This is a genomic window from Pseudomonas sp. GW456-L12 (assembly GCF_059424045.1).
Genome location: NZ_JBWKZA010000041.1, coordinates 1 through 45,340, shown reverse-complemented (window position 1 = coordinate 45,340; position 45,340 = coordinate 1). Strand labels below are relative to the sequence as shown.

The window sequence follows — 45,340 nt, the reverse complement described above, 5'->3', positions numbered from 1 at the left end:
AACCGGTGGAAGACGAAGACGCGCTCAAGCCGCCGCCCAAGCCGGTGGAGAAACCCAAGCCCATCGAAAAGCCCAAGCCGGTCAAAAAACCCAAGCCGGTGAAAAAGCCCGAGCCGCCGAAAACGCCGGCTCCACCCGCCCCTGCGCCACCGGCCGCGCCCGCCGCGCCCAGCCAGCCGGCCGCCACTCCGGCGCCTGCCGCGGCCCCCGGGCCGGTCAAGGAATCGGCGGCGGTTTCCGGCCTGGCCAGCCTCGGCAACCCGCCGCCGGAATACCCGTCCCTGGCCCTGCGCCGCAACTGGGAAGGCACGGTGGTGCTGCGCATCAAGGTGCTGCCCAACGGCCGCGCCGGCAGCGTGGAAGTCACCCGTTCCAGCGGCAAGCCGCAACTGGACGAGGCCGCCGTGGCCGCGGTGAAGAACTGGAAATTCATCCCGGCCAAGCGCGGCGACACGCCGATCGAAGGCTTCGCCACCCAGACCATCGATTTCAAATTGCCGCAATGACCGCGGCCTGACCTGAACTCACAACCTGTTTACGCATGCGAGGTGTAGCCATGAACGATTCCCTGACATCCCTGATTGTCCCCGGCGTGCTCTGGGCCCTGGTGCTGTTTTCCGTGGTCAGCTGGGCACTGCTGCTGGTCAAGTCGGCGCAGTACCTGCGGCAGAAGACCCAGAACCGGCAGTTCAGCAAGGCCTTCTGGAGCGCCCCGGACCTGCTCACCGCCGCCGAGCACGCCAGCCAGTACCCCGGCTCCCTGGCGCGCATCGCCAGCAGCGGCTTCGAGGCCCTGCTGGTGGAAGAATCGCCGCGCACCACCCAGCAACTGGCCCACACCATCAACCGCGCCGACCGCCTGGAGCGCAACCTGCGCCAGCAGATCCAGAAGGAACGCCGGGCCCTGGAAAGCGGCCAGGCGGTGCTCGCCAGTATCGGCAGCACCGCGCCCTTCATCGGCCTGTTCGGTACCGTCTGGGGGATCATGGAGGCCCTGCAGAGCATCGGCGCCAGCGGTTCGGCCAGCCTGGAAACCGTGGCCGGGCCGATCGGCCATGCGTTGATCGCCACCGGCGTGGGCATCGCCGTCGCCGTGCCGGCGGTGCTGATCTACAACTTCTTCCTGCGCCGCCTGAAGCTGGCCTCGGCCAGCATGGACGACTTCGCCCATGACTTCGACGCCCTGGCCCAGCGCAGCGCCTTCGCCATCAGCCGCCAGGCCATCGCCAGCAAGACCGCCCACGCCGTACGGGAGGCCAGCTGATGTCCTTCTCTACTCAAGACAGCGACGAAGTGCTCAGTGAAATGAACGTCACGCCACTGGTGGACGTGATGCTGGTGCTGCTGGTGGTGTTCATCGTCACCGCCCCGCTGATGACCAACGCAATCAAGGTCAACCTGCCGAAAACCGACGCCGTGGCCCCTGCCGAGAAAAAAGACCCGGTGGTGGTCAGCGTCGACCAGGACGGCAAGTTCTACCTGGCCAAGTCCGAAGTGGCCCCCGAGCTGCTGGAAAGCAGCCTCAAGGAGGTCAAGGCCAAGGACAGCGAGGTGCGCGTGCAATTGCAGGCCGACACCGCCGTCAACTACGGCCAGGTGGCCAAGGCCATGGCCTCCATCGAACGTTCGGGAATCACCAGGATATCCGTGATGACCACCCGATGAAGGCAGTGCCTGGCGCCCCGTGAGGGACGCGCCAGGCACTGCCTCGAAAAATCCCGTCGCAATCGGCCGACCGCAAGACGCCACGCGCCTGCGGAGGGGATCGGCTTGCTTGAAGAAAGTGGTTTTCCGGGGCCGGTACAACCCAGCCGGAGCAATGAGGGCCCACAAGGCCATTTCGATAAACGTCTGAAAGAGTCGGAAGTAATCATGCTGATGAACATTCCACGTTTCACGCTCAAGCCACTGGTGACCACGCTGCAACGGCACCGTTTTGTCCCGCTGTACCTAGTGGCCATGGGCCTGGGCGCCGGCACCACGCAAGCCGCCGAAGAGGAGGCCGACAGCAGCGCCGCCGTCCCGGCCGCCAGTGCCGCGGCCGTGGCGCCCACCACCCAACTGCAACGGGTTGAAGTGACAGGTTCGGCGATCCGCCGGGTCGATGCCGAAACCGCGGTACCGATCACCATCCTGCGCGCCGAAGAGTTGCGCAAACAGGGGGTGAGCACCACCGCCGAACTGGTGCAGCGCATCACCGGCAGCCAGTCGATCAATAACAGCGCCGGCTCGGTGGGAGCCGCCACCGGCGGCGCCTCTTTCGCCGACATGCGCGGCATCGGCGCCAACAAGACCCTGGTGCTGCTCAACGGCCGGCGCCTGGCCAACAACGCGTTGTCGGGCACCAACTCGGCCGGCGGCGCGGTGGACCTGAACATGATCCCCTTCGCCGCCATCGACCGGGTCGAAGTGCTGCGCGACGGCGCCTCGGCCCTCTACGGCACCGACGCCATCGGCGGCGTGATCAACTTCATCACCAAAAAATCCATGACCGACGGCCAACTGACCCTGGGCGGCGAAACCCCGACCCACAGCGGCGGCGGTGCGAGCAAGGACATGAGTGCCAGCTGGGGCTTCGGCGACCTGGAAGAAGACCGCTTCAACGTGCTCGGGGTGTTCAACTACAACAAGCAGCAGAACCTGGACGCCAACGACCGCTCCTTCGCCACCGACTACCGTCCCGGCCGCGGCCTCGACCAGACCTCGGGCACGGCCTTTCCGGGCAACTACTCCCAGGGCGACAACGCCACCAACCCGCTGGCCGGCAGCAACTGCAACGGGCCGAACCTGATTGCCCGCCAGGGCCTGTGCCGCTTCAGTACCCGCGAGTACATCGATCTGGTGCCGGAGACCGAAAAGACCTCGTTCTTCGGCAAAAGCACCGCCAAGCTGGCCGACGACCACAACGTCAACCTGGAGTACTTCTGGTCGCGCAACAACAACGCCACGGCGGTCGGCCCGGCGCCCCTCACCGGCCTGAGCCTGGACTCTTCCTCGCCCTACTACCCGGGCAACGGCATCACTCCGGCGCCGACCGACTTCAGCCTCGACCCGAGCCAGCCGATCGGCGTGAACTGGCGTGAAACCGCCGCCGGTGCGCGGGAATCCAAGGACCAGAACACCAGCCAGCGCTTCGTCCTGAGTTTCGACGGCCTGGTGGCCGGCTGGGACTACAACCTCGGTGCCTCCTACAACCAGAACAAGGTGGTCTCCAGCGTCACCAACGGCTACGTCAGCGACCGCGCGATGATCGCCGGCCTGGCCAGCGGCCTGCTCAACCCGTTCGGCCCGCAGACCCAGGCCGGCCAGGACTACATCGAGCAGGCGGCCTACCACGGCGCCTACTCCACGGCTGTCGGCCGGGTCGTCGGTTTCGATGGGCGCGTCAGCCGCGAGATCGGCGACTGGTTCGGTGCCGGTCCCTCCGGCCTGGCCCTGGGCGGCGAGTACCGCAAGGAGAAATTCCACCAGGACTACGAAGAGTTCGCCGGTGACATCCAGAGCCTGGGCATCGATCCGTCCGGCAGCGTCGAGGGCAATCGCAGTGTCAGGGCGGCCTACGCCGAACTGAACGTACCGGTGCTCGACAGCCTGGAACTGTCCGTGGCCATCCGCCACGACAAATACAGCGACTTCGGCAGCACCACCAACCCGAAATACTCGTTCCGCTACCAGCCGCTCAAGGAGCTGGTGGTGCGCGGCGCCTACAGTGAAGGTTTCCGCGCGCCGTCGCTGTACGAGCTGTATGCGCCGCGCAGCATCACCTACACCCAGGGCTACTACAACGACCCGGTGCTCTGTACCGGCGGCGTGGTGCAACCCGGCGGCAACGGCGGGCGTGACTGCGGCCAGCAGTTCCTCAACCAGATCGGCGGCAACACCGACCTGGCCCCGGAAAAGGCCCGCAACGTGACCCTGGGCTTCGTCTATCAGCCAATCCGCGACCTGTCGGTGGGCCTGGACTTCTGGTGGATTCACATCTCCAACCAGATCCAGCCGTTCCCCGAATCCACGGTATTCGACCAGTCCGGCGCCTATGCCGACCGCTTCGTGCGCAACGCCGACGGTTCGTTGAACTACATCGTCACCGGCAACGCCAACCTGGGCATAGTCGAAACCAACGGTGTCGACGTGTCCCTGGACTACCGCTTTCCCAATACCCCCTACGGCCAGTTCGGCCTCGGGCTGCAAGGCACCTACGTCAAGAGCTACGACTTCCAGAGCACCATCAAGGGGCCGTTCACCGACAAGGTCGGCGACTTCGAGGGCGATGGCGTGATCGCCCGCTGGAAACACAACCTCACCGGCACCTGGACCCTGGGCGCCGCGCGGGCCTCGCTGAGCAACCGCTTCACCACCGGCTACAACGACTACGACCGCAGCACCAACGCCCGCGTGGCCTCGTACTCGGTGTGGGACCTGGCGGCCGGCTACACCTTCGACAAGGTGCTGGACGTCGACGCCGGGGTGAAGAACGTCTTCGACCGCGACCCACCGTTCTCCAACCAGGCCTACAACTTCCAGAGCGGCTACGACCCCCGTTACACCGACCCGCTGGGCCGCACCCTGTTCGCGCGCATGACGTACCACTTCTGAGTCACCGCCGGGGCCGCGCAAGACTCCGGCCGGCCCCGGCCGCATTGCGAATTCGCGCCCCATGGCGGCCCGCCGCCGTGGGTCTTTTCGCCCTGCCGACCCAGGCTTTCCGGCATCACGAGGAACCTTTCGATCATGTCTGCACTGACTCGCACCCTGGCTGGGCTGGCGCTGGCTGCCGCGCTGCTTGGCGCCGCCGGCGGGGCCCTGGCCGCCGCCCATGGCAGCTATGCCATGACGGTCTATGGCGAACCGCCGAAGTACCCGCCGGGCTTCCAGCACTTCGACTACGTCAACCCCGATGCGCCCAAGGGCGGCTCCCTGAGCCGCGCCTCGATGGAGATCGGCCAGTTCAACTACATCACCCCCTATGCCGACCAGGGTATCGCGGTGGCCCAGGTCAACGACTGGGTGTATTCGCCCCTGGCCTTTCGCTCCCTGGACGAGCCCTACACCGTCTACGGGCTGGTGGCCGAACGCATGGAGCGCGACCCCGACGGCCTGTGGGTGCGCTTCTACCTCGACCCCAGGGCACGCTTCGCCGATGGCACGCCGATCACCGCGCAAGACGTGCGCTACACCTTCGACCTGCTGCTGAGCAAGGGCAGCCTGAGCTATCGCCAGCTGTACGGCGACGTGCGGGACGTGGTGATCGAAGGCCCCGGGCAGGTGCGCTTCGACTTCAAGAACAACCTCAACCGCACCCTGGCCCTGGACCTGGCGACCCTGCGCGTGCTGCCCGAACACTGGTGGAGGACCCGCAACTTCGCCAACGGCGGCGGTTTCGAGCCGCCCCTGGGCAGCGGGCCATACAAGGTCGGCAAGGTCGACGCCGGGCGCAGCATCAGCTTCGAGCGCGACCCGAACTGGTGGGCCAGAGACCTGCCGGTCAGCCGCGGCCTGTACAACTTCGACCGCCTGACGGTGAATTTCTACGGCGACACCGACGTCGCCCGCCAGTTGCTGCAGGCCGGTGCCTTCGACTACAACCGCGAGTTTTCCTCGTCCGGTTACGTGGTCGGCTACGACAGCCCGGCCCTGCGCGACGGCCGCCTGCAACAGGCGATCCTCGCACCCGACAAGCCCACCGCCGCCCAGGGCTTTGTGTTCAACCTGCAGCAGCCGGTCTTCCACGACCGCCGGGTGCGCCAGGCGCTGACCCTGCTGTGGGATTTCGAGTGGACCAACAAGCAGATGATGCGCGGCTTCTACGTGCGCCAGCAGAGCTACTGGCCGAAAAGCGAAATGGCCGCCACCGCCCTGCCGGACGCCCGCGAACGGGAGATCCTCGACCCCCTGCGCGGACAGATCCCCGACGAAGTCTTCACCCAAGTCTACCGGGCCCCGCAGACCGACGGCAGCGGCCGCATCCGCGACAAGCAACTGCTGGCCCTGCGCCTGCTGGCCGAGGCCGGCTGGACACCCCGGAACAACCGACTGGTGAACGCCGCCGGCGAACCGCTGGAGTTCACCTTCCTTGATGGCCAGGGCGGCTTCGACCGCATGCTGCTGCCGTACAAACGCACCCTGGCGCAGATCGGCATCACCCTCAACCTGCGGCGCATCGATTCGGCGCAGTACATCAACCTGCTCAACGCCCGGGACTACGACATGATCGTCACCAGCTTCCCCCGCAGCGGCGACCCCATCGTCTCCCCGGGTCGCGAGCTGTACAGCCTGTACGGCTCGCAAAGCGCGACCCAGGTCGGTAGCTCCAACTCCATGGTGCTGGCCAACCCGGCCGTGGACCGCCTGATCGATGGCCTGGTCCAGGCCAATAGCCGCGACGAGATGGTGCATTACGCCCGGGCCCTGGACCGGGTGCTGCAATGGGGCCAATACATGATTCCCAATTACTACTCCAAGGGCACGCCCACGGTGTTCCAGAACCGCTTCGGTCGGCCGGCCATCGCGCCGATCTACGACGAGGGCCTGAACACCTGGTGGGAGGTCAGCCCCAAGGCCCTGACCACCCGCCAGATGAGCACCCTGCGCGGCACCGTGGAGGCGCACTGACATGGGCCGTTACCTGAGTCGTCGCCTGCTGCTGATCATCCCCACCCTGCTGTGCATCCTGGTGGTCAACTTCCTGATCGTCCAGGCCGCGCCCGGCGGCCCGGTGGAACAGGCCATCGCCCGCCTGCAAGGCTTCGGCGGGCATGCCATGGGCGGTGGCGCCGAGGTCGCCGCCGTGGGTGGCGGCGGACGCAACAGCCGTGGCCTGGACCCGGCGCTGATCGAGGAGATCAAGCACCACTACGGCTTCGACAAGCCAATGCACCAGCGCCTGTGGCTGATGCTGAAGAACTACGCGCAACTGGACTTCGGCAACAGCTTCTTCCGCGGGGCCAAGGTCACCGACCTGATCCTGCAGAAACTGCCGACCTCGCTGTCCCTCGGCCTGTGGGCGACCCTGATCACCTACCTGGTGTCGATTCCCCTGGGAGTGCGCAAGGCGATCCGCAATGGCAGCGCCTTCGATGCCTGGACCAGCAGCGCCATCGTCCTCGGCTACGCCATGCCGGCGTTCCTGTTCGCCATCCTGCTGATCGTGGTGTTCGCCGGCGGCAGCTACCTGGACTGGTTCCCGGTGCAGGGCCTGGTCTCGGACAACTTCGCCAGCCTCGGACCCCTGGCCAAGGTCGGCGACTACCTGTGGCACCTGGTGCTGCCGGTGTCGGCGCTGGTGATCGGCGGCTTCGCCACCCTGACCCTGCTGACCAAGAACAGCTTCCTCAACGAGATCAGCCGCCAGTACGTGGTCACCGCCCGGGCCAAGGGCCTGAGCGAGCGTCGGGTGCTCTACGGCCATGTGTTTCGCAACGCCATGCTGCTGGTGATCGCCGGCATTCCCACGGCGCTGATCGAGGTGTTCTTCGCCGGCTCGCTGCTGATCGAGACCCTCTTCAACCTCGACGGCCTCGGGCGCATGAGCTACGAGGCGGCGGTGTCGCGGGACTACCCGGTGGTGTTCGGCGCGCTGTTCCTGTTCACCCTGTTCGGCCTGCTGATCAAGCTGATCGGCGACCTGTGCTACAGCCTGGTCGATCCGCGCATCGACTTCTCGGCGAGGACTGCCTGATGTTCACACTCTCTCCCCTGGGCCGTCGCCGTATCGAACACTTCAAGGCCAACCGCCGGGGTCGCTGGTCGCTGTGGCTGTTTATCGGCCTGTGCCTGGTCTGCCTGGGCGGCGAGCTGATCGCCAACGACAAGCCCCTGGTCATCCGCTATCACGGCGCCTGGTATTTCCCGATCCTCAGCGACTACGACGAAACCGAGTTCGGCGGCGAACTGCCGTTCCAGCCCGACTATTCCAGCAGCTACGTGCACGAACTGATCGAGGGCCAGGGCGGCTGGATGCTGTTCCCGCCGATCCCCTTCAGCTACGACACGGTCAACTATGACCTCAGCCTGCCGGCCCCCAGCCCGCCCTCGGCGCAGAACTGGCTGGGCACCGACGACCAGGCCCGGGATGTGCTGGCGCGGGTGATCTTCGGCACGCGGGTGTCGATCCTGTTCGCCCTGGCGCTGACCGTCATCAGTGCGCTGATCGGCATCACCGCCGGCGCCCTGCAGGGTTATTACGGCGGCTGGGTCGACCTGTTCGGGCAGCGCCTGCTGGAAATCTGGTCGGGGCTGCCGGTGCTGTACCTGCTGATCATTCTCTCGGGGTTCGTCTCGCCGAGCTTCTGGTGGCTGCTGGGGATCATGGCGCTGTTCTCCTGGCTGGCCCTGGTGGACGTGGTGCGCGCCGAGTTCCTGCGCGGGCGCAACCTGGAGTACGTCAAGGCCGCCCGGGCCCTGGGCCTGAGCGACGGCGAGCTGATGCGTCGGCACATCCTGCCCAATGCCATGACCTCCACCCTGACCTACCTGCCGTTCATTCTCACCGGCGCCATCGCCACCCTCACCGCCCTGGATTTTCTCGGCTTCGGCATGCCCGCCGGCACCGCCTCGCTGGGCGAACTGATCGGCCAGGCCAAGCGCAATCTGCAAGCACCCTGGCTGGGCCTGACGGCGTTTTTCGCCCTGGCGCTGATTCTCTCGTTGCTGGTGTTTATCGGCGAAGCCTGCCGCGACGCCTTCGATCCCCGGAGCTGACATGCACGACAACCTGATTGAAATCCGCAACCTCAAGGTGGCCTTCGCCGGCACCGAAGTGGTCCATGGCCTGGACCTGGATATCCGCCGTGGCGAATGCCTGGCCCTGGTGGGCGAGTCCGGCTCGGGCAAGTCGGTGACCGCCCACTCGATCCTGCGCCTGCTGCCGGCGCAGAAGGTGCAGACCCAGGGCAGCATCCGCTACGCCGGCCTGGACCTGGTGCAGGCCAGCGACGCCCAGTTGCGCACCCTGCGCGGCAACCGCATCGCGATGATCTTCCAGGAACCCATGACCTCGCTGAACCCGCTGCACACGGTGGAGAAACAGATCGGCGAAGTGCTGGACGTGCACAAGGGCCTGCGCGGTCGCGCGGCCCGGGCGCGGACCCTGGAACTGCTGGAGCTGGTGGGTATCGGCGAGCCGCACAAACGCCTCAAGGCCTACCCGCACCAGTTGTCCGGCGGCCAGCGCCAGCGGGTAATGATCGCCATGGCCCTGGCCAACGAGCCGGAGCTGTTGATCGCCGACGAGCCAACCACGGCGCTGGATGTGACGGTGCAGCGCAAGATCCTCGAACTGCTGATCGCGTTGCAGCAACGCCTGGGCATGTCGCTGCTGCTGATCAGCCACGACCTCAACCTGGTGCGGCGCATCGCCCAGCGGGTGTGCGTGATGCGCCAGGGCGAGATCGTCGAGCAGGCCGAGTGCGAGGCGCTGTTTAGCGCCCCACGGCATCCCTACAGTCGCTTGCTGATCGAAGCCGAGCCCAGCGGCGCCCCGGTGCCCAGCGCCTATTCGCACAATCTGCTGGAAGTGAGTGAACTCAAGGTCTGGTTTCCCCTGCCCAAGGGCCTGTTCAGTCGCCAGCGCGACTACATCAAGGCGGTGGACGGCGTCAGCCTGAGCCTGCACCGGGGCAAGACCCTGGGCATCGTCGGCGAGTCCGGCTCGGGCAAGTCCACACTCGGCCAGGCGATCCTGCGGCTGGTGGAGTCCGAGGGTGGCATCCGCTTCGGCAACAAGGAGCTGAGCATCCTCAACCAGCGCCTGATGCGCCCCTTGCGCCGGCAGCTACAGGTGGTGTTCCAGGACCCCTTCGGTAGTCTCAGCCCGCGCATGTCGGTGCAGCAGATCATCGCCGAAGGCCTGCTGACCCACGGTATCGGCACCGCCGAGGAACGCGAGGCGGCGGTGATCCGCGTGCTCGAGGAAGTCGGCCTCGACCCGCAGAGCCGCCACCGCTACCCCCACGAGTTTTCCGGCGGCCAGCGCCAGCGCATCGCCATCGCCCGCGCCCTGGTGCTGGAGCCGGCGCTGATCCTGCTGGACGAACCCACTTCGGCCCTCGACCGCACCGTACAGAAGCAGGTGGTCCAGCTGCTGCGGGAGTTGCAGGTACGCCACGGCCTGACCTACCTGTTTATCAGCCACGACCTGGCGGTGGTCCACGCCCTGGCCCACGACCTGATCGTGATCAAGGACGGCAAGGTGGTGGAACAAGGGCCGTCGCAGGCGATCTTCAGCGCGCCGCAACACCCCTATACCCGGGAACTGTTGCAGGCTTCGGGGCTGCAATGGAGCCCGCCGCAGGCCTGCGAAGAACCGGCCTGAGGCTCTGTTCCGGGGGTTGGCGCAGCTATCATTGGCGTCGATGGTCACCATCGACCCAATGAAATTCTCAAAAAAAATCCGCCACGTAACATCTGCTCCATACCAACCAAACAACACCCCGGAGCACACCACCATGAAACGCCAAATTCTTCTCAGCATCGCTTTCTCGGTTCTTGCAGCAAACGCTTTTGCCGCGTCCTCGGCCTACCCGGTGGTCGCCGAAGGCGGCTCGGATCGCCTGATTGAAAAACGTGTCGCCGAAGGTGGCGCCGATCGCTTGATCGAACGCCGCGTTGCCGAAGGTGGTTCCGATCGCTTGATCGAACGTCGCGTTGCCGAAGGTGGTTCCGATCGCTTGATCGAACGTCGCGTTGCCGAAGGTGGCTCCGACCGTCTGATCGAGCGCCGTGTTGCCGAAGGTGGTTCCGACCGTCTGATCGAACGTCGCGTTGCCGAAGGTGGCTCCGACCGTCTGATCGAGCGTCGCGTCGCTGAAGGTGGTGCAGATCGTCTGATCGAACGTCGTGTAGCTGAAGGTGGTTCCGACCGTCTGATCGAGCGTCGCGCCGTATGATTGCGCGGTCCGCAGTACTCGAAAAAAAGCCCGGCCTTATCAGCCGGGCTTTTTTCATTTCAGGGCGTCGGGATTCCCCGATCGATCGCTTTCACCCTGCTCACTTCGCCATGCAGCGCTGATACCGCTCGTCCACCCGTTTGGCGAACCAGGCGGTGGTCAGTTTGCGGGTGATCTTCGGGCTCTTCAGCTGGATACCCGGCAGGATCTGCCGCGGCAAAGCCTTGCCCTGGGCCTGATCGGCCAAGGCGAATACCCGCTTGTACAGCTTGGTGTCTTCGAACTCGAGGCTGTTGCCCTTCTCCAGCTGGTTGCGAATGGTCGGGTTGCGCATGTCCAGGGATTTGCCCAGGGCGCGCGCCGCCAGCTCGGTGCTGCCGGGCATGATCGAGTCGTAGCGGATCAGGTCGCCGTCCAGCGCCAGGGAAATCCCCGAGGCCACGCTCAGGGCGTTCTGGAACGCGGCATTGCGGCTGGCGTACCAGCCGGCGTTGAAATCGGCGAAGCGGTACAGCGGCTGCGGGTAATTCACCGGGTAACCGAGCAAGTGGGCGATGCCGAAATACATGCCGCCACGCCGGCTGAACACCTCGCGGCGGATCGAGCCGTCCACGCTGTAGGGGTAATTGCGCGCCTGCTGCTCGGCGAAGTCGATGCTGACCTGCATCGGCCCGCCGGTGTGCACCGGGTTGAAACCGCCGAACAAGGTCTTGCCCATGGGCACGCTGCCGATGAAGTCGTCGAAGATCGTGCTCAGTTCCTTCTCCGTGCGCGCCCCGGCCAGGCGCTCGCTGTAGGACTTGCCGTTCGGCGAACGCACCTGCAGCGCCGCGCTGACCAGCATCGACGGCACATGCACCTTGGCCGCGCGGCGGTCGATTTCGCCGCGGGCGATCTTGCCCAGCCCCGGCACCGGCGGGTCGACCTGATAGGTGGACTCCTGCTCGGCCACCGCCAGCACCGCGCAGAGGTTGCTCTTGCTCGGCTCGATGCCCTGGGCGGTAAAGGCCACCTGGATATCCCGGGCCCAGCCCTGGCGATCGGCGACCTTGGCCGGCAGCAGGCGCGCCACCTGGGCCTGGACCTGGGCCGGGCTGGGCGCCGGCGCCTTTGAACCGAACTGGCCGGCACAGCCGGCCAGGGCCAGCGAGGCCGCGACAGCGGCCCAGCGAAGTGAATGCAGAGGTTTTATAGACATGGCTTCCCAGTAATTCCGAAGGTGGCCCGCGCTTGAGGTGCATGCGTCGCCGCGGATATCGACCCTCAAGGCGCCGCGCTGTTCCGTGCCAGAGGCAGGCCATTTGAGCATTCCCCGTGACCGACGGCGAATTTCACCTAATCTGAAAGCTCATCGCCCACAGAAAAACAACACAGGGGGCCCATCGTGAGCGTGCAACTCAACCACACCATCGTCTGGTGCCGCGACAAGCAACGGTCGACGGATTTTCTCGTGCAGGTGCTCGGCCTGCCGCCACCTGTGCCCTTCGGCCCGATGCTGGTGGTGCAGCTGGATAACGGCGTGTCCCTGGATTACTACGACAACGACCCGCCCATCGCTTCCCAGCACTACGCCTTTCTGGTCGCCGCCGACGACTTCGAACCGATACTGCAACGCATTCGCCAGCGCGGCCTGGCGTTCTGGGCCGACCCGGGCAAGCAGCGCCCCAATGAAATCAACCGCCACGAAGGCGGACGCCGGGTGTATTTTGATGACCCCGACGGCCACCTGCTGGAAGTGTTCAGCCAGACCTGAGCGTCCTTTACCTGCCCTGGAGTCCCCTGCGCCATGCTCTCACTGGATTTTCTCATTACCTCGCTGATCGTCGTGCTGATCCCCGGCAGCGGCGTGATCCTGACCATTTCCACGGCGCTGGTGGCCGGCAAGCGCGCCAGCCTGTTCACCGCCATCGGCTGCACCGCCGGGATAGTCCCGCACCTGCTGGCCTCGGTGCTGGGCCTGTCGGCCATCCTGCACACCAGCGCGCTGGCCTTCCAGGGCTTGAAGTTCGCCGGGGTCGCCTACCTGCTGTACCTGGCCTACGCTACCTGGCGCGACCGCTCGGCCTTCGCCGTGGACACCAGCGCTCCTGCCACCAGCGCTGGCGGCCTGGTGCTCAAGGCCTGCCTGCTGAACATCCTCAACCCCAAGCTGACGATTTTCTTCCTGGCCTTCCTGCCGCAGTTCATCAGCCACGACGGCCCATCGCCGGCCATGCAGATGCTCGGCCTGAGCGGTGTGTTCATGGCGATGACCTTCGCTGTATTCGTGGTCTACGGCCTGCTGGCCAACCTGTTCCGCAAGGCGGTGATCGAGTCGCCCCAGGTGCAGAACTGGCTGCGCCGCAGCTTTGCCGCGAGCTTCGCCGCCCTGGGCCTGAACCTGGCGTTCGCCCAGCGCTGAAACCTGCTACACGAAACCGGCATGACATTGATCTCTCGACGAGGGCAAGGACATGAACCGCAGCGACGTACTGATCATTGGCGCCGGCCCCACCGGCCTGGTTCTGGCGCTGTGGCTGAGCCGGCAAGGGGTCAAGGTGCGCATCCTCGACCAGACCACCGGCCCGGGCACCACCTCCCGGGCCCTGGCGGTGCAGGCCCGGACCCTTGAGCTGTACCGCCAGCTGGACCTGACCCAGGCCATCCTCGACCAGGGTCACCGGGTCCCGGCCGCCAACCTCTGGGTCAAGGGCGAACAGGCCGCCCATCTGCCCCTGAGCAGCATCGGCGCCGACCTGACGCCCTACCCCTTCCTGGAAATCTACCCGCAAGACCAGCACGAACAACTGCTGATCGAGCGTCTGCAGCGTTTCGGCGTGACGGTCGAGCGCCAGACCGAACTGCTGGGCTTCATCGACCACGGCCACCTGGTCAGCGCCCAGCTGCGCGGCGCCGACGGCCATGAGGAAACCTGCCAGGCCTTCTACCTGGCCGGCTGCGACGGCGCCCATTCGACAGTGCGCAAGACCCTGGGCATCGACTTTCCCGGCGGCACCTATCAGCAGGTGTTTTATGTGGCCGATGTCGACGCCCGCGGGCCGGCGCTCAATGGCGAGTTGCACGCGGACCTCGACGAGGCGGACTTCCTCGCGGTCTTTCCGCTGGCCGGCGAAGGCCGGGCACGGCTGATCGGCACGGTGCGCGACGAACGTGCCGAACAGGCGGAAACCCTCAGGTTCGAGGACGTCAGCCGCCGCGCCATGGACAACCTCAAGGTCCAGGTCGACAAGGTCAACTGGTTCTCCACCTACCGCGTGCATCACCGGGTAGCCGAGCGCTTCTTCAGCGGCCGCGCCTTTCTGCTTGGCGATGCCGCCCACGTGCACAGCCCGGCCGGCGGCCAGGGCATGAACACCGGGATCGGCGACGCCATCAACCTGGCCTGGAAGCTCGCCGCGGTGCTCAACGGCAAGGCCGAGGAGCACCTGCTGGCGACCTACGAGTTCGAACGCATCGAATTCGCCCGGCGCCTGGTGGCCACCACCGACCGGGTGTTCAGCTTCGTCACCGCCGACGGGCCGATCGCCAACCTGCTGCGCACCCGCCTGGCGCCGCTGCTGATCCCCAAGGTGACTGCGGTGGAAGCGGCGCGCGAGTTCCTGTTTCGCACGGTGTCGCAGATCACCCTCAACTACCGCGACATGCCCCTGAGCTGCGGCAGCGCCGGCCATGTCCACGGCGGCGACCGCCTGCCCTGGGCCCACGGTGCGGTCACCGACAATTTCGCCAGCCTCGACTACCTGGGGTGGCAGGTGCATGTGTACGGCGTCACCAGCGACGCCCTGCGCGCCTGGTGCGCCGAGCGGCAGATGCCGCTGACGGTGTTCGACTGGGAACCGGCGCACCAGGCCGCTGGCCTCGCGCGCAACGGCTTCTACCTGCTGCGGCCGGACACTTACGTGGCGCTGGCGGAGAAATCGGCGGACCCGAAGGTGCTGGAACGCTATTTCGAGGAGCGCAAGATTACGCTGTGAGTAGCGTTGCAGCCGCAGTCGACTGGGCAGCAGGGATTGTTTGCGGTGTTAGAGCTGACGCTATCGCGGGCAAGCCTCGCTCCTACAGAGGACGGTGAACTTCTGTAGGAGCGAGGCTTGCCCGCGATAGGGCCCTTGAGGGCGATACATTTACATCTGGTACACCGCTGGAGCGCGTCAGATCCCGGCGAGCGCCAGGTCCATGGCGAAGTAGGTGAAGATCAGGTCGGCACCGGCGCGCTTGATCGAGCCCAGGCTTTCACGCACCACCCGCGCTTCGTCGATGGCCCCGGCCTGGGCGCCGAACTTGATCATCGCGTACTCGCCGCTGACCTGGTACGCCGTCACCGGCAGGCGCGAGGCTTCGCGGATGTCGCGGATGATGTCCAGGTAAGCGCCGGCCGGCTTGACCATCAGCGAGTCCGCGCCTTCCTGTTCGTCCAGCAAGGACTCGCGCACCGCTTCGCGGCGGTTCATCGGGTTCATCTGGTAGCTCTTGCGGTCGCCTTTCAAGGCGCTGCCGCCGGCCTCGCGGAACGGACCGTAGAGCGCCGAGGCGAACTTGGTGGAATAGGCCATGATCGCGGTCTGGCTGAAGCCGGCCTCGTCCAGGGCGCGGCGGATGGCCTGGACCTGCCCGTCCATGGCCGCCGACGGCGCGATCACATCGGCGCCGGCGCGGGCCGCGGCCACCGCCTGCTTGCCGAGGTTGACCAGGGTCTGGTCGTTATCCACTTCATGGCCGTGCAGCACGCCGCAGTGGCCATGGTCGGTGTACTCGCAAAAGCAGGTGTCGGACATCACGATCATCTCCGGCACCGCGTCCTTGGCGATCCGCGACATGCGCGACACCAGGCCGTTGTCGTTCCAGGTGTCGCTGCCGTTGCTGTCCAGGTGGTGCGACACGCCGAAGGTCATCACCGACTTGATCCCGGCACGGGCGTAACGCTCGATCTCCCCGGCCAGCTTCGATTCCGGAATGCGCATCACCCCCGGCATGCTCTTGATCGGCACGAAATCGTCGATCTCTTCCTCGACGAAAATCGGCAGCACCAGGTCGTTGAGGGTGAACTCGGTTTCCTGGAACAGGCTGCGCATCTGTTCGCAGCGGCGCAGGCGACGGGGACGGGCTTGGGGGAACTGGCTGGACATGGGATTTCCTCAGGGCAGGCCAAGTAAGACGAGGCTGGGTGCGAAAAGACCGCAGCCAAAAAGAGCGAAGCTTATGCCCCAAGCCCCGACCGGCACAAACGCCGCGTCGCCAAAACTGTGTTTGCGCTTTGGTAACAATGCCGTGAAAGCAGGGGGTTACGCCTGTCAGGCAAATGCTCCACGGCGAAACTGTCGCGTCGATTTTCGATCTAAATAAGACACGCAGAGCTGCGCAGGCCGGCCTTGAAGACCAGCGCCTGCGGCACCTGCTCGCCGCGTGTGCAGGACCTTGCGCCCGATAGAAGCAGGCCCGGGCGAATCATCTGCCGGGGACGACATCGAGGATTCCAGTCGAGCTCCCTGGCAGCACATTCGCGCGATGGTTGTCGCGGGCACAAGAACCGGGTTTGCAGGCTGTGAGCCCGGTTGTCGTTCTGTCGTGGCGGGTCGCCACAGGGACGTTCGCGGCCCGCCCCTTGACCCGGGAGGAGAAGCGAAAATGACCAACTCCGTGAAAAAAATGCCAATCCAGACTGAAGACAAGGCCACCCGGCGCTCGAGCATGAGCGACCTGTGGCAACCCCTGGAAAAACTGCGGCAACAGGTCGATCACCTGTTCGATGACTTCAATCGCGGCCCCGGCCTGTCACCCTTCAGCCGCGGGCTGTTCGATGTGGATCCGTTCTGGCGGCGCGAGCTGATCGGCCGCGGCATGCCTGCCGTCGACATCACCGAGAAAGACGAGAGCTTCGAAATCACTGCCGAATTACCCGGCATGGATCAGAAGAATATCGAGATCAAACTCTCCGACGGCAGCCTGATCATCAAGGGTGAAAAGCGCGAGGAAACCCAAGAAAACAGAAAGGGCTACCACCTGAGCGAACGTCATTACGGCTCCTTCGAGCGGGTGTTCAACCTGCCCAAGGGGGTCGATGCCGAAAAGATCGAGGCGAGCTTCAGCAAAGGCGTGCTGAGTATCTCGCTGCCGAAAAAACCCGCCGCCATGACGGCGGACAAGGTCGTGCAGATCAAAGGCGAATGACCCAGGCCAGCCAGCCCCTTGCCGGGAAAACGGCAAGGGGCTTTTTTTGTTTGACGATGACACCAGCCCGGCACTTCGCTGGACTGCGCCTAAGCCAGATACAGCAGATTTATCAATCACTTAGGCGAGTTCAACATAGGCCGGTGCTTTCCGAAACCTGACCCGGCTTCCGGTCGCGTGGCGTTAGGCAAGAGCGTGAGAGGTCACGTTTTATCGTCTCGTCTTATAGAGTCGGCACAGGGGTACTGCCGTTCAAGGCTGGAATCTTTGAAAACACGTCAGCCATAAAATCCATGAACACGATAGCCCGTGTGGGGAGCAATCTATTGGCAACATAAACCATCTGCACGGGGACAGGGGGAGCCGCATGGTTGGTGAGAATGACCTGTAATCTCCCGCTGTTCAGCCCGCCCTCAAACAGCCACGCAGGTCCTTGCGCCACACCCAGGCCTGCCGCGACCGCCGCACTCACAGCGTCGGGCGAGTTGACCCTGAGCCTGCCGGCAATCGGAATGTCCGCGTCCCGGAACCGCCAGGTCGCCCCGGACGACAGTAAGGTGTAGATGATGCAATCGTGGTCGCGTAGATCATCCGGGGTCTGCGGAACTCCGCGTTTAGCCAAGTAGTCCTTGCTGGCGACGAAGACCCGGTCGTACCGTCCAAGAGGCCGGGCGCGCAAGGTGCTGTCCTCCAGCTGTCCTATGCGAATGGCGAGTTCGGTGCCTTCATTGACCAGGTCTACGTAGCGATCGTTGAGTTGGAGATCCAAGGTCAATTGAGGGTAGCGCTCCAAAAAGGCCGGCACATGCGGCAGCACAAACGCGTGTGCGAGAGCTGTCGGACAGGCTACGCGCAAGAGTCCCGATGGCTCGACGTTGTTCCTGAAGGACGATTCGGATTCATCCACCGCATCCAGGATGCGCCGGATGTCCGCATAGTAGCGTTCGCCCTCCGGCGTCAAGGACAGCTTGCGCGTAGATCGGTGGAGCAAGCGCGTCTGCAAATGATCCTCCAGAGCCGCTACATAGCGGCTTACATTGGGTTGCCCCAGCCCTAGATCGCGCCCTGCCGCCGAAAAGCTCCCAGTTTCTACAGCACGCGCGAAGCATGTCATCAAAAGAAATCGGTCCACTTCGCCGCCTCGATTCATGCTGGATTTGCATGAATTATATGCGAACAGGCAGTCTTATCCGATACGGGGCATGAGCGCATATTTCTCCATGTCGACCGCAGTGGTCGTCATTCACCGGAGAATTCAAATGTCGCGCTTGCAAGGTAAACGTACTCTCATCACTGGCGGCACCAGTGGCATCGGGCTGGAAACGGCAAAGCAGTTCCTGGCGGAGGGTGCTCGCGTGATCGTAACGGGTGTCAACCCCGATTCGATTGCAAAGGCCCAGGCCGAATTGGGCCCGGAAGTGCCGGTGCTGCGCGCCGACTCGGCCAGCGTTGCAGCACAAAAGGAGCTGGCACACGTCATCAAGGAACACTACGGCCAACTCGACGTTGCCTTCCTCAATGCCGGCGTATCCGTCTGGCTGCCCATTGAGGAATGGACGGAAGATATGTTCGACCGCTCTTTCGACATCAACGTCAAAGGGCCGTACTTCCTGATGCAGGCGCTGTTGCCGGTCTTCGCAAATCCTGCTTCCGTAGTGTTGACGACTTCCGTAAGCGCGCATGCAGGCGCAGATCGCTCGTCCGTGTATGCCGCAACGAAGGCCGCATTGCTGAACATGTCGAAGACGCTCTCGACCGAATTGCTGGGCCGTGGCATCCGTGTCAACGCAGTGAGCCCTGGCCCCGTCGAGACTCCGCTTTACGACAAGCTCGGTATTCCGGAAGCTTATCGCGAGCAGCTTAACAAAGAGATCGCGGCAACCATTCCGCTTGGGCGCTTCGGTACCTCCGACGAGGTGGCCAAAGCAGTGCTGTATCTGGCATCCGACGAGTCGCGCTGGACAGTCGGCTCTGAAATCGTCCTTGACGGCGGCCGCCTGCTGAATGGCTAAGCGCGCAGCTCAAGAATTGCGCGAATGCAACATCGCCTGGGCTGAGTTAATTAGGTCCTGAACGCCCGCCTCAGCACTTGGCGACGAACCAGTCCAATCCAGACTGTGCAAACAGCGGTACGCGGGAAACCTCTGCCGCTGTTTCCGCTTGATAAACCATCCACCAGATTTTCGACGGCCTTGCGCGCATTTCGGCTTGGCGTGAGGCGCTTGAGGCGCGCTCCAGCGTAAGGGATGCCGTTGTCGAAGACTATGCCGATCGTTTCCAAACGCATCTGCGCCAACAAGGAGCGCTGATCGCTGCCGCTTAGCCGAAGCGATCAATCAACCCAAGCCTTTCGATCAGGAGTCGGGAACATGACGAATCCATCAAAAAGCGCTCTGATCCTCGTTGAGTATGTCAACGATTGGCTGGCCCCAACGGGTGGACAAACGTGCATGATTCGAAGGTGGCAAGATCCGACCTAAGTTACTGTTCCGTATAGGTGTATGGTCCAAGTCTGTGTGTGTCGAGGACTTGACATAGGCCCTTTTTTGCCGGCCGGCACACCCGCTCAGCGCGAGCTATTGAGCGCCACGGCCGCCAGGATCAGCACCTTCAAGGCGGCCTCGTCAAGCTTGTCACCTTCATGCAGATCGATCGCCCGCCGGGTATTGCCCTCGAGGCTGGCATTGAACAGCCCTGCCGGATCGTCCAGCGCGGCGCCCTTGGCGAAGGTCAGTTTCACCACGTTCTTGTAGGTCTCGCCGGTGCAGAGGATGCCGCCGTGGGACCACACCGGCACCCCGCGCCACTTCCACTCCTCGACCACCTGCGGGTCGGCCTGGCGGATCAGCCTCCGGACCCGGGCCAGCCTCTCGCCGCGCCAGTCGCCCAGCTCTTCGATGCGCCCGTCTATCAGCTGTGAAGCGCAACCGCTCTGCTCTGCCGGCGTGGCGTCGCTGCTCTGTTTCTTCATCCTGGTCATCCTCTGGAGGGGTCGCCCGACATTTGAGTATCGCTGACGGGTCATTTCCCTCCAGGTAACCGACGAGCGTCACACCGGTAGCCCGGTGCCCGGTTTGTTTTTTGGCATGGGGATTTCCGTCGTCAGGCGCCGCACGCCCTCGATGCGGGCTTGCTTCTGGCGTCGCTCGGATACGCTGGCGCCCCTGGGATTGAAGGCAGGAGGCAGTGGTCTTGACAGGAGGGAGTAGCGGGAATCGAGAGCCAGGCACGCCATCCATGCGCACCTGGTTTCTTTACAGCGGGGGGTGAATCAGTTCCACGGACGGTCGCCGTGCTCGTCCTTGACCCGGGTCGGCAGGCCCATCAGGTCCAGCGCCTTGAGGAACGGCTCGGCCGGCAGCTCCTCGACGTTGACCATGCGCTGCACGTCCCACTCGCCACGGGCCACCAGCAAGGCCGCGGCCACCGGCGGTACGCCCGCGGTGTAGGAAATGCCCTGACTGTCGGTTTCGGCAAAGGCTTCTTCGTGGCAGGCCACGTTGTAGATGAACACTTCGCGCGGCTGACCATCCTTGGTGCCCTTGACCAGGTCGCCGATGCAGGTTTTGCCGGTGTAGCCCGGCGCCAGCGAGGCAGGGTCCGGCAGCACGGCCTTGACCACTTTCAGCGGCACCACTTCCAGGCCTTCGGCGGTCTTGACCGGTTGCTCGGAGAGCAGGCCGAGGTTCTTGAGCACGGTGAACACGTTGATGTAGTGCTCGCCGAAGCTCATCCAGAAGCGCACGTTGGGCACGTCGAGGTTCTTCGACAGCGAGTGCACTTCATCGTGACCGGTCAGGTACAGGTTCTGCGAACCGACCACCGGCAGGTCGTCGGTACGCTTGACTTCGAACATGGTGTTGCTGGTCCACTGGCTGTCCTGCCAGCTCCACACCTGCCCGGTGAATTCGCGGAAATTGATTTCCGGATCGAAATTGGTGGCGAAATATTTGCCATGGGAACCGGCATTGACGTCGAGAATATCGATCGAATCAATGCGGTCGAAATACTGTTGCTTGGCCAGGGCCGCATAGGCGTTGACCACGCCCGGATCGAAGCCCACGCCAAGAATGGCGGTGACGTTCTTCTGCTGGCATTCCTCGAGGTGTTTCCACTCGTAGTTGCCATACCAGGGCGGCGTCTCGCAGATCTTGCCCGGTTCTTCGTGAATGGCGGTGTCCAGGTAGGCCACGCCGGTATCGATGCAGGCACGCAGCACCGACATGTTGAGGAAGGCGGAGCCGACGTTGATGACGATCTGCGATTCGGTCTCGCGGATCAGCGCCTTGGTCGCCTCGATATCCAGCGCGTTGAGCGCATAGGCCTTGATTTCAGCGGGCTGTTTGAGGCTGCCCTTGGCCTTGACGCTGTCGATGATGGCCTGGCATTTGGAGATGTTGCGCGACGCGATAGCAATACGACCGAGTTCGTCGTTGTGCTGCGCGCACTTGTGGGCCACCACCTTGGCGACACCTCCTGCACCAATGATAAGAACGTTCTTCTTCAATTTCTTTATCTCTCCTTTCCGCCAGCTTACGAGAGGCTGGACAGGTAGTCTTCGAACCCAAATTCACGAACCACCTCGACACTACCGTCGAGTTGTTTCACTACGATGGACGGCATTTTCAGGCCGTTGAACCAGTTTTTCTTGACCATGGTGTAACCCGCCGCGTCAACGAACGACAGCCGATCGCCGATGGTCAGCGGACGATCGAATTGATACTCGCCGAAGATGTCTCCGGCCAGGCAAGACTTGCCGCACACCATGTAGGTGTGTTCGCCCGTGCTGGGCGCCAGCTTGGCGTTCAGGCGATAGATCAGCAGATCGAGCATGTGCGCTTCGATGGAGCTGTCGACCACCGCCAGGTGCTTGCCGTTGTAGAGGGTGTCGAGCACGGTGACTTCCAGCGACGCGCTCTGGGTGATCGCCGCTTCGCCCGGCTCCAGGTAGACCTGCACGCCGTACTGCTCGGAGAACGCCTTGAGGCGCGCGCAGAAGGCGTCCAGGTCGTAGCCTTCGCCAGTGAAGTGGATGCCGCCGCCGAGGCTGACCCATTCGACCTTGTGCAGCAGGTGGCCGAAGCGTTCCTCGATGGTGCCCAGCATCTGGTCGAACAGGCCGAAGTCGGCGTTCTCGCAGTTGTTGTGGAACATGAAGCCGGATATCTGCTCGATGACCGCCTCGACCTTCACCGGGTCCCATTCACCCAGGCGGCTGAACGGACGCGCCGGGTCGGCCAGCAGGTAATCGGAACTGCTCACCTGGGGGTTGACCCGCAGACCGCGGACCTTGCCCGCGGACGCCTCGGCGAAGCGCTGCAGCTGGCCGATGGAGTTGAAGATGATCTTGTCGCAGTTGTCGAGCATCTCTTCGATTTCGTCGTCGGCCCAGGCCACGCTGTAGGCATGGGTCTCGCCGGCGAACTTCTGCCGGCCGAGCTTGAGCTCGTACAGCGACGACGAGGTGGTGCCGTCCATGTACTGCTGCATCAGGTCGAACACCGACCAGGTGGCGAAGCACTTGAGCGCCAGCAGAGCCTTGGCGCCGGACTGTTCGCGCACGTAGGCGATCTTCTCCATGTTGCCGAGCAGTTTCTGTTTGTCGATGAGGTAGTACGGCGTTTTGATCATTTCGAGGCCTCCGGCCAGGCCAGCCAAAAAAAGGATGCGCATTGTGCCTTCACTTGCTGCGTATCGAAAGGGCAGAAAGCACCGCTCGCCGGGTCAGTGCCTCGGCACTGTGTCCGGATCGGCGCCGTCGCAGGCAATGGACCAGGACGCAAACCGCCTGGCAGCCCCTATCCTAGGGGCCCGCCATGACGTTCTGAAGTGGCGCGCCGCGGTGGCTGGCGCATCGCACTCGCCGCTCAATCATCCTCGTGCAATTTGATGCCCCGGGCGTGCAGCAGGTGGGGCACCACCAGCACCAGCAGGGTCAAGCCGAGGAAGGCCGCGGCGATGGGTTGGGTGACGAAGATCGACCAGTCGCCCTGGCTGATGGACAAGGCGTTGCGCAGTTGTTTTTCCGCCATCGGCCCCAGCAGCATGCCGACGATCACTGGCGCGACGGGGAAGTCGAAACGCCGCATCAGCACCCCGCCCCAACCGATCGCCAGCATCAGCAACAGGTCGAAGGACGAATGGCGCATGCCATACACGCCGATGGAGGCGAACACCAGGATCCCGGCATTGAGGTACGGCCGCGGGATCTGCAGCAGTTTCACCCAGAGCCCGACCAACGGCAGGTTCAATACCAGCAGGATAACGTTACCGATATACAACGAGGCCACCAGGGTCCAGACCAGCTCACCCGAGGTCTGGAACAGCAGCGGCCCCGGCTGCAGGTTGTAGTTCTGGAACGCCGCCAAGAGGATCGCCGCGGTGGCGGAGGTCGGAATGCCCAGGGTCAGCAGCGGCACCAGGGAACCGGTGGCGCTGGCGTTGTTGGCGGCTTCCGGGCCGGCCACCCCTTCGATGGCGCCCGGCCCTTTGCTGGCGGCAAAGTCTTGCGGGTGCTTGCTCAGCTTGCGTTCGGTGGAATAGGACAGGAAGGTCGGGATTTCCGCGCCACCGGCCGGGATCGAGCCGAACGGAAAGCCGATCAGGGTGCCGCGCAGCCAGGCGGGAATCGAGCGTTTCCAGTCCTCGCGGGTCATCCACAAGGACGTCAGGCGATGCCGGCCGGACGCTTCCTCCTTCTGATACAGCAGGCTGTACAAGGCCTCCCCCACGGCAAACAGGCCGACCGCCACCAGCACCACTTCGATGCCATCGACCAGCTCGGGAACGCCCAGGGTGTAGCGGGCAATGCCCGAGGTCGAGTCGAGGCCGATCAGGCCAATGCCCAGGCCGATTCCCAGGGAAGCGAAACCGCGCAGCATGGACGCGCCGAGCACCGCCGACACCGTGGTGAAGGACAGCACCAGGATCGCGAAATACTCCGCGGGGCCGAACTTCAGCGCCAGCATGGCGACGATGGGGGCGAACAGGGTCAGCAGCACCGTGGCGATGGTCCCGGCGAAAAACGAGCCGATCGCCGCGGTGGCCAGGGCCGGCCCGGCGCGGCCGTTGCGGGCCATGAGATTGCCCTCCAGGGCGGTGACCATCGAGGACGACTCGCCCGGGGTATTGAGCAGGATCGAGGTGGTCGAACCACCGAACTGCGCGCCGTAATAGATGCCGGCGAACATGATCAGCGCGCCGGTGGGATCGACCTTGGCGGTGATCGGCAACAGCAGCGCCACGGTCAGCGCCGGGCCGATCCCCGGCAACACGCCGATCGCCGTGCCCAGCAGGCAGCCGATAAACCCCCAGAGCAGATTGATCGGCGCCAGCGCCGCGGAGAAACCTGTCGCCAGGCTCAAGAGAATGTCCACCGTGTGACCTCCTTCGGCCCGGTTCAGATCCAGGCGTTGACCAGGGGTGGCAGGGCCACGCCCAGCCCGGCGTTGAACAGCCAGTAGATCGGCAGGGTCAGGGCGATGCCGATAGCCAGGTCACGCAGCGGACGCCGGCTGCCGAAACCCCGTGCCGAGCAGGCGAACAGCAAGCCGGCGGCCAGGACGAAACCGATCAGGTCGATCAGCACGGCCAGCGCCACCAGGCCGGCGGTGACCCAGGCCACGCCCAGCCTGCCACCGGGCAGGGCCTGGGCGGTTTCGTCGTCATGGGCGGCCAGTTCGCGGAAACCGCCGGTACAGGCCTGGTAGCTCAGCAACAGGCCCACGGCGCCGAGGAAGGCGGCGACCGCGCTGGGATAGACATGGGCACCGAGGATGACGAAGCCCATCTCGGGCGGAAAGCGCAAGGCGCCGATGACCAGCACCAGGCTGATGGCGATCAGCCCCAGGCCAATCGCCAACTGCGACAGTACGACCCTGCTGCGCCCGGCCATCTCAAAGCAGCCCGACCTTGACCAGCATCGCTCGCAGGCGCAGGTGTTCCTCGTCGACGAACTGGCCGAACTCGTCACCGGTGAGGACGCTCGGCGACCAGGCGTTGGCTTTCACATTGTCCTGCCAGACCTTGCTGTTGGTGGCGGCCAGCACTGCGTCGGTGACTTGCTTGCGCTGCTCGGCGCTGAGATTGGCCGCGCCATAGACACCGCGCCAGTTGCCGATGATCACGTCGTAGCCCTTCTCCTTGAGGGTCGGCGCATCGATGCCGGGAACGCGCTCCGGAGCGCCGATGGCGAGCAGGCGGAACTGCTTGGACTGCACGTATTTGGCCAGCTCGGCATAACCGCCGGTGATCACCGTGATGTGGCCGCCCAGGGTCGCGGCCACCACTTCGCCGCCGCCGGCGTAGGCGACGTAGTTCACCTTGTTCACTGGCACGTCCATCTTGCTCGCCAGCTCGGCGATGCCGATATGGTCGATGGAACCCTTGGAGCCGCCGCCCCACTTGATGCTGGCCGGGTTGGCCTTGAAGTCCTTGAGCAGGTCTTCGAGGGTCTTGTAGGGCGAATCCTCACGCACCGCCAGCACGTTGTATTCGGTGAACAGTCGGGCGATCGGCGTCACGTCCTTGAGGCTGATCTGCGGCTTGTTCTGCTCCACCGCCGTGACCATGATCGCCCCCACCACCAGCAGCGCATTCGGGTCGCCCTTGGTGCTGTTGGCGAACTGCGCCAGCCCCAGGGTGCCACCGGCTCCGCCCTTGTTCTCGAAGGTCACGGACTTGGCCGTGCCGGCCTCGAGCAGGGCCTTGCCCAAAACCCGCGCGGTCTGGTCATAACCGCCGCCCACGGAGCCCGGGGCCATGAACTTGACCGTATCCAGGGCAAACGCCGGGGTTGCGAGGGTGAGCGTGGCGAGGCTGGCGGCAAGGGCCATGCCGCGGCTGAATCGACGCAGTGCTGTAAACATCAGGTTTCTCCCGAGACTATTGTTTTTGTTGATACCGGTTGAATGTGCCCAGGGCGTAACCCTGCGGGGCCTGCGGATAAGTGTAGACGGCCGGCGCTTCGTGGCCGCCAGAGCAGCCTAGCTGAACAAAGCCCCCAGGGCCGGGCGCCGCCGCCGAGGGGCCGCCTGGGGAGGCTTGATTGGGAGGGGTTGGCCGGCATGAAGCCCGACTGGCTGGAGGAGGGCCAGCCGCTTGTGCGGATATGGCCCGGTCATCAGTTATTACATATCAGGCCATGCAGCACGCCGAAGCGCAGCCCCGGTTCGGAAGGCGTCATATGGGTGACGCCAAACACCTTGAACGCCGCCAGCATCACCGCCAGGCCACCGGGCAGGATGCCCAGGCGATGGGATTGCAATCCGGCCAGCCGCAGGCGCTTGACATGCCCGGCCTCCAGCAGGCGCAACGACAGGCGCAACAGCCCGCCGTAGGTGATGCCGTCCTGGCCATAGTCGTTCAGGCCGTTGGCCTTGAGCACCTTGGCCAGGAACCGGGCGGTGCCCGAGGAGCCTATGACCTGCTGCCAACCGAGCTGGCGATAACGCCGGGCGACTTTCTCGAACTTCAGGCTGGCCAGGTGTTCGGCTTCCTGCAGGGCATGAGCCGAGACCACGCCGCCCGGAAAGTAGCGCGCGCCGAAGCTCCCGCTGCCAATGGCGATGCTCTCGGTCAGCAAGGGCTGGGCGCCCTGCCCGAGGATCAACTCGGTGGAACCGCCGCCGATGTCCACCACCAGCCGCATGCTTTCGCTGCCCGGCACGGTATGGGCGACGCCGGCATACACCAGTCGCGCTTCTTCATGCCCGGAAATGACATCGATGCGAAACCCCAGGTGGCGCTCCGCGCTGGCCAGGAACAGCGGCGCATTGTCGGCTTCGCGCACGGCGCTGGTGGCCACCGCCCGCACCCGCCCGGCCTCGAAACCGCGCAGCTTCTTGCCAAAGCGCGCCAGTGCCTGCCAGCCCCGGTCCAGCGCCAGCTCGTCCAGGGTGCCCTCCTGAAAACCCTCCGCCAAGCGCACCGGCTCACGCAGGGTCTTCACTTCCTGGATCATGAACCCCTGGCTGCGCCGGACCGGCTGGCCGATCATCAGGCGAAACGCATTGGACCCAAGATCAATGGCTGCGAACAGAGAGGCGTCGCCTTTCATGGGGGGATTCCTGGCAGGTTCATCGACCGGCAGGCCGCGGCCTGTCGAGCACTCAAGATGGTTTGCGGCGATCTTGCCATGACGTCGATGACGCCAAGATGACAGCCGCCTGCCTTGATCCGCCCGGCAACCCAACTGGCGCCCACCCGCGACGGCCCCTGCCGCAGCCCGGTAACGAAAGGTTTTTCGGCGGCAAGGGGGCTGTCATCATTTGGTCATTTCCCGTGGCGATACTCGCGTTATCAGCAACGCGTGCTCTCCTTTAACGCTGCCATCTTGGGCGGCTTTTTTTTGCCCGAAAATCCTCGCTACAACCTTGCCGGATCGAGACAGCCTGCCTACCCATCAAGGGCAGCGACATCCACCGCCGCTGCTGCGACCGCGTCGGCACAAGGCTCGCCGCGATCGTCCAGGCGGCGGCGAGCGAACAGGGCCGCTGAACGCAGGGCTTGCCTGGCCGAACGCAAGTAGAACGCCTGCAACTGAAACACATGCCACCTCGCGGCATGCACTTCCAGGCGACAGGCCACGCCGCAGTGCAGCGCGTGCTCGGCCAGGCGTGTGGCGTCCGCCAGCAGCAGTTCCTGGTCGCCCACCTGGATCAGCATCGGCGGCAGCCCGCGCAAGTCGGCGCTCAATGGACTGTGCAACGGGCTCTGGGCAGGCGCTGCATAGGCGCGCAGCCCTTGCTCGAGCCAATCGCGCCGCAGCATGGGATCGGCGTACTGGCGGGTAATGAGGGTCGGCCCGCTCAACGTCGTATCCGTCACCGGAGACAACAGCAGCAGGCCCGCGGCAAAGGGCTCGCCCCGCTGTTGCAGCGTCAGCGCCAGGGCCAGGACGAGAGAGCCACCCGCGGAGTCGCCGGCCAGCAGGATCTGCCGCGCCGGATAGCCTTGCGCCCGGATCGCCTGGTAGCAGGCCAACGCATCTTCCAGGGCCGCGGGAAACGGCTGTTCCGGCGCCAGCCGATAGTCCGGGACCCAGACGGCCATCCCCGCGTCCCGGGCCAGGCGGCTGGTAACGCTGCGGTGAGTGGCAGGGCCACCCAGGCAGAAGGCACCGCCATGCAGATAAAGAATCACCCCACCCGCCTCGGCATGGCCCGGGGTCAGGATTCGCAGCGGTACGCCCGAGACCTGCGCCCGTGCCTGGGTCACGCCAGCGCAGCCCGGCATCAACCAGGACAGGCCGTTGACGATACGCCGCTGGGTGGCAATGCTTCGCGGCGGACCGATCAGCGCCCGGAAGCTCACCCGCAAGAGTTGGCGCAACACACCGGCACTGAGGACTTCGAGGCCATCGCGGGGCTCGGCAATCACCCGCCCGTAGACCTGCCCCGACTCGCTGGCCAACGCCCTGGAAAAACCATAGGCGCGCAATGCCGAATAACGGGTCAGCCAGCGATAGGACAAGGTGAAGCCCGGCCAGTTGGTGCTGTTGTTGCCCGCTGCATCGACATACCAACTCTTGCAAGCGCTCCACACGGAGCCGGCCAGGCGGCGCTGGATCCGTTGATGAAAACGCTGCTCAGCCTGGTCATCGACCTCGACGGTGGTGGCCGCAGCCTTCTGCATCGCGCGCCAGCAGCGCATGACATGGGATATCTGGCTTTCCAGCATGTAGACGATCGAGTTGTGCCCCAGGTTGGTATTGGGGCCATACAACATGAAGAAGTTGGGAAAGCCCGGCACCGCCAGCCCCAGATACGCGCGTGCGCCCTGCTCCCAGGCATGCTGCAGCTCCACCCCGCCGTGCCCGACGATCGTCATCGGTGCAAGGAACTGCGTCGCCGCGAACCCCGTGCCGTAGATGATCGTATCGACCTGGTGGTGCTTGCCGTCCAGCGTCTCGATGCCCTGCTCGGTGATGCGCCCGATACCCTCGGTGATCAACTGCACATTGGGCCGGGCCAGGGTCTTGAGGTAATCGCTGGACAGCAGGATGCGCTTGCAGCCGATGGGGTAATCCGGGATCAGTTGCCGGCGCAACTGCGGGTCACTGACCGACTGGTTCAACAAGCGGCGAAACGGCAGGCCGACCGCCCACTTCATCAGCCCCTTGAAGCGGGTAAAACCCAGGGCCCTGGATTCGTAGCGCAGATAAATGGCGGCACGATGCAGCGCCATGCGCCAGGGCCTCCTGGCGAACAGCTGCTTTTCTTCGTCGCTGTAGGCGCGATCGGGCCGGGGCAAGATGTAGGCCGGCGAGCGCTGGAATACCTTGAGCTGCGCCACCGGGTCGGCGATGGCCGGCACGAACTGGATCGCCGAAGCGCCCGTTCCTATCACCGCCACCCGTTTTCCCGCCAACGAGTAGCCGTGATCCCAGCTTGCGGAATGGAACACACGCCCCTTGAACGCCTGCATGCCTTCGACCGTCGGCAGCGCCGGCCGGCTGAGCTGGCCAGTGGCGCTGATCAGCAAGGCGGCGCGATGCTCCCGCCCACCGACTTCGGTGATGCACCACTGCGCGCTGGCCTCGTCGAATCGCGCCGCCCGCACTTCAGCGCCGAAGCGGATGTGCCGCTGCACCTCATACTTGCGTACGCAATGCTGCAGATACCCCTGTATTTCGGCTTGCGGGGCAAACATCCGCGTCCAGCCGGGGTTGGGTTCGAATGAAAACGAATACAGGTGCGACGGCACATCGCAGGCAGCGCCCGGGTAACTGTTGTCCCGCCAGACGCCGCCGACATCCTGCTGTTTTTCCAGAATGATGAAGTCCGTGACGCCGGCCTTGCGCAGCGCGATGGCCATGCCGATGCCGGCAAAACCGCTGCCGATGATCACGGCGGTGAGTGGCGCCGTCGATTGCAGGTCAGGTTCGAGTTGGGGCATGCAGCACCTCTTTTGTTGTTGTTTTCATGGGCAGGCACAGGTCTTCGCATGATCAGGTCCCAGGGCTTCCCGCTAATCCCGATCAGCGTAGCCTGCGCGCCCATGATGCTTGCCCGCCCTCGCCAGTCCCATGACGTAACGGGACAGATACTTTAGTATTCAGGCCAATTCCTTTCCCTGACCCAGGTCGCGAGCATGAACATGCTGGAGTTGTCGCGGGGACCGGCCAGTGCCCTGCTGATGGTGGATTTCGGTCGCGAAAGAGGCTTCTCGCCTGCGCAATTGCTGGCCGGTTCGGGCCTGTCGCTGGCCCGGCTGGCAGATCCCAACTTCGAGCTGTCATGCGCCCAGGAACTGCGCCTGATCCATAACCTGCTCAACCTGTCGGGACACCCGCAGGGGCTGGGCTATCAAGTGGGCGAGCGCTATCACTTCTCGACCTACGGGCTGTTCGGTTATGGCCTGATCAGCAGTGCGACCGCGGGTGACGCCTTGAAACTGGCCCTGCGCTTCTTGCCGCTGACCTACGCGTTCACCCGGATCGCCTACCATGAGCAACCCCCGCTCGGCATCCTCACGTTCACCGAACCGGCGCTGGCGGACGAGTCGCTCAGAGACTTTGTGATCGAACGCGACATGGCCGCCGCCGCGGTGCTGCTCAAGGAAATAGCTGGCCGCGAGTTCTCGCTGGCGGGTTTTACCCTGCAAAAGAAACGCCCGGCCGATCAGGCGGCGGCCAGTGCCGGCAATATTCTTGGCGTGCGCCCCGCCTACCTCGCCGACCGCAACAGCCTGGCCTTCGATCGTTCGCTGCTGAGCCGCCCGCTCCCCCAGGCAAACACCGTCACCGTCGCGATGTGCGAGCAGATGTGCGCGCAATTGATGCAACGCCGCAGCCCCCGCACGGGCACCGCCGAGCTGGTCCGCCAGTACCTGAACATCGCCCCCCTGGGCGTACCGCCAGACCTGCCGGGCATGGCCGGCCTGATCAATCTCAGCGAGCGGACCTTGAAACGACGCCTGCACGAGGAAGGCACCTGTTACCGGCACTTGCTGGAGCAGTCACGCAGCGCCGCGGCCCTGGAGTTACTCGGCGACCCGACGCTGAAACTGACAGACATCGCCGAAAAGCTGGGCTACAGCGACCTGTCGAGTTTCTCCCAGACCTTCAAACGCTGGTACGGCGTATCCCCCAGGACCTATCGCCACGCGTCCAAGGCCACTTAGGCAACAGACAGGTCGGACCTGACTGCAAAGCGCCCTCGCCTACAACCGCAGGCTGCCCTCGATACAGGTCACCGCCGAGCCGCCGATCCAGATTTCATCGCCGACCTGCTCGACCTGGATGCGCCCGGCCCGGCCCATGCTCAAACCCTGGCTGACCACGTAGGACGCCGGCGCCAACCCCGCGCCCAGCAGCCATTGGGCGATACCGGCATTGAGGCTGCCGGTGGCCGGGTCTTCCGGCATGCCGTCGCCGGCGATAAAGGCGCGCACTTCGAACTGCGCTGCGTCGCCATCGCGCTCGGGGTTCCAGGGGGCGATCACTCCGACCGCAAGGCCCTTGAGCTGCGCATAGTCGGGTTGCAGCTCGAGCACCTGGTCGCGCTCGGCCAGCAGCACCGCCAGCCATCCGGCGCCGTTGTCCACCCATTGCGCGTCGACGATGGCGTCGGGCGCCAGCCTCAGGCCCTGGCGCACCTGCTCCAGCAACCCTTCATCGACCGGGCCGGACTTGAGCAACGGCGGCGCGAGAAACGCCAGCTCGGCGCCGTTGCGGCGAATGCGCACCAGGCCGACCGCGCACTCCTGGACGATCTCCTCGCCCTTGGGCACGCCGCCGGCTTCCAGCCAGGCATGGCAGCTGCCGAGGGTCGGATGGCCGGCGAACGGCAGCTCCTGCAGGGTAGTGAAGATCCGCAGGCGATAGTCGGCCCGCGGGTCCCGGGGTTCGAGGATAAAGGTGGTTTCGCTGAGGTTGGTCCAGTTGGCGAACGCCGCCATGCGCGCGTCGCTCAACTCATCGGCGCCGAACACCACCGCCAGCGGGTTGCCCTTGAGCGGCTGGTTGCTGAAGACATCCACCTGCTTGAAATCGAATCGGCTCATTGCGGGTCCTGTGCGGGATGACGGACAAAGGAGAAACCTGTAGCCGCTGGCGAAGCCTGCGCTCGACGACGCAGTCGTCGTAGAACCTGACGACGCGGTGTATCTGGCACAACGCATCAGGCCTTTTGCGACGACTGCGTCGTCGAGCGCAGCCTGCGGCAGCGGCTACAGGAGACAGTCAGACGGGCTTGGGAATTTCCAGGCCGCGGATCACCGCCGGGCGCGCGAGGAAACGCTCGAGCACGCGCTGCACGTTGGGGAAGTCCTTGAAGCCCACCAGATCGCCCGCTTCATAGAAGCCGATCAGGTTGCGCACCCAGGGGAAGGTGGCGATATCGGCGATGGTGTAGCGCTCGCCCATGATCCAGTCGCGGCCTTGCAGGCGGCCCTCGAGCACGCTCAGCAGGCGGCGGGATTCGGCGACGTAGCGGTCGCGCGGACGCTTGTCCTCGTAGTCCTTGCCGGCGAATTTATTGAAGAAGCCCAGCTGGCCGAACATCGGGCCGATGCCACCCATCTGGAACATCAGCCACTGGATCGTCTCGTAACGCGCCGCGGATTCCTGGGCCAGCAGTTGCCCGCTCTTGTCCGCCAGGTAGATCAGGATCGCCCCCGATTCGAACAGGGCCAGCGGCCGATCGCCCGGACCGTGCGGGTCGAGGATCGCCGGGATCTTGTTGTTCGGGTTCAGCGAAAGGAACTCGGGGGACATCTGGTCGTTGCTTTCGAAATTGACGCGGTGCGGCTGGTAGGGCAGCCCGATCTCTTCGAGCATGATCGAGACCTTGACGCCGTTGGGAGTCGGCAAGGAATACAACTGAATCCAGTCGGCGTACTGCGCGGGCCATTTCTGCGTGATGGGAAATGCGGAGAGATCGGTCATGACAGGCTTCCAGTGACAGTCAGATGAAAGGCCGTGGCCCGGGGCCGGGCGGCGGCGCTCGATTATAAGCATCGGTCCGCGGCGCGCATTCTTAAATTCGAAACATCCGGTGGTTAAGCTTCCCGGCAGCCAGACAGCGGTGCGGATAAAGTAACGGGCCCACGCTCGCAGCCCCACGCCCGGATCGAACCAAAAGGCGTCCTGGGACTCTGAGCACTACCTCCGGGTAGAACACTCGTTCAACGACAGGGAAAACCACGCGAAGCGGGAGCTCGCCGTGGAAAGGTTTGTCAGCCTTAACCGATTGCGCTGAAGTACCGACGATCCATGAAGAATCTGCTGAGTTTCACCCAACGCCTGCAACGCCGGTCCTACGTGTTCTTTCCGGCGCTGCTGCTGACCAGTGCGCTGCTGCTGTCGCTGGAGTCCAGCGAAAGTCGCGCCCAGCCGGTGGACGGCACCCAGACCCTGGTCTTTTTGCGCCACGCGGAAAAACCCGCCGGCGGCCTCGGCCAGCTCAACTGCCAGGGCCTGAACCGGGCCATCGACCTGGCGTCCTTGCTGCCGGAAAAATTCGGCAAGGCCAATTACGTGTTCGCCGCCAACCCGACGCGCAATGTCGAGGAAGGCGAGCTCGACAACTCCTACAGCTACATCCGTCCGCTGATGACCATCAGCCCCAGCGCCATCAAGCTCGGCCTGCCGGTGAACATCGAATTCTCGGCCAACGACACCAGCGAGCTGGCCGACGAGCTGCTGCATGACCGCTATCACAACTCGATCATCTACACCGCCTGGTCCCACGGCTACTTGCCGGAACTGATCAACAAGGTGGCGCGCGAAGCCGTCGGCGAAAAACGCACCATCACCGACGACTGGGCCTCCAACGATTTCGACTCGCTCTACGTGCTGACCCTGACCTGGCACAACGGCAAGGCCACCCTCGACAGCCGCAGCTACAAGCAGGGCCTGGATAACGGCGAGGAAAACTGCCCGACCTGATGCGCCGCCCTCAACGAAGGGCGTCCAGCAGGCGGTACCAGGCGATCCCCGCCCCCAGGTACAGACGCTGCAAGCCATGCAGCGGAATCGGCCGGATCGGCGTCACCGGAAACGGAAATTCACTGCTCGCCCCCGACAGCCGCGCCGCCAGGTGCTTGCCCAGGGCCGTGGACAAGGCGATGCCGCGACCGTTGTAGCCGAGCAGAATCGACAACCCCGGCTGTGGCTCATGCAGCTGCGGCAGGAAGCTCTGATTCAACGCCACTCGCCCGCTCCAGCGATACTCGATGGGCGTGCCCGCCAACTGCGGAAACAAGCCCAGCAACGAACGCTCCAGATGGTGCCAGTCGCCGCTGTGGCTCGGCTCGGAAAACGGTCCGCGTCCTCCCAGTAACAGACGCCCCTGGGCATCCTGCTTGAAATACAGCAGCAGGCGCCGGGCGTCGGAACAGACCTCGCCATTGGGCAAGATGCCCTGGCGCAGCTCGGCCGACAGTGGGCGGGTGGCGATGATGAAGCTGTTGGCGGCGATCACCGTCTGCCGCAGCCGTGGCCACAGGTCGTCGGTGTAGCCATTGGTCGCCAGCACCACGCGCTGGGCCTGGACCCGATGGCCCTGGGCGGTGCGCAGCTGCCACTGCCCGCCTTCGCGCTGCAAAGCCTCGACCCGAGTCTGCCCATGGATCCGCACGCCCTGTTGCTGCGCCACCCGGGCCAGGCCGCGCGCATAGTTCAGCGGGTGCAGGCTGCCGGCGCGCGGATCGACCCAGCCGCCGAGGTAGTTCTGGCTGCCGATGCGCCGACCGACAGCGGCGCGATCGAGCAACTCCACCGCCACCCCGCGCCGACGCCACTGCTCGGCGCGCTGTTCGATGGCCAGCAGGGAACTGGCGGAAAACGCCGGCTGAATCCAGCCCTTGCGCGTGGCATCGCAAGCGATGCGATGCTGATCGATCAGGGCGAACACTTCGTCGGCCGCCGAGCCGGCCGCCTCCAGCATGGCCTCGGCGCGGGCCGCACCGAACTTGGCCAGCAACTGATCCGGGTCGTACTTGAGCCCGGGAATCACCTGCCCGCCGTTGCGTCCGGAGGCACCCCAACCCGGCTCCCCGGCGTCCAGCACACAGACGCTGACCCCGGCCTCGGCCAGGCGCAGCGCGGTCACCAGCCCAGTGTAGCCGGCGCCGACTATGGCCACGTCGGCCCGCAAGTCTTCGGCCAGCGCCGGGGTATCGACCGCCGCAGTCGCCGTGGCGGCCCACAGGGAGGGCGGCAGGCGCAAGGTTTCGGCGGCCTTCATGCCTGCACCTCCGTGCCCTGGTTGAGCAGGCGCTTGAGGAAGTCCTGGGTGCGCGGATGGCGCGGCGCGCTCAGCACCTGCTTCGCCGGCCCGGCCTCGACGATCTTGCCGCTGTGGAGGAAACACACCTTGTCCGCCACGTCCTGGGCAAAGCCCATTTCGTGGGTGACGACGATCATGGTCATGCCTTCGTCGGCGAGCTTGCGCATCACCGCCAGCACCTCGCCCACCAGCTCCGGGTCCAGCGCCGAGGTCGGCTCGTCGAACAGGATCGCCTGCGGGTCCATGGCCAGGGCCCGGGCGATCGCCACCCGCTGCTGCTGGCCGCCGGACAGCTCGTCCGGATAGGCGTGCATGCGATGGGCCAGACCGACTTTTTCCAGCAGCGCCTCGGCCCGCTCCCGGGCCTGCTGCGGGTTCTGCTTCTTCACGTAGATCGGCCCTTCGGTGACGTTCTGCAACGCAGTGCGATGGGGGAACAGGTTGAAGCGCTGGAACACCATGGCCACCTGGGTGCGCAGCTGGTGAATGGTCTTGCCATGGCGGTCGACCCGCTCGCCGCTGACCAGGATGTCGCCCTGCTCGTAGCTTTCCAGGCCGTTGATGCAGCGCAGCAGGGTCGACTTGCCGGACCCCGAGGGGCCGATCAGGCACACCACTTCACCGCTCTGCACGCTCAGGTCAATGCCTTCGAGCACCGCCACGTTGCCGAAACTCTTGTGTACGCCCTTGATCTCGATCATGACTTTCTCCGGGTGCTGAAGCGCGCCTCCAGGCGACGCAGGGCAAAGGACAACGGCAGGCTCAGGGCCAGGTAGAGCAAGGCCACCAGGGTGTAGACGGTCATGTTCTCGAAGGTCGAGGACGCGATGAGCTGACCGGCGCGGGTCATCTCGGCCACGGTGATGGTGGACACCAGCGAGGAGTCCTTGAGCATCATCACCAGGGTGTTGCCATAGGGCGGCAAGGCAATGCGAAAGGCCTGGGGCAGGACCACCCGGCGCATGATCATGCCGCCGCGCATGCCGATGGATTCGGCCGCCTCGATCTGCCCCTGGTGAATGGCCTGGATGCCGGCGCGGAAGTTCTCCGCCTGGTACGCCGAGTAGGCGATGCCCAGGCCAATCACCCCGGCCTGCATGGCCGTGAGCTGGATGCCGAAATCCGGCAGCACGAAGTAGATGTAGAACAGCTGCACGATGATCGGCAGGCCGCGAATGACGTTGACCACGCCAATCGCGAACAGCGAGATCGAGCGCACCTTGGACACCATCATCAAGGCGAATACCAGGCCGATCAGCGAGCTGAGCACAAAGGAGCCGGCCGTGACCTGCAAGGTGACCACCGCCCCTTTCAGCAGAATGGGGAGGAAGTCCAGAGCGTTCTGGAGAAACATAGGAGGACCTGCGCAATCAGGAGTGAAGCGACCCCGCCGGACGGCCGGGCCGCGGGGTGGTCAGTTGAGCTTCCACTTCTCGATGATCCGCTCCAGGGAACCGTCGGCCTTAATCGCCGCGATGCCGCGGTTGACCTCGTCCAGGGTCTGCGCATCACCCTTGCGCACAATCAGGCAGACATCGCCCATCACCACCGGTTGGTAGCTTTTCACCAGTTGCACTTTGTTCTGGGTGCCCTGGGCCAGTTGGTAGGCGACGATCGGCCGATCGGCGAAACCGGCCTTGATCCGCCCCAGCGCCAGGTCGCGCAGCAGGTCGGGGATCGAGTCGTAGCCGCGCACTTCCTTGAAAATCCCGCGCTTGTTCAACTCATCGATGAACACCGTACCGACCTGGGCACCGACCACCTGGTCCTTGAAGTCCTCCATGCGGGTGTAGGCGGTGTTGTCGTCGGCGCGCACGATCAGCCCCTCGCCGTAGCTGAACACCGGGTTGGAGTACTGCACCACCTTCTCCCGAGCCGGGGTGCGCAGCATGGCGGCGGAAATGATGTCGATCTTGTTCGAGGTCAGCGAAGGGATCAGCGCGGCGAAGGTGGTCTGCTGGATATCCACCTCGAAGCCGCCGGCCTGGCCCACCGCCCGGGCGGCGTCGATCATCATGCCTTCGATGCTCTGGCTCTTGACGTCGAGAAAGGTGAAGGGAATGCCGGTGGCGGTGGCGCCGACCTTGTACACCGGCGCGGCGCCGGCACTGACGGAACCGACGAGGCCGGCGGTGAGTGCGCAGCACAATGCAAGGACACGAAAACGCTTTTGCATGGTGAATCTCCCATTGGACGATTTTATTGTTTGAAGTCCGTGATGGTTGGCCTCTGATAGTGGGGCAGGAGGCATGGACCGACTATAAACAATTTACAAAAATCGTAAAGAGATTTATAAATATCGAATATCGATATTTAAAACACAAAAAACCCAAAGGAACCGCCATGAGCGACACCCCCAATAGCCTGTTCAATCAGTCGCTGGAAAAAGGCCTGGCGGTTCTGCGCGCCTTCAACGCCGCCCAACGGACCATGAACCTGGCGGAAATCGCCGAGGCCGCCGAGATCAACAAAAGCTCGGCGCAACGCATGATCCACACCCTGGAGCAGCTCGGTTACGTGCGTAAGCACCCGCAGACCAAACGCTTCCAGCTGACCCCGCGGGTGATGGAGATCGGCTACAACTACCTCGCCGCCGACACCCTGGTGGACGTGGCCAACCCGTTCCTTGCCGAACTGGCCCAGGTCACCGGCGAAACCACCAACCTCACCGAGCCCGACGGCCTGGACATGGTCTATGTCGCGCGCTTCGTGGCGCCCAAGTTCATTCCGATCCACATGCCCATCGGCAGCCGCATCCCGATGTACTGCACCGGTTCCGGCCGCGCCTACCTCAGCGCCCTGCCCGACCAGGAAGCCCTGGCGATGCTCCAGGCCAGCGACCGCCAGGCCCATACCCGGCACACCCTGACCGGGATCGACGCGATCCACGGGGAAATCGTCGCCACCCGCCAGCGCGGTTACGCCCTGAACCAGGAAGAGCTGTTTCTCGGCGACATGAGCATCGCCGCGCCGATTATCGGCAGCCAGGGCCTGCCGGTGGCCGCCGTGCACGTGGTGATCCCCAGCAGCCGCTGGACCCTGGAAGAAGCCGAACGCAAGCTGGCGCCTTCGGTGATCGAGTGCGCCCGGGCGATTCGCACCTCGATTCGTACCCTCTGAGTGGCCATGACCCTTTTGTAGTCGCCGGCGATCGACTGCGCAGCGGGCGCAGGCATGGGTTCCGGGATCTGGCCCGGCACTCGGCGTTGCGAGGTTTTACCACCGCTGCGCGATCGATCGCAGCCTGCGGCAGCGGCTACACAGGCGCGCAAGGTGCGCGAGTAGGCTAAGATTCGCGACCTAACGTCATTGCCCGGAATCACTGTTCATGTCCAGCCTTGCCCCTGCCAGCCCCGTCCGGGGCTGGTCGTTCTGGTGGAAACCCGCCCTGTTCGTCCTGGTGGCGTGCGTCGGCCTCTACTTCGTCAAGTGGTCGCCCTACTACGCCAAGGCCTTTATCGCCGCCGACAGCCACAGCATCGGCGCCTCGATCATCAACGATCAGCCCTCCTCGCCTCTGAACGCCGCCCTGGCCTACGCCCAGGTGTATTTCCTGGCGATCTGGAAGGCCGCGGTGCTGGCGGTGATCCTCGGTTCGCTGCTGCAAGTGCTGATCCCGCGGGACTGGCTGCTGCGCCTGTTCGGCCGCGCCGGTTTCGGCTCGACCTTGCGCGGCGGCCTGTTCGCCCTGCCGGGCATGATGTGTTCCTGCTGCGCCGCGCCCGTGGCGGCGAGCATGCGCCGGCAGAATGTCTCGGTGGGCGCGGCGCTGGCCTTCTGGATCGCCAACCCGGTGCTCAACCCGGCGACGCTGGTGTTCATGGGCTTTGTCCTGGGCTGGGGTTTCACCGCGCTGCGGCTGGTGGCGGGCATCGTGCTGGTGCTGGGAGTGTCGCTGGTGGCCCAGCGCATCGCCCGTCCCGAGCAACTGCCGGAAGCGGCGGTGGAGGCCGTGGTCGAGGCCAGCACGGGCAATGAAGGTGCGTTCTTCAGCCGCTGGGCACGCAGCCTGTGGCAACTGTTCTGGAGCACCATTCCGATCTATGTGCTGGCGGTGCTGGTGCTGGGCGCGGCGCGGGTCTGGCTGTTCCCCCATGTCGAGGGCGCGATTGGCGACAGCCTGCTGTGGCTGGTGCCGCTGGCGATTGTCGGCACGTTGTTCGTGATTCCCACCGCCGCGGAAATCCCCATCGTGCAGACCATGATGACCCTGGGCATGGGCACCGGCCCGGCGGTGGCCTTGCTGATGACCCTGCCGAGCATCAGCCTGCCGTCGCTTTTGATGCTGCGCAAGGATTTCGACGCGCGGGTGCTGATGACCGTCGCCGGCCTGACCATGCTGATTGGCGTGGTGTGCGGGTTGATTGGCGCGGCGCTGTTGTAACCCAAGGTTCGATGGCGTCCGCCTGGACGTCATCGCGGGCAAGCCTCGCTCCTACATGGTTAGCGCCCCCCGTAGGAGCGAGCTTGCTCGCGATGGGGCCAAAGGCCCCGCCCGCTACCGCCTCAACCGCGTTTGGCCCGCTCGCGCAAATACTCCAGCACCGCCGCCTGCTCGCCGACGAACTCGATGCGCGCGCCCTTGCTTTCGCGCTGGAAGGCATACATCGGGTCGTAGTATTCCTTGAGCAAGCCTTCGATCCAGGCCCGGTGCAGGTCCACGCTGCCGCTGCGGGCCTGCTCGGCCAGGGCGGCCTCCAGCAGCTGGTACAGGCGCTGGTGACGCTCGCCCCCCAGGCGCTTGCGGATGTTGTTCAGGCTTTCCAGCAGGCGCTCGGAAAACCGCGCGAAACCGTCCTCGCCATGCACCGCGACGAACTCCGCGCACAAGTCGATCACGTAGTCGCGCAGGATCCGCTCGACCCGCCCCTCCAGGCCATCCTCCAGCCAGACCATGGGGAAACGCTGCATGCCCTGGTACAGCGGCAACGGCAAGGCGCAGCTGCCGATCATGCGGTTCTCGTCTTCCAGCACGAACCCGCCGATGCCGCGCTCGCGCTTTTTCAGGATGTCCACCGCCAGGCGGTTCTCGAAGTCGATGTTCGACGGCTGGCCGCTGGCGCGCTTGCCGAAACTGGAGCCGCGATGGTTGGCGTGGCCTTCCAGGTCCAGGCCATTGGCCAGTTGGTTGAGCACCTCGGTCTTGCCGATGCCGGTCATGCCGCCGAGCAGGACAAAATCACACTCGGCCACCGCTCCTTCGAGGGTGTCGAGCAGGAAGGTACGCATGGCCTTGTAGCCGCCGCCGACCCGCGGGTAGTCGATGCCGGCCTCGTCCTTGAGCCACTGCTGGACGATCTGCGAACGCAGGCCGCCACGGAAGCAATACAGGTAGCCGTCGGGGTGGGCCCGGGCGAAGTCGGCCCAGGCCTGGATGCGTTCGGCCTTGATCGCCCCGGACACCAGTTGGTGCCCGAGGACGATCGCCGCCTGCTGGCCCTGCTGCTTGTAGCAGGTGCCGACCCGCTGCCGTTCGTGGTCGGTCATCAGCGGCAGGTTGACCACGCCGGGAAAGGCGCCCTTGCTGAATTCGACCGGCGCGCGGGTATCCATCATCGGCCGGTCGTTGAGGAAGATTTCGCGGTAGTCGGTGATATCGATGGGCATCAGATCACCTCGACCGCGTTGCTCTGTCGTTCCACCAGCTCACCGATCGGCGCCAGTTCCAGGCCCAGTTCGGCGGCCAGCGCGAGGAAGGCCGCATTGCCTTCCGGGGTGACGGCGATCAACAGCCCACCACTGGTCTGCGGGTCGCACAGCACCAGCTTGTGCAGGGCCTGGATACGCCCGAGCTTGTCGGCGTAGCTGTCGAAATTGCGCTGGGTGCCGCCCGGTATGCAGCCCTGGTCCAGGTAGTACTCGACCCCGGGCAGGCGCGGCACGCGATCGTAGTGAATGCGCGCGGTCAGGTTGCTGCCGTCGGCCATTTCCACCAGGTGCCCGAGCAGGCCGAAACCGGTGACGTCAGTCATCGCGGTCACGCCGTCGAGCTTGCCGAAGCGGCTGCCGGGCTTGTTCAGGGTGCACATCCAGTCGCGGGCCAGGCCGACGTCGGCGCTGCGCAACTTGCCCTTCTTCTCGGCCGTGGTCAGCACGCCGATGCCCAGGGGCTTGGTCAGGTACAGCAGGCAACCGGCGGTGGCGGTGTCGTTGCGCTTCATATGGCGCTTTTCCACCAGGCCGGTGACGGCCAGGCCGAAGATCGGTTCCGGGGCGTCGATCGAATGGCCGCCGGCCAGGGGGATGCCGGCCGCGTCGCACACCGCGCGGCCGCCGCGAATCACCTCGCGGGCGATTTCCGGTGCCAGCACGTTCACTGGCCAGCCAAGGATGGCGATGGCCATCAACGGGTCGCCGCCCATGGCGTAGATGTCGCTGATGGCGTTGGTCGCGGCGATGCGCCCGAAGTCGAACGGGTCGTCGACGATCGGCATGAAAAAGTCGGTGGTCGAGACCACGCCGCGCTCTTCGTCGATGGCGTACACCGCCGCGTCGTCGCGCGAGGCGTTGCCGACCCAGAGTTTCGGGTCGAGGTTCTGCGCGCCGCTGCCGGCCAGAATCACCTCCAGGACCTGGGGAGAAATCTTGCAACCGCAACCCGCGCCGTGGCTGTACTGGGTCAGGCGAATCGGCTCGCTCATGGGGCACCTCTGGAAGTCGTGGAGCGGCGATTCTAGCAGAGCGACCCGAGCAGAACGTCAAGCACCCTTTCCCTGCACTGCAGAACCAGCATCGAACGAACGCAGCCAGATAGTCAGCGAATACTCGACCCGAGGCCGCGCAGGTCGTTGATTGCCATCACCTCGATGATTGAACGAGGGCGCATCGGCCCTGTGCCAGGCGCCAGCGCCTTCGCCCTTTCTTCGCGCACAACGCCCAGGCGCGGTGCAACGTCCTGACCGAAAAGACAGCTTATGGGTAGGTTTCACCTTTATTTCAATCAGATACTTCAAGTTGGTACAGCATATGCAAACGTTTGCGAGGTCAGCCTTCGAGAGCTTTCGCCGCCAGTTCGGCCAGGCCGGGCCACTCGGGCTTCAGAACCGCACGAACAGGGATTTTCAATGCACGTACCTTTCACCCCCTCCGCGTCCCGCCACACCTTGGTTGTTTCCTTGCTACTAAGCGCCGTTACAGGACTACTCAGCGCTACCGCCCAGGCCGAGGAAAAAACCCTCGACGACTCGGCCCAGGGCGAGAGCCTGAGCCCCGCCGCCGCACCGGCGAAACCAGGCCCCTACCTGTCGGACTGGTACAACCAGGACCTGACCCTGATCGGCAGCAAGGACATCAGTTTCGGTCCGCAGCCGGCCGACGATATCTACCTGGAATACGAGTACTTCGGTCGCAAGGGGCCGTTCGAGCTGTACGGCTACATCGACATCCCGAAGATCTTCAACATCGGCAACAGCCACGACAAAGGCGTGTGGGACCACGGCTCGCCGGTGTTCATGGAGCACGAGCCGCGGATCTCCATCGACTACCTGGCCGGACGCAGCCTGGCCATCGGCCCGTTCAAGGAGTGGTATGTGGCCTTCGACTGGATCTACGACCACGGCAGCAACAGCGCCAACCGCGCCAATACCCTGTACAGCGGCCTGGGCACTGACATCGACACCCATTCGCGGGTCAACCTGTCGGCCAACTTCTACGGGCGCTACCAATGGGAGAACTACGGCGCCAGCAATGAATACTCGTGGGATGGCTACCGCGCCCAGCTCAAGTACATCGTGCCCATCAGCAAGTTCGGCAACGGCGCGTCGCTGACCTATATCGGCTTCACCAACTTCGATTTCGGCTCGGACCTGCACAAGGACAACCCGGCCCGCACGGCCAACGCCACGGTGGCCACCAACGTATTGCTGTATTCCTTTACCCACCTGCGGTTCACCCTGGTCGGCCGTTACTTCCACAATGGCGGCAACTGGCAGGACGGCAGCGAGCTGAATTTCGGCGATGGCGATTTCCGCGCCCGGTCCAATGGCTGGGGTTACTACGCCGGCATCGGTTACCAGTTCTGATCACTCAAGCAATGGAGGCTTTCATGCACGCGATGACCCGTCTTTCCCTTTCCGTGGGCCTGGCCTGCGGCGCCCTGCTCGCTTCGACGGCCTGGGCCGCCGAGTCCCCGGCGACCCCGATCAAACCCAAGGTGATGCTGATCACCATGTTCGCCCCCGAGGCCCAGCACTGGATCGAGCGCCTGGAGCTGAAGCAGGAAGTGCGCGTACCGGGCCTGTCGGCGGAGTACCCGGCGATTCGTTGCAACACCAGGGACGTCTGCCTGCTGGTCACCGGCATGGGCCAGACCAACGCCGCGGCCTCGACCCTGGCACTGGCGCTGTCGCCGAAATTCGACCTGCGCAAAAGCTACTTCCTGGTCGCCGGGATCGCCGGCATCAGCCCTAAACACGGGACCATCGGCACCACTGCCTGGGCGCATTACCTGGTGGAATTCGGTACCCAGTGGGAACTGGATTCGCGGGACGCGCCCAAGGACTGGCCGACCGGCTACCTGGGCATCAATACCAAAGGCCCGAACGAGAAACCGCCGCTGGACTACAAGACCGAAGTCTTCGAACTCAACCCGAAACTGCAGGCCAAGGCCTTCGCCCTGTCGCGTCGGGTAAGCCTGAGCGAAAGCAAGGAATCGGCGGCCTGGCGCCTCAAGTACCCGGCGGCCCCGGCCAACCAGCCGCCGGTGGTGACCCAGTGCGACACCCTGGCGGGCAATACCTGGTTCTCCGGCACGCGCCTGAGCGAGCGGGCCGAGGTCTGGACCCGCCTGCTGACCGACAACAAGGGCGAGTACTGCACCACCCAGCAGGAAGACAACTCAACCTACGAGGCCCTGCTGCGCGCCAGCCGCGAAGGCCGGGTGGACGTGCAGCGGCTGGCGGTGGTCCGCGCCGGCTCCGACTTCGACCGCCCCGAGCCGGGCGGCAGCGAGGTCGATAATCTGCTCAAGTACGCCGACCAGGGCGGTTTTGTCCCGGCCCTGGAAAACCTCTATCGCACCGGTAACCCGCTGGTGCAGGACATCCTGAAGAACTGGTCGGCGTGGGAGAAAGGCGTGCCGGGGGCGTAGCGAAAACGCCTGCGACTTTGGTTATGGGGTTGTCTGGGCTGACGCCCTCGCAAGCAAGGCCCCATGCACGACACAGCCCCAACCTGTAGCCGCTGCCGCAGGCTGCGATCGACCCGAAGGGGCGTGGCGATCTTGCGATTGTTGAGGTCCTGCGGACCTATCGCAGCCTGCGGCAGCGGCTACACAAAGCCGTGCCAGCCTGCCGATTCAGGCAGGTTGGCCACCCTTACGGCAGCAGAATCACCTTCTCGCCGCTGCCCTTGTTCACCTCGTGATAACGCTCGACGCCCTGCTCCAGCGGCGATTCGAACAGCCCCTGCGGCAACGGCAACAGCCCTTCATCGAAGAACCGGCCGAACTGCTCGAGCATGGCCGCGCAGGCCTGCACGCCGTACAGCAACGAGTTGATCCCGACCACCGAACCACCCTTGCGATACAGGCCCAGGGCCGGCAGTTGCACATGACCGTCCACCGGCGCGGCGATGATGGCGATCCGGCCGAACGGCGCCAGGGCCGCGACCGAGGCCGGCAGCCAGAAACCGGTGGTGTCGAAGATCACCTCGGCGCCGCCGGCGAACACCTCGTTGACCTGCGCCCCGAGGTCTTCCGGCTGGTCCAGTTGCACGGCCTGGAACCCTTGCGCCTGCAAGGCCTTGACCTGTTCCGGGCGCCGCGCGGCGGCCAGCACCCGGGCTCCGCGAACCTTCGCCAGGGCCAGGGCGGCGCTGCCCACCGCCCCGCCGCCAATCACCAGCAAGGTGGTGCCGGCGCTTACCCCGCTGCGTTCCAGGGCATCCCAGGCGGTGGTGTAAGGCACGCCCAGGCTGGCGGCCTGGGCGAAGCTCAGCTGCGCCGGCTTGTGCGCCACGCCCTTGGCCGACAGCGCCACGTACTGGGCATGGGAGCCGTCCGCGTAGAACCCCAGCTCCTTGCCGGTGCCCCAGACCTCCTGCCCCACCCACTCC

At 64.8% G+C, this 45,340-nt stretch carries 40 protein-coding genes; 20 read left to right on the top strand and 20 right to left on the bottom strand.

Translation table 11 applies throughout. The features are described 5' to 3' along the window. The 9 genes from AC07Y9_RS29545 to AC07Y9_RS29505 form a co-directional block, all read left to right on the top strand. Positions 1 to 506 (top strand): energy transducer TonB (locus AC07Y9_RS29545; protein ID WP_146021878.1); only part of this gene is annotated, 506 nt, incomplete at its 5' end. Positions 507 to 556: 50 nt separating this feature from the next. Beyond that, a complete protein-coding gene (locus tag AC07Y9_RS29540; protein WP_009048248.1) occupies positions 557 to 1,264 on the top strand; it encodes a MotA/TolQ/ExbB proton channel family protein in 708 nt (235 codons plus the stop codon). After that, positions 1,264 to 1,665 carry an ExbD/TolR family protein gene (locus AC07Y9_RS29535; protein WP_102681157.1) on the top strand — a complete coding sequence of 134 codons (402 nt, stop codon included), beginning with the start codon at positions 1,264 to 1,266 and terminating at the stop codon, positions 1,663 to 1,665. The genes AC07Y9_RS29540 and AC07Y9_RS29535 overlap by 1 nt, the downstream gene beginning before the upstream one ends. 207 nt (positions 1,666 to 1,872) lie before the next feature. After that, on the top strand, positions 1,873 to 4,596 hold the full coding sequence (locus AC07Y9_RS29530) for a TonB-dependent receptor (protein WP_173679811.1): 2,724 nt from the start codon (positions 1,873 to 1,875) through the stop codon (positions 4,594 to 4,596). A 135-nt stretch (positions 4,597 to 4,731) separates the two neighbouring features. Further along, complete coding sequence (locus AC07Y9_RS29525) at positions 4,732 to 6,612, top strand: extracellular solute-binding protein (protein WP_102681158.1); 1,881 nt, start codon at positions 4,732 to 4,734, stop codon at positions 6,610 to 6,612. Position 6,613: 1 nt separating this feature from the next. Next, positions 6,614 to 7,678 (top strand): microcin C ABC transporter permease YejB, encoded by a 1,065-nt coding sequence (locus AC07Y9_RS29520; RefSeq protein WP_102681159.1) that lies wholly within the window; start codon positions 6,614 to 6,616, stop codon positions 7,676 to 7,678. Then, positions 7,678 to 8,700, top strand: a complete 1,023-nt coding sequence (locus tag AC07Y9_RS29515; RefSeq protein ID WP_009043168.1) for an ABC transporter permease — start codon at positions 7,678 to 7,680, stop codon at positions 8,698 to 8,700. Before AC07Y9_RS29520 ends, AC07Y9_RS29515 begins: the two co-directional genes overlap by 1 nt. Position 8,701: 1 nt before the next feature. Further along, positions 8,702 to 10,312: an ABC transporter ATP-binding protein gene (locus AC07Y9_RS29510; RefSeq protein WP_102681160.1), complete on the top strand. Its 1,611-nt coding sequence runs from the start codon at positions 8,702 to 8,704 to the stop codon at positions 10,310 to 10,312. Positions 10,313 to 10,445: 133 nt separating this feature from the next. Further along, positions 10,446 to 10,886, top strand: a complete 441-nt coding sequence (locus AC07Y9_RS29505) for a phage infection protein (protein ID WP_102681161.1) — start codon at positions 10,446 to 10,448, stop codon at positions 10,884 to 10,886. 100 nt (positions 10,887 to 10,986) lie between these two features. Here the strand turns inward: AC07Y9_RS29505 and AC07Y9_RS29500 are convergent, their stop codons facing one another. After that, entirely contained in the window at positions 10,987 to 12,084 is a 1,098-nt protein-coding gene (locus AC07Y9_RS29500; protein WP_102681162.1) for a DUF1615 domain-containing protein, read from the bottom strand. Positions 12,085 to 12,270: 186 nt separating this feature from the next. Here AC07Y9_RS29500 and AC07Y9_RS29495 point away from each other — a divergent pair, with 186 nt between their 5' ends. From AC07Y9_RS29495 to AC07Y9_RS29485, 3 genes are read left to right on the top strand one after another with little or no spacing between them, the layout of a single operon-like run. Continuing rightward, positions 12,271 to 12,639 (top strand): VOC family protein, encoded by a 369-nt coding sequence (locus AC07Y9_RS29495; protein ID WP_053260518.1) that lies wholly within the window; start codon positions 12,271 to 12,273, stop codon positions 12,637 to 12,639. Positions 12,640 to 12,672: 33 nt separating this feature from the next. Continuing rightward, the gene (locus tag AC07Y9_RS29490; protein ID WP_009043163.1) at positions 12,673 to 13,287 is read left to right on the top strand and encodes a LysE family translocator; all 615 of its coding nucleotides are present in this window, start codon (positions 12,673 to 12,675) and stop codon (positions 13,285 to 13,287) included. Between the two features lie 52 nt (positions 13,288 to 13,339). Continuing rightward, positions 13,340 to 14,860 (top strand): FAD-dependent oxidoreductase, encoded by a 1,521-nt coding sequence (locus AC07Y9_RS29485; RefSeq protein WP_102681163.1) that lies wholly within the window; start codon positions 13,340 to 13,342, stop codon positions 14,858 to 14,860. 177 nt (positions 14,861 to 15,037) lie between these two features. Here AC07Y9_RS29485 and hemB read toward each other — a convergent pair whose 3' ends face one another. Further along, entirely contained in the window at positions 15,038 to 16,012 is a 975-nt protein-coding gene (gene hemB, locus AC07Y9_RS29480; RefSeq protein ID WP_007932636.1) for a porphobilinogen synthase, read from the bottom strand. Between the two features lie 499 nt (positions 16,013 to 16,511). On the opposite strand from hemB, the gene AC07Y9_RS29475 reads away from it, so the two are divergent. Next, positions 16,512 to 17,054 carry an Hsp20/alpha crystallin family protein gene (locus AC07Y9_RS29475; protein ID WP_007932635.1) on the top strand — a complete coding sequence of 181 codons (543 nt, stop codon included), beginning with the start codon at positions 16,512 to 16,514 and terminating at the stop codon, positions 17,052 to 17,054. A 223-nt stretch (positions 17,055 to 17,277) separates the two neighbouring features. Here the strand turns inward: AC07Y9_RS29475 and AC07Y9_RS29470 are convergent, their stop codons facing one another. Continuing rightward, positions 17,278 to 18,186, bottom strand: coding sequence for a LysR family transcriptional regulator (locus tag AC07Y9_RS29470; protein WP_102681174.1), 909 nt, complete (start codon positions 18,184 to 18,186; stop codon positions 17,278 to 17,280). 127 nt (positions 18,187 to 18,313) lie between these two features. On the opposite strand from AC07Y9_RS29470, the gene AC07Y9_RS29465 reads away from it, so the two are divergent. Further along, positions 18,314 to 19,066 carry an SDR family oxidoreductase gene (locus AC07Y9_RS29465; RefSeq protein WP_101339410.1) on the top strand — a complete coding sequence of 251 codons (753 nt, stop codon included), beginning with the start codon at positions 18,314 to 18,316 and terminating at the stop codon, positions 19,064 to 19,066. A gap of 554 nt (positions 19,067 to 19,620) precedes the next feature. Here AC07Y9_RS29465 and AC07Y9_RS29460 read toward each other — a convergent pair. The 8 genes from AC07Y9_RS29460 to AC07Y9_RS29425 form a co-directional block, all read right to left on the bottom strand. Next, positions 19,621 to 20,025 (bottom strand): DUF1801 domain-containing protein, encoded by a 405-nt coding sequence (locus tag AC07Y9_RS29460; RefSeq protein ID WP_102681164.1) that lies wholly within the window; start codon positions 20,023 to 20,025, stop codon positions 19,621 to 19,623. A gap of 300 nt (positions 20,026 to 20,325) precedes the next feature. Next, a complete protein-coding gene (locus tag AC07Y9_RS29455; protein WP_062822877.1) occupies positions 20,326 to 21,561 on the bottom strand; it encodes a saccharopine dehydrogenase family protein in 1,236 nt (411 codons plus the stop codon). A 26-nt stretch (positions 21,562 to 21,587) separates the two neighbouring features. Further along, positions 21,588 to 22,685 carry a carboxynorspermidine decarboxylase gene (nspC, locus tag AC07Y9_RS29450; protein WP_062826180.1) on the bottom strand — a complete coding sequence of 366 codons (1,098 nt, stop codon included), beginning with the start codon at positions 22,683 to 22,685 and terminating at the stop codon, positions 21,588 to 21,590. A gap of 236 nt (positions 22,686 to 22,921) precedes the next feature. Further along, entirely contained in the window at positions 22,922 to 24,430 is a 1,509-nt protein-coding gene (locus AC07Y9_RS29445) for a tripartite tricarboxylate transporter permease (protein WP_053260512.1), read from the bottom strand. Between the two features lie 23 nt (positions 24,431 to 24,453). Continuing rightward, positions 24,454 to 24,948, bottom strand: coding sequence for a tripartite tricarboxylate transporter TctB family protein (locus AC07Y9_RS29440; RefSeq protein ID WP_101337437.1), 495 nt, complete (start codon positions 24,946 to 24,948; stop codon positions 24,454 to 24,456). Position 24,949: 1 nt separating this feature from the next. Beyond that, positions 24,950 to 25,921, bottom strand: a complete 972-nt coding sequence (locus tag AC07Y9_RS29435; protein ID WP_097136590.1) for a Bug family tripartite tricarboxylate transporter substrate binding protein — start codon at positions 25,919 to 25,921, stop codon at positions 24,950 to 24,952. Positions 25,922 to 26,175: 254 nt separating this feature from the next. Further along, the gene (locus tag AC07Y9_RS29430) at positions 26,176 to 27,111 is read right to left on the bottom strand and encodes a Ppx/GppA family phosphatase (protein WP_102681165.1); all 936 of its coding nucleotides are present in this window, start codon (positions 27,109 to 27,111) and stop codon (positions 26,176 to 26,178) included. 338 nt (positions 27,112 to 27,449) lie between these two features. Beyond that, a complete protein-coding gene (locus AC07Y9_RS29425) occupies positions 27,450 to 29,951 on the bottom strand; it encodes a flavin-containing monooxygenase (RefSeq protein WP_102681166.1) in 2,502 nt (833 codons plus the stop codon). A gap of 195 nt (positions 29,952 to 30,146) precedes the next feature. Between AC07Y9_RS29425 and AC07Y9_RS29420 the strand changes: the two genes are divergently transcribed. Next, positions 30,147 to 31,178 (top strand): AraC family transcriptional regulator, encoded by a 1,032-nt coding sequence (locus AC07Y9_RS29420; RefSeq protein WP_102681167.1) that lies wholly within the window; start codon positions 30,147 to 30,149, stop codon positions 31,176 to 31,178. Positions 31,179 to 31,217: 39 nt separating this feature from the next. Here AC07Y9_RS29420 and AC07Y9_RS29415 read toward each other — a convergent pair whose 3' ends face one another. After that, the gene (locus AC07Y9_RS29415; protein WP_102681168.1) at positions 31,218 to 32,060 is read right to left on the bottom strand and encodes a PhzF family phenazine biosynthesis protein; all 843 of its coding nucleotides are present in this window, start codon (positions 32,058 to 32,060) and stop codon (positions 31,218 to 31,220) included. Between the two features lie 178 nt (positions 32,061 to 32,238). After that, complete coding sequence (locus tag AC07Y9_RS29410; RefSeq protein ID WP_102681169.1) at positions 32,239 to 32,943, bottom strand: glutathione S-transferase family protein; 705 nt, start codon at positions 32,941 to 32,943, stop codon at positions 32,239 to 32,241. Positions 32,944 to 33,270: 327 nt separating this feature from the next. Here AC07Y9_RS29410 and AC07Y9_RS29405 point away from each other — a divergent pair, with 327 nt between their 5' ends. After that, entirely contained in the window at positions 33,271 to 33,945 is a 675-nt protein-coding gene (locus tag AC07Y9_RS29405) for a hypothetical protein (protein WP_007932610.1), read from the top strand. A 10-nt stretch (positions 33,946 to 33,955) separates the two neighbouring features. Here AC07Y9_RS29405 and AC07Y9_RS29400 read toward each other — a convergent pair whose 3' ends face one another. From AC07Y9_RS29400 to AC07Y9_RS29385, 4 genes are read right to left on the bottom strand one after another with little or no spacing between them, the layout of a single operon-like run. Then, on the bottom strand, positions 33,956 to 35,245 hold the full coding sequence (locus tag AC07Y9_RS29400; protein ID WP_102681170.1) for an NAD(P)/FAD-dependent oxidoreductase: 1,290 nt from the start codon (positions 35,243 to 35,245) through the stop codon (positions 33,956 to 33,958). Then, on the bottom strand, positions 35,242 to 35,988 hold the full coding sequence (locus AC07Y9_RS29395) for an amino acid ABC transporter ATP-binding protein (protein WP_081362099.1): 747 nt from the start codon (positions 35,986 to 35,988) through the stop codon (positions 35,242 to 35,244). Before AC07Y9_RS29395 ends, AC07Y9_RS29400 begins: the two co-directional genes overlap by 4 nt. Beyond that, entirely contained in the window at positions 35,985 to 36,641 is a 657-nt protein-coding gene (locus tag AC07Y9_RS29390; RefSeq protein WP_009043142.1) for an amino acid ABC transporter permease, read from the bottom strand. Before AC07Y9_RS29390 ends, AC07Y9_RS29395 begins: the two co-directional genes overlap by 4 nt. Positions 36,642 to 36,701: 60 nt before the next feature. Continuing rightward, on the bottom strand, positions 36,702 to 37,463 hold the full coding sequence (locus AC07Y9_RS29385) for an ABC transporter substrate-binding protein (RefSeq protein WP_053260502.1): 762 nt from the start codon (positions 37,461 to 37,463) through the stop codon (positions 36,702 to 36,704). A gap of 167 nt (positions 37,464 to 37,630) precedes the next feature. Here AC07Y9_RS29385 and AC07Y9_RS29380 point away from each other — a divergent pair, with 167 nt between their 5' ends. Then, entirely contained in the window at positions 37,631 to 38,407 is a 777-nt protein-coding gene (locus AC07Y9_RS29380) for an IclR family transcriptional regulator (RefSeq protein ID WP_009043140.1), read from the top strand. 208 nt (positions 38,408 to 38,615) lie between these two features. Beyond that, positions 38,616 to 39,671, top strand: coding sequence for a permease (locus tag AC07Y9_RS29375; protein WP_007932609.1), 1,056 nt, complete (start codon positions 38,616 to 38,618; stop codon positions 39,669 to 39,671). 122 nt (positions 39,672 to 39,793) lie between these two features. Here AC07Y9_RS29375 and mnmH read toward each other — a convergent pair whose 3' ends face one another. Then, positions 39,794 to 40,894, bottom strand: a complete 1,101-nt coding sequence (mnmH, locus tag AC07Y9_RS29370) for a tRNA 2-selenouridine(34) synthase MnmH (protein ID WP_102681171.1) — start codon at positions 40,892 to 40,894, stop codon at positions 39,794 to 39,796. Then, entirely contained in the window at positions 40,894 to 41,928 is a 1,035-nt protein-coding gene (gene selD / locus AC07Y9_RS29365; RefSeq protein ID WP_087088329.1) for a selenide, water dikinase SelD, read from the bottom strand. The genes mnmH and selD overlap by 1 nt, the downstream gene beginning before the upstream one ends. Positions 41,929 to 42,351: 423 nt before the next feature. Between selD and AC07Y9_RS29360 the strand changes: the two genes are divergently transcribed. Further along, positions 42,352 to 43,308, top strand: a complete 957-nt coding sequence (locus AC07Y9_RS29360) for a nucleoside-specific channel-forming protein Tsx (RefSeq protein WP_053260500.1) — start codon at positions 42,352 to 42,354, stop codon at positions 43,306 to 43,308. Between the two features lie 23 nt (positions 43,309 to 43,331). After that, positions 43,332 to 44,375 (top strand): purine-nucleoside phosphorylase, encoded by a 1,044-nt coding sequence (locus AC07Y9_RS29355; RefSeq protein WP_102681172.1) that lies wholly within the window; start codon positions 43,332 to 43,334, stop codon positions 44,373 to 44,375. A 226-nt stretch (positions 44,376 to 44,601) separates the two neighbouring features. On the opposite strand, the gene AC07Y9_RS29350 is transcribed toward AC07Y9_RS29355, so the two are convergent. Continuing rightward, on the bottom strand, positions 44,602 to 45,340 hold a 739-nt coding region (locus AC07Y9_RS29350), incomplete at its 5' end, for a quinone oxidoreductase family protein (RefSeq protein ID WP_102690504.1).

What these genes read in the sequence shown, in the direction of transcription:
- AC07Y9_RS29540 (WP_009048248.1), top strand. Translation starts at nt 557, where the DNA reads ATGAACGATTCCCTGACATCCCTGATTGTCCCCGGCGTGCTCTGGGCC.
- AC07Y9_RS29535 (WP_102681157.1), top strand. Translation starts at nt 1,264, where the DNA reads ATGTCCTTCTCTACTCAAGACAGCGACGAAGTGCTCAGTGAAATGAAC.
- AC07Y9_RS29530 (WP_173679811.1), top strand. Translation starts at nt 1,873, where the DNA reads ATGCTGATGAACATTCCACGTTTCACGCTCAAGCCACTGGTGACCACG.
- AC07Y9_RS29525 (WP_102681158.1), top strand. Translation starts at nt 4,732, where the DNA reads ATGTCTGCACTGACTCGCACCCTGGCTGGGCTGGCGCTGGCTGCCGCG.
- AC07Y9_RS29520 (WP_102681159.1), top strand. Translation starts at nt 6,614, where the DNA reads ATGGGCCGTTACCTGAGTCGTCGCCTGCTGCTGATCATCCCCACCCTG.
- AC07Y9_RS29515 (WP_009043168.1), top strand. Translation starts at nt 7,678, where the DNA reads ATGTTCACACTCTCTCCCCTGGGCCGTCGCCGTATCGAACACTTCAAG.
- AC07Y9_RS29510 (WP_102681160.1), top strand. Translation starts at nt 8,702, where the DNA reads ATGCACGACAACCTGATTGAAATCCGCAACCTCAAGGTGGCCTTCGCC.
- AC07Y9_RS29505 (WP_102681161.1), top strand. Translation starts at nt 10,446, where the DNA reads ATGAAACGCCAAATTCTTCTCAGCATCGCTTTCTCGGTTCTTGCAGCA.
- AC07Y9_RS29500 (WP_102681162.1), bottom strand. Translation starts at nt 12,084, where the DNA reads ATGTCTATAAAACCTCTGCATTCACTTCGCTGGGCCGCTGTCGCGGCC.
- AC07Y9_RS29490 (WP_009043163.1), top strand. Translation starts at nt 12,673, where the DNA reads ATGCTCTCACTGGATTTTCTCATTACCTCGCTGATCGTCGTGCTGATC.
- AC07Y9_RS29485 (WP_102681163.1), top strand. Translation starts at nt 13,340, where the DNA reads ATGAACCGCAGCGACGTACTGATCATTGGCGCCGGCCCCACCGGCCTG.
- hemB (WP_007932636.1), bottom strand. Translation starts at nt 16,012, where the DNA reads ATGTCCAGCCAGTTCCCCCAAGCCCGTCCCCGTCGCCTGCGCCGCTGC.
- AC07Y9_RS29475 (WP_007932635.1), top strand. Translation starts at nt 16,512, where the DNA reads ATGACCAACTCCGTGAAAAAAATGCCAATCCAGACTGAAGACAAGGCC.
- AC07Y9_RS29465 (WP_101339410.1), top strand. Translation starts at nt 18,314, where the DNA reads ATGTCGCGCTTGCAAGGTAAACGTACTCTCATCACTGGCGGCACCAGT.
- AC07Y9_RS29460 (WP_102681164.1), bottom strand. Translation starts at nt 20,025, where the DNA reads ATGAAGAAACAGAGCAGCGACGCCACGCCGGCAGAGCAGAGCGGTTGC.
- nspC (WP_062826180.1), bottom strand. Translation starts at nt 22,685, where the DNA reads ATGATCAAAACGCCGTACTACCTCATCGACAAACAGAAACTGCTCGGC.
- AC07Y9_RS29440 (WP_101337437.1), bottom strand. Translation starts at nt 24,948, where the DNA reads ATGGCCGGGCGCAGCAGGGTCGTACTGTCGCAGTTGGCGATTGGCCTG.
- AC07Y9_RS29435 (WP_097136590.1), bottom strand. Translation starts at nt 25,921, where the DNA reads ATGTTTACAGCACTGCGTCGATTCAGCCGCGGCATGGCCCTTGCCGCC.
- AC07Y9_RS29430 (WP_102681165.1), bottom strand. Translation starts at nt 27,111, where the DNA reads ATGAAAGGCGACGCCTCTCTGTTCGCAGCCATTGATCTTGGGTCCAAT.
- AC07Y9_RS29425 (WP_102681166.1), bottom strand. Translation starts at nt 29,951, where the DNA reads ATGCCCCAACTCGAACCTGACCTGCAATCGACGGCGCCACTCACCGCC.
- AC07Y9_RS29420 (WP_102681167.1), top strand. Translation starts at nt 30,147, where the DNA reads ATGAACATGCTGGAGTTGTCGCGGGGACCGGCCAGTGCCCTGCTGATG.
- AC07Y9_RS29415 (WP_102681168.1), bottom strand. Translation starts at nt 32,060, where the DNA reads ATGAGCCGATTCGATTTCAAGCAGGTGGATGTCTTCAGCAACCAGCCG.
- AC07Y9_RS29410 (WP_102681169.1), bottom strand. Translation starts at nt 32,943, where the DNA reads ATGACCGATCTCTCCGCATTTCCCATCACGCAGAAATGGCCCGCGCAG.
- AC07Y9_RS29405 (WP_007932610.1), top strand. Translation starts at nt 33,271, where the DNA reads ATGAAGAATCTGCTGAGTTTCACCCAACGCCTGCAACGCCGGTCCTAC.
- AC07Y9_RS29400 (WP_102681170.1), bottom strand. Translation starts at nt 35,245, where the DNA reads ATGAAGGCCGCCGAAACCTTGCGCCTGCCGCCCTCCCTGTGGGCCGCC.
- AC07Y9_RS29395 (WP_081362099.1), bottom strand. Translation starts at nt 35,988, where the DNA reads ATGATCGAGATCAAGGGCGTACACAAGAGTTTCGGCAACGTGGCGGTG.
- AC07Y9_RS29390 (WP_009043142.1), bottom strand. Translation starts at nt 36,641, where the DNA reads ATGTTTCTCCAGAACGCTCTGGACTTCCTCCCCATTCTGCTGAAAGGG.
- AC07Y9_RS29385 (WP_053260502.1), bottom strand. Translation starts at nt 37,463, where the DNA reads ATGCAAAAGCGTTTTCGTGTCCTTGCATTGTGCTGCGCACTCACCGCC.
- AC07Y9_RS29380 (WP_009043140.1), top strand. Translation starts at nt 37,631, where the DNA reads ATGAGCGACACCCCCAATAGCCTGTTCAATCAGTCGCTGGAAAAAGGC.
- AC07Y9_RS29375 (WP_007932609.1), top strand. Translation starts at nt 38,616, where the DNA reads ATGTCCAGCCTTGCCCCTGCCAGCCCCGTCCGGGGCTGGTCGTTCTGG.
- mnmH (WP_102681171.1), bottom strand. Translation starts at nt 40,894, where the DNA reads ATGCCCATCGATATCACCGACTACCGCGAAATCTTCCTCAACGACCGG.
- selD (WP_087088329.1), bottom strand. Translation starts at nt 41,928, where the DNA reads ATGAGCGAGCCGATTCGCCTGACCCAGTACAGCCACGGCGCGGGTTGC.
- AC07Y9_RS29360 (WP_053260500.1), top strand. Translation starts at nt 42,352, where the DNA reads ATGCACGTACCTTTCACCCCCTCCGCGTCCCGCCACACCTTGGTTGTT.
- AC07Y9_RS29355 (WP_102681172.1), top strand. Translation starts at nt 43,332, where the DNA reads ATGCACGCGATGACCCGTCTTTCCCTTTCCGTGGGCCTGGCCTGCGGC.